This is a genomic window from Ferrovibrio sp. (assembly GCF_046297895.1).
Lineage (GTDB): Bacteria > Pseudomonadota > Alphaproteobacteria > Ferrovibrionales > Ferrovibrionaceae > Ferrovibrio.
The window spans coordinates 224,038-278,314 of record NZ_JBKBHC010000001.1 but is presented as its reverse complement, the minus strand read 5'-3'; the positions used below and the strand labels follow the sequence as shown (position 1 = coordinate 278,314).

60 protein-coding genes (1 of these 60 cut by a window edge) are annotated in these 54,277 nt (G+C 63.1%); 32 read left to right on the top strand and 28 right to left on the bottom strand.

Translation table 11 applies throughout. From position 1 onward, the window contains the following. Positions 1-10 precede the first annotated feature (10 nt). From ACK4FK_RS01345 to ACK4FK_RS01295, 11 genes are all read left to right on the top strand, one after another. On the top strand, positions 11-625 hold the full coding sequence (locus ACK4FK_RS01345; protein ID WP_409740048.1) for a ribonuclease D: 615 nt from the start codon (positions 11-13) through the stop codon (positions 623-625). A 285-nt stretch (positions 626-910) separates the two neighbouring features. Then, positions 911-1,870, top strand: a complete 960-nt coding sequence (locus tag ACK4FK_RS01340) for an SIS domain-containing protein (protein WP_409740646.1) — start codon at positions 911-913, stop codon at positions 1,868-1,870. A gap of 16 nt (positions 1,871-1,886) precedes the next feature. Next, the gene (gene lptC / locus ACK4FK_RS01335) at positions 1,887-2,573 is read left to right on the top strand and encodes an LPS export ABC transporter periplasmic protein LptC (RefSeq protein ID WP_409740045.1); all 687 of its coding nucleotides are present in this window, start codon (positions 1,887-1,889) and stop codon (positions 2,571-2,573) included. A gap of 5 nt (positions 2,574-2,578) precedes the next feature. Continuing rightward, entirely contained in the window at positions 2,579-3,175 is a 597-nt protein-coding gene (locus ACK4FK_RS01330) for an LptA/OstA family protein (protein ID WP_409740043.1), read from the top strand. Then, entirely contained in the window at positions 3,175-3,957 is a 783-nt protein-coding gene (gene lptB / locus ACK4FK_RS01325) for an LPS export ABC transporter ATP-binding protein (RefSeq protein WP_409740041.1), read from the top strand. Before ACK4FK_RS01330 ends, lptB begins: the two co-directional genes overlap by 1 nt. Before the next feature lie 13 nt (positions 3,958-3,970). Beyond that, entirely contained in the window at positions 3,971-5,518 is a 1,548-nt protein-coding gene (rpoN, locus tag ACK4FK_RS01320) for an RNA polymerase factor sigma-54 (protein WP_409740038.1), read from the top strand. A gap of 3 nt (positions 5,519-5,521) precedes the next feature. Continuing rightward, positions 5,522-6,175, top strand: a complete 654-nt coding sequence (gene can, locus ACK4FK_RS01315; RefSeq protein ID WP_409740036.1) for a carbonate dehydratase — start codon at positions 5,522-5,524, stop codon at positions 6,173-6,175. Between the two features lie 8 nt (positions 6,176-6,183). Next, entirely contained in the window at positions 6,184-6,864 is a 681-nt protein-coding gene (locus ACK4FK_RS01310) for a Fe2+-dependent dioxygenase (protein ID WP_409740034.1), read from the top strand. 182 nt (positions 6,865-7,046) lie between these two features. Further along, a complete protein-coding gene (gene hpf, locus ACK4FK_RS01305; RefSeq protein WP_409740031.1) occupies positions 7,047-7,373 on the top strand; it encodes a ribosome hibernation-promoting factor, HPF/YfiA family in 327 nt (108 codons plus the stop codon). Between the two features lie 57 nt (positions 7,374-7,430). Then, a complete protein-coding gene (gene ptsN / locus ACK4FK_RS01300) occupies positions 7,431-7,895 on the top strand; it encodes a PTS IIA-like nitrogen regulatory protein PtsN (RefSeq protein ID WP_409740028.1) in 465 nt (154 codons plus the stop codon). A gap of 79 nt (positions 7,896-7,974) precedes the next feature. Further along, on the top strand, positions 7,975-8,439 hold the full coding sequence (locus ACK4FK_RS01295; protein ID WP_409740026.1) for a DUF2846 domain-containing protein: 465 nt from the start codon (positions 7,975-7,977) through the stop codon (positions 8,437-8,439). Positions 8,440-8,451: 12 nt separating this feature from the next. Here ACK4FK_RS01295 and ACK4FK_RS01290 read toward each other — a convergent pair whose 3' ends face one another. Both ACK4FK_RS01290 and ACK4FK_RS01285 read right to left on the bottom strand, forming a co-directional pair. Further along, positions 8,452-8,703: a DUF1150 family protein gene (locus ACK4FK_RS01290; protein WP_409740024.1), complete on the bottom strand. Its 252-nt coding sequence runs from the start codon at positions 8,701-8,703 to the stop codon at positions 8,452-8,454. A 44-nt stretch (positions 8,704-8,747) separates the two neighbouring features. Beyond that, complete coding sequence (locus tag ACK4FK_RS01285; RefSeq protein ID WP_409740022.1) at positions 8,748-9,203, bottom strand: Hsp20 family protein; 456 nt, start codon at positions 9,201-9,203, stop codon at positions 8,748-8,750. A 125-nt stretch (positions 9,204-9,328) separates the two neighbouring features. Here ACK4FK_RS01285 and ACK4FK_RS01280 point away from each other — a divergent pair, with 125 nt between their 5' ends. After that, the gene (locus ACK4FK_RS01280; protein ID WP_409740019.1) at positions 9,329-10,849 is read left to right on the top strand and encodes a 3-hydroxyacyl-CoA dehydrogenase; all 1,521 of its coding nucleotides are present in this window, start codon (positions 9,329-9,331) and stop codon (positions 10,847-10,849) included. Positions 10,850-10,854: 5 nt separating this feature from the next. Here ACK4FK_RS01280 and ACK4FK_RS01275 read toward each other — a convergent pair whose 3' ends face one another. From ACK4FK_RS01275 to ACK4FK_RS01255, 5 genes are all read right to left on the bottom strand, one after another. Then, entirely contained in the window at positions 10,855-12,696 is a 1,842-nt protein-coding gene (locus ACK4FK_RS01275) for an adenylate/guanylate cyclase domain-containing protein (RefSeq protein WP_409740017.1), read from the bottom strand. Positions 12,697-12,784: 88 nt separating this feature from the next. Next, positions 12,785-13,270 (bottom strand): hypothetical protein, encoded by a 486-nt coding sequence (locus tag ACK4FK_RS01270; RefSeq protein WP_409740014.1) that lies wholly within the window; start codon positions 13,268-13,270, stop codon positions 12,785-12,787. Positions 13,271-13,369: 99 nt separating this feature from the next. Further along, positions 13,370-14,794 (bottom strand): sensor histidine kinase, encoded by a 1,425-nt coding sequence (locus ACK4FK_RS01265; RefSeq protein WP_409740012.1) that lies wholly within the window; start codon positions 14,792-14,794, stop codon positions 13,370-13,372. A 21-nt stretch (positions 14,795-14,815) separates the two neighbouring features. Beyond that, on the bottom strand, positions 14,816-16,243 hold the full coding sequence (locus tag ACK4FK_RS01260; RefSeq protein WP_409740011.1) for a dihydrolipoyl dehydrogenase family protein: 1,428 nt from the start codon (positions 16,241-16,243) through the stop codon (positions 14,816-14,818). A 4-nt stretch (positions 16,244-16,247) separates the two neighbouring features. Further along, complete coding sequence (locus ACK4FK_RS01255; RefSeq protein WP_409740009.1) at positions 16,248-16,955, bottom strand: TVP38/TMEM64 family protein; 708 nt, start codon at positions 16,953-16,955, stop codon at positions 16,248-16,250. 391 nt (positions 16,956-17,346) lie between these two features. On the opposite strand from ACK4FK_RS01255, the gene ACK4FK_RS01250 reads away from it, so the two are divergent. Beyond that, positions 17,347-19,578 (top strand): DUF3772 domain-containing protein, encoded by a 2,232-nt coding sequence (locus ACK4FK_RS01250; RefSeq protein ID WP_409740007.1) that lies wholly within the window; start codon positions 17,347-17,349, stop codon positions 19,576-19,578. A 31-nt stretch (positions 19,579-19,609) separates the two neighbouring features. Here the strand turns inward: ACK4FK_RS01250 and ACK4FK_RS01245 are convergent, their stop codons facing one another. Together ACK4FK_RS01245 and wrbA are read right to left on the bottom strand one after the other, a co-directional pair. Next, entirely contained in the window at positions 19,610-20,329 is a 720-nt protein-coding gene (locus tag ACK4FK_RS01245; RefSeq protein ID WP_409740004.1) for a pirin family protein, read from the bottom strand. Positions 20,330-20,382: 53 nt separating this feature from the next. Next, on the bottom strand, positions 20,383-20,982 hold the full coding sequence (wrbA, locus tag ACK4FK_RS01240) for an NAD(P)H:quinone oxidoreductase (RefSeq protein WP_409740001.1): 600 nt from the start codon (positions 20,980-20,982) through the stop codon (positions 20,383-20,385). A gap of 116 nt (positions 20,983-21,098) precedes the next feature. Between wrbA and ACK4FK_RS01235 the strand changes: the two genes are divergently transcribed. The 3 genes from ACK4FK_RS01235 (at position 21,099) to ACK4FK_RS01225 (ending at position 23,261) form a co-directional block, all read left to right on the top strand. Beyond that, a complete protein-coding gene (locus ACK4FK_RS01235; RefSeq protein WP_409739999.1) occupies positions 21,099-22,043 on the top strand; it encodes a LysR family transcriptional regulator in 945 nt (314 codons plus the stop codon). Between the two features lie 313 nt (positions 22,044-22,356). Then, complete coding sequence (locus ACK4FK_RS01230; RefSeq protein ID WP_409739996.1) at positions 22,357-22,875, top strand: GNAT family N-acetyltransferase; 519 nt, start codon at positions 22,357-22,359, stop codon at positions 22,873-22,875. Positions 22,876-22,877: 2 nt separating this feature from the next. After that, complete coding sequence (locus ACK4FK_RS01225) at positions 22,878-23,261, top strand: hypothetical protein (RefSeq protein WP_409739993.1); 384 nt, start codon at positions 22,878-22,880, stop codon at positions 23,259-23,261. Here the strand turns inward: ACK4FK_RS01225 and ACK4FK_RS01220 are convergent. From ACK4FK_RS01220 to ACK4FK_RS01205, 4 genes are read right to left on the bottom strand one after another with little or no spacing between them, the layout of a single operon-like run. Then, on the bottom strand, positions 23,258-25,357 hold the full coding sequence (locus tag ACK4FK_RS01220; protein WP_409739990.1) for a hypothetical protein: 2,100 nt from the start codon (positions 25,355-25,357) through the stop codon (positions 23,258-23,260). The genes ACK4FK_RS01225 and ACK4FK_RS01220 overlap by 4 nt on opposite strands. Then, positions 25,357-28,119 carry a DUF4159 domain-containing protein gene (locus ACK4FK_RS01215; protein WP_409739987.1) on the bottom strand — a complete coding sequence of 921 codons (2,763 nt, stop codon included), beginning with the start codon at positions 28,117-28,119 and terminating at the stop codon, positions 25,357-25,359. Before ACK4FK_RS01215 ends, ACK4FK_RS01220 begins: the two co-directional genes overlap by 1 nt. A gap of 1 nt (position 28,120) precedes the next feature. Beyond that, positions 28,121-29,047 (bottom strand): DUF58 domain-containing protein, encoded by a 927-nt coding sequence (locus tag ACK4FK_RS01210; RefSeq protein WP_409739984.1) that lies wholly within the window; start codon positions 29,045-29,047, stop codon positions 28,121-28,123. Beyond that, entirely contained in the window at positions 29,044-30,042 is a 999-nt protein-coding gene (locus ACK4FK_RS01205; RefSeq protein ID WP_409739982.1) for an AAA family ATPase, read from the bottom strand. The genes ACK4FK_RS01210 and ACK4FK_RS01205 overlap by 4 nt, the downstream gene beginning before the upstream one ends. 47 nt (positions 30,043-30,089) lie before the next feature. Here ACK4FK_RS01205 and ACK4FK_RS01200 point away from each other — a divergent pair, with 47 nt between their 5' ends. The 4 genes from ACK4FK_RS01200 to ACK4FK_RS01185 are packed head-to-tail and all read left to right on the top strand — an operon-like array spanning position 30,090 to position 32,873. Next, on the top strand, positions 30,090-30,674 hold the full coding sequence (locus ACK4FK_RS01200; protein ID WP_409739979.1) for a DUF1285 domain-containing protein: 585 nt from the start codon (positions 30,090-30,092) through the stop codon (positions 30,672-30,674). Further along, positions 30,671-31,351, top strand: a complete 681-nt coding sequence (locus tag ACK4FK_RS01195; protein ID WP_409739976.1) for a CoA pyrophosphatase — start codon at positions 30,671-30,673, stop codon at positions 31,349-31,351. The genes ACK4FK_RS01200 and ACK4FK_RS01195 overlap by 4 nt, the downstream gene beginning before the upstream one ends. Beyond that, complete coding sequence (locus ACK4FK_RS01190; RefSeq protein ID WP_409739973.1) at positions 31,348-31,602, top strand: DUF6111 family protein; 255 nt, start codon at positions 31,348-31,350, stop codon at positions 31,600-31,602. Before ACK4FK_RS01195 ends, ACK4FK_RS01190 begins: the two co-directional genes overlap by 4 nt. Continuing rightward, complete coding sequence (locus tag ACK4FK_RS01185; protein WP_409739971.1) at positions 31,599-32,873, top strand: CCA tRNA nucleotidyltransferase; 1,275 nt, start codon at positions 31,599-31,601, stop codon at positions 32,871-32,873. The genes ACK4FK_RS01190 and ACK4FK_RS01185 overlap by 4 nt, the downstream gene beginning before the upstream one ends. 197 nt (positions 32,874-33,070) lie before the next feature. Here ACK4FK_RS01185 and ACK4FK_RS01180 read toward each other — a convergent pair whose 3' ends face one another. From ACK4FK_RS01180 to ACK4FK_RS01170, 3 genes are all read right to left on the bottom strand, one after another. Next, positions 33,071-33,202, bottom strand: coding sequence for a hypothetical protein (locus tag ACK4FK_RS01180; protein ID WP_409739968.1), 132 nt, complete (start codon positions 33,200-33,202; stop codon positions 33,071-33,073). Positions 33,203-33,467: 265 nt separating this feature from the next. Then, a complete protein-coding gene (gene hemF, locus ACK4FK_RS01175; RefSeq protein ID WP_409739965.1) occupies positions 33,468-34,331 on the bottom strand; it encodes an oxygen-dependent coproporphyrinogen oxidase in 864 nt (287 codons plus the stop codon). Positions 34,332-34,350: 19 nt separating this feature from the next. Beyond that, positions 34,351-34,809, bottom strand: coding sequence for a tRNA (cytidine(34)-2'-O)-methyltransferase (locus ACK4FK_RS01170; protein WP_409739962.1), 459 nt, complete (start codon positions 34,807-34,809; stop codon positions 34,351-34,353). Positions 34,810-34,986: 177 nt separating this feature from the next. Between ACK4FK_RS01170 and petA the strand changes: the two genes are divergently transcribed. The 6 genes from petA to ACK4FK_RS01140 all read left to right on the top strand — a co-directional run bounded on the left by petA (position 34,987) and on the right by ACK4FK_RS01140 (position 40,194). Then, positions 34,987-35,517 carry a ubiquinol-cytochrome c reductase iron-sulfur subunit gene (gene petA, locus ACK4FK_RS01165; RefSeq protein WP_409739959.1) on the top strand — a complete coding sequence of 177 codons (531 nt, stop codon included), beginning with the start codon at positions 34,987-34,989 and terminating at the stop codon, positions 35,515-35,517. An 11-nt stretch (positions 35,518-35,528) separates the two neighbouring features. Beyond that, positions 35,529-36,752: a cytochrome b gene (locus ACK4FK_RS01160; RefSeq protein ID WP_409739957.1), complete on the top strand. Its 1,224-nt coding sequence runs from the start codon at positions 35,529-35,531 to the stop codon at positions 36,750-36,752. Positions 36,753-36,768: 16 nt separating this feature from the next. After that, complete coding sequence (locus tag ACK4FK_RS01155; protein WP_409739954.1) at positions 36,769-37,533, top strand: cytochrome c1; 765 nt, start codon at positions 36,769-36,771, stop codon at positions 37,531-37,533. 353 nt (positions 37,534-37,886) lie between these two features. Further along, positions 37,887-38,789 carry an S-methyl-5'-thioadenosine phosphorylase gene (locus tag ACK4FK_RS01150; protein ID WP_409740643.1) on the top strand — a complete coding sequence of 301 codons (903 nt, stop codon included), beginning with the start codon at positions 37,887-37,889 and terminating at the stop codon, positions 38,787-38,789. Positions 38,790-38,807: 18 nt separating this feature from the next. Next, complete coding sequence (locus tag ACK4FK_RS01145; protein WP_409739952.1) at positions 38,808-39,338, top strand: adenine phosphoribosyltransferase; 531 nt, start codon at positions 38,808-38,810, stop codon at positions 39,336-39,338. Between the two features lies 1 nt (position 39,339). After that, a complete protein-coding gene (locus ACK4FK_RS01140; protein ID WP_409739949.1) occupies positions 39,340-40,194 on the top strand; it encodes a VOC family protein in 855 nt (284 codons plus the stop codon). Positions 40,195-40,199: 5 nt separating this feature from the next. Here ACK4FK_RS01140 and ACK4FK_RS01135 read toward each other — a convergent pair whose 3' ends face one another. The 12 genes from ACK4FK_RS01135 to lysS form a co-directional block, all read right to left on the bottom strand. Beyond that, on the bottom strand, positions 40,200-40,856 hold the full coding sequence (locus tag ACK4FK_RS01135) for a dienelactone hydrolase family protein (protein ID WP_409739948.1): 657 nt from the start codon (positions 40,854-40,856) through the stop codon (positions 40,200-40,202). Between the two features lie 19 nt (positions 40,857-40,875). After that, positions 40,876-41,322, bottom strand: a complete 447-nt coding sequence (locus tag ACK4FK_RS01130) for a MaoC family dehydratase (protein ID WP_409739945.1) — start codon at positions 41,320-41,322, stop codon at positions 40,876-40,878. 11 nt (positions 41,323-41,333) lie between these two features. Continuing rightward, the gene (locus ACK4FK_RS01125; protein WP_409739943.1) at positions 41,334-41,783 is read right to left on the bottom strand and encodes a MaoC family dehydratase; all 450 of its coding nucleotides are present in this window, start codon (positions 41,781-41,783) and stop codon (positions 41,334-41,336) included. Positions 41,784-41,790: 7 nt separating this feature from the next. Continuing rightward, positions 41,791-42,891 (bottom strand): redox-regulated ATPase YchF, encoded by a 1,101-nt coding sequence (gene ychF / locus ACK4FK_RS01120; protein ID WP_409739941.1) that lies wholly within the window; start codon positions 42,889-42,891, stop codon positions 41,791-41,793. 1 nt (position 42,892) lies between these two features. Beyond that, a complete protein-coding gene (pth, locus tag ACK4FK_RS01115) occupies positions 42,893-43,486 on the bottom strand; it encodes an aminoacyl-tRNA hydrolase (RefSeq protein WP_409739938.1) in 594 nt (197 codons plus the stop codon). Between the two features lie 82 nt (positions 43,487-43,568). Beyond that, on the bottom strand, positions 43,569-44,258 hold the full coding sequence (locus tag ACK4FK_RS01110; protein ID WP_409739935.1) for a 50S ribosomal protein L25/general stress protein Ctc: 690 nt from the start codon (positions 44,256-44,258) through the stop codon (positions 43,569-43,571). Between the two features lie 98 nt (positions 44,259-44,356). Beyond that, complete coding sequence (locus tag ACK4FK_RS01105) at positions 44,357-45,289, bottom strand: ribose-phosphate pyrophosphokinase (protein WP_409739932.1); 933 nt, start codon at positions 45,287-45,289, stop codon at positions 44,357-44,359. Positions 45,290-45,385: 96 nt separating this feature from the next. Next, on the bottom strand, positions 45,386-46,270 hold the full coding sequence (locus ACK4FK_RS01100) for a hypothetical protein (RefSeq protein ID WP_409739929.1): 885 nt from the start codon (positions 46,268-46,270) through the stop codon (positions 45,386-45,388). A gap of 74 nt (positions 46,271-46,344) precedes the next feature. Beyond that, positions 46,345-47,151, bottom strand: coding sequence for a peptidoglycan editing factor PgeF (gene pgeF, locus ACK4FK_RS01095; protein ID WP_409739926.1), 807 nt, complete (start codon positions 47,149-47,151; stop codon positions 46,345-46,347). Continuing rightward, a complete protein-coding gene (locus ACK4FK_RS01090) occupies positions 47,148-48,236 on the bottom strand; it encodes a class I SAM-dependent methyltransferase (RefSeq protein WP_409739923.1) in 1,089 nt (362 codons plus the stop codon). The genes pgeF and ACK4FK_RS01090 overlap by 4 nt, the downstream gene beginning before the upstream one ends. Further along, complete coding sequence (gene lgt / locus ACK4FK_RS01085; RefSeq protein ID WP_409740640.1) at positions 48,233-49,036, bottom strand: prolipoprotein diacylglyceryl transferase; 804 nt, start codon at positions 49,034-49,036, stop codon at positions 48,233-48,235. Before lgt ends, ACK4FK_RS01090 begins: the two co-directional genes overlap by 4 nt. An 8-nt stretch (positions 49,037-49,044) precedes the next feature. After that, positions 49,045-50,553 carry a lysine--tRNA ligase gene (gene lysS, locus ACK4FK_RS01080; RefSeq protein ID WP_409739921.1) on the bottom strand — a complete coding sequence of 503 codons (1,509 nt, stop codon included), beginning with the start codon at positions 50,551-50,553 and terminating at the stop codon, positions 49,045-49,047. Between the two features lie 180 nt (positions 50,554-50,733). Here lysS and ACK4FK_RS01075 point away from each other — a divergent pair, with 180 nt between their 5' ends. The 6 genes from ACK4FK_RS01075 to ACK4FK_RS01050 form a co-directional block, all read left to right on the top strand. Then, positions 50,734-50,982 (top strand): accessory factor UbiK family protein, encoded by a 249-nt coding sequence (locus tag ACK4FK_RS01075; protein WP_409739918.1) that lies wholly within the window; start codon positions 50,734-50,736, stop codon positions 50,980-50,982. A 269-nt stretch (positions 50,983-51,251) separates the two neighbouring features. Beyond that, the gene (locus tag ACK4FK_RS01070; protein WP_409739917.1) at positions 51,252-51,755 is read left to right on the top strand and encodes a YbjN domain-containing protein; all 504 of its coding nucleotides are present in this window, start codon (positions 51,252-51,254) and stop codon (positions 51,753-51,755) included. Between the two features lie 93 nt (positions 51,756-51,848). Continuing rightward, positions 51,849-52,652 carry a pyrroline-5-carboxylate reductase gene (gene proC, locus ACK4FK_RS01065; protein ID WP_409739914.1) on the top strand — a complete coding sequence of 268 codons (804 nt, stop codon included), beginning with the start codon at positions 51,849-51,851 and terminating at the stop codon, positions 52,650-52,652. Between the two features lie 62 nt (positions 52,653-52,714). Beyond that, positions 52,715-53,383, top strand: coding sequence for a TetR family transcriptional regulator (locus ACK4FK_RS01060; RefSeq protein WP_409739912.1), 669 nt, complete (start codon positions 52,715-52,717; stop codon positions 53,381-53,383). Positions 53,384-53,506: 123 nt separating this feature from the next. Then, positions 53,507-53,923 carry a phasin family protein gene (locus tag ACK4FK_RS01055; protein WP_409739909.1) on the top strand — a complete coding sequence of 139 codons (417 nt, stop codon included), beginning with the start codon at positions 53,507-53,509 and terminating at the stop codon, positions 53,921-53,923. A gap of 100 nt (positions 53,924-54,023) precedes the next feature. Next, positions 54,024-54,277, top strand: the 5' portion of a protein-coding gene (locus ACK4FK_RS01050) for a tRNA-binding protein (RefSeq protein ID WP_409739906.1). The gene runs 85 nt beyond the window's last position; the window shows 254 of its 339 coding nt (coding positions 1-254); the start codon lies at positions 54,024-54,026; its stop codon lies off the right edge, out of view.

Sequence of the window (54,277 nt, the reverse complement as noted above, 5' to 3'; positions counted from 1 at the left end):
TGCACCGCATATGGCGATCACCGTATATCAGAACGACCTGCCTGCCGGCCTCGACCTTGGCCCTTCGGTTGCCGTTGACACCGAAACCATGGGATTGCGCACCCTGCGCGACCGGCTGTGCGTGGTGCAACTCTCCTCTGGTGACGGCAATGCCCATCTGGTCCAGTTCCGCGCCGGCAGCGGCTATGACGCGCCGAATCTGAAGCGGTTGCTGGAAAATCCCAAAATCCTGAAGCTGTTTCATTTCGCCCGCTTCGACCTGGCTGCACTGAAGCAGTATCTGGGCGCCGAAACGACGCCGGTTTACTGCACGCGCACGGCCTCCAAGCTGGTGCGCACCTTTACTGATCGTCACGGCCTCAAGGACCTGTGCCGCGACCTCATCGGCGTGGAAATTTCCAAGCAGGAGCAATCCTCCGATTGGGGGGCGCAGGATCTGACCGAGGCGCAGCAGCGCTATGCGGCCTCGGACGTGCTGCATTTGCATCAGCTTAAGGCAGTACTTGACGGCATGCTTGCTCGTGAGGGTCGTGTCGCCCTGGCTCAGGCCTGTTTTGACTTCCTGCCGGCCAGGGCCGCGCTGGATCTGGCCGGCTGGCCAGAGGACGATATTTTTGCCCATTAATTTGTTGGTGGCCTGATCAAATCAGGCTGCGCCCGCCCGCCCGGGTTTGCAATTTCTCGGCCGGTTCTCCATACTTGGCACGATTTTTGTTTGTACCTCGCAAGCCATGGGTAGCCCATGACCACCGCGCCGTCTGCCGTGCGCACCAAGCGTGCCGGAAAGAAAAGTGCGAAAGCCGTCGCCAAAGACAGCCGCCCGGCCGCAGGCCGGTCAAAAGTGGTTCAGGTCACCAGCCCCAAAACACCCGCCGGTCCCGATATCGCCGCCGGCCGCCGTGTGCTGCTGATGGAGGCCAATGGCCTGGCTGCCCTGGCTGCCGGCCTCAATGAAAACTTCGACCGTGCCATAGATTTGCTGCTTGGCGTGAGTGGCAGCAACCCCGGCCTATCCAGCGGGGTACGCGGCCGCGTGATCGTGTCAGGCATGGGCAAAAGCGGCCATGTTGGCCGCAAGATTGCTGCGACCCTGGCTTCGACCGGCACGCCGGCATTTTTCGTCCATCCCGCTGAAGCCAGCCATGGCGATCTGGGCATGGTGATGCAGGGCGACGTGCTGCTCTGCCTGTCGAATTCCGGTGACGTTCCGGAAATGGCCGATCTGATAGCGCATGCCAAGCGCTTCGGGATTCCTTTAATCGGTATCACCTCGAAATCGCGGTCGGCGCTGGGACAAGCCTCGGATGTGGCCCTGATCCTGCCGCCGGTGGAAGAAGCCTGCCCGATGGGGCTGGCGCCGACCACTTCCACCACGATGATGCTGGCCCTCGGGGATGCCCTCGCCGTGGCGCTGATGGAGCGCAAGGGCTTCAATCACGATCATTACCGGGTATTCCATCCTGGCGGGCGCCTGGGCAAGCAGCTGATCAAGGTCAGCGACCTAATGCATGGCGGGCCGGAGATGCCGTTGGTTGCGGCAGGCACCCCGATGCGCGAGGCTCTGGTCACCATGGCGGGCCGCAGCTTTGGCTGTATCGGGATCGTCGCTGCCAGGGGACGTGACAAGGGGCGCCTGGTCGGCATCATTACCGATGGTGACCTGCGCCGTCACATTGAGGGTGATCTTCTGTCACAGACCGTGGATACGGTGATGACCAAGTCGCCGATCACCATCGGGCCGCACCAGTTGGCGGTCGAGGCCCTGCGGCAGATGAACAGCCGTCGCATCACGGCGTTTTTTGTGGTTGAGAAGGGACGCCCGATCGGCATCCTGCACATGCACGACTGCGTGCGGGCCGGAATCACATGATGAGGCCGGATTACGCATGACAGCCGGCAGCGATCCAATCAACGCTTCTCCCTTGCCGCGCGAGCGAGCGGCAAGCTTCACGCCGCGCAACGCCAGGGCGGCCCTGGCCGGTTTGACGCGCCGGCGCCGCTTCGTTCGGTTCATGAAATTCATCCTGCCGCTGATCGCACTGGGCACGGTGGCCGCTGTGATTGCATGGCCGCAGCTATCCAGAAAGCACAATGTGCTGCCGCTTACTTTTAATGATGTGGATAGCGCCAATGCAGCGCTGGTTATGAGCAATCCACGCTACCGTGGAAACGACTCCAGCGGGCAGCCTTATGTTGTTACGGCGGACAGGGCAGTACAGGACCCGCAGGACGACAAGCAGGTGACGCTCGATCGCGTGCAGGCAGACATCACCATGGTCAATGGCGAGTGGTGGTCGCTGACGGCCGATACCGGGCTCTATCAGGGTAGCCTGCAGTTGCTTGATCTCTATGGCAATATCGCGGTATTCGGCGACAAGGGCTACGAGATGCATGGTCATTCGGCTGAAATCAATCTGGAAACCAAGGTGATTTCCAGCGACGAAAAGGTCTGGGGCCACGCCGCGCTCGGCAAGATCAATGCCAATGGCATGCGGATTTACGATAGCGGTCAAAGGATCGTGTTTATTAATGGCGTGAAGACTACGATCTTCCCGCGCGAACAACGGGGATGATCGGAATGCGTCGATCAGCGCTTTTCCTGCCCATGCTTGCCGTCGGCGCCATGCTTGGCGTGGCACCGGCTTTCGGCCAGGTCGGTCTGAATAGCCGCAAAAACAGCGACCAGCCTATAGACATAACATCCGATACCTTAGAAGTGCAGCAAGACAAACAGCTCGCCATTTTCCGCGGCAATGTCGATGCCATACAGGGCGATACGCGACTACGCTCCGCCGAGCTTTATGTCTATTACCGCGAACGCAGCAACAATCAGCAGGCAGGGACGGCCAAGCCGCCGCCGTCGGGCGGGCCGGATGCCAGCTCGATTACCAAGATTGAAGCCAAAGGCGACGTTTTTGTCTCCACCCCGCAGGAACGTGGCCAGGGAGATTTCGGCATCTATGACGTGGATAAAAAGACCATCACGCTGACCGGGAATGTCGTGCTCAGCAACGACCAGGGCACGGTGCGGTGTGCCCGCGCCGTAATGTATCAGGATACGGGTCGCAGTACCTGCGATCCGATTGCCGGCGGCCGTGTGCGTGGCGTGTTCGTCCCCAAGGGCGATGAGGCCCCGGCCAATGGTGCGGCCACCAAGCCCGGAGCGAAACCCTGATGACCGCTGTGGGCGAGAAAGTCGGAGGCGACGGCCTTAGGCTGGTAGCGGAGAACGCGTTTCCCGGCCTGGCGGCGCATCGCCTGGGCAAGAGCTTCAAGAAAAGACCGGTCCTGCGTGACGTGTCGCTGTATGTTCAGCGCGGCGAGGCGGTTGGCCTGCTAGGGCCGAACGGCGCGGGCAAGACCACCACCTTCTACATCATGACCGGCCTCATTCGCCCCGATCATGGAAACATCACCCTTGATGGCCATGACATCACCGGCCTGCCGATGTATCGCCGGGCCCGTCTGGGCATGGGCTATCTACCGCAGGAGGCTTCGATCTTCCGCGGCCTGACGGTGGAACAGAATATCCGCTCCGTGCTGGAGCTGGTCGAGCCGGAGACGGACCGGCGCGAAGCGATGCTTGATGACCTGCTGGCCGAATTCTCGATCACCCATCTGCGTCGTACGCCGGCTTTGGCGTTGTCGGGTGGCGAGCGGCGTCGCTGCGAGATCGCGCGGGCGCTGGCCACGCAGCCATCCTTCATGCTGCTGGATGAACCGCTGGCCGGCATCGATCCGATCGCCGTGGGCGAAATCCGGCAGCTGGTTTCTCACCTGAAAGACCGCGGTATCGGCGTTCTGATCACGGATCATAACGTGCGCGAAACCCTCGACATCATCGACCGCGCTTACATCCTGCATGATGGTAAGGTGTTGATGGAAGGCAGCCCGAACGAGATCGTCGCCGACGAGAATGTGCGGCGCGTCTATCTGGGCGAGCGGTTCAGTTGGTGACGGAGTCCTAGCAATGGCGCTCGGTCCCCGTCTCGAGCTCAGGCAGGGGCAGGCCCTTGTCATGACGCCGCAACTGCAGCAGGCGATCAAACTGTTGCAGCTCTCGAATATCGAGCTGATGGCTTATGTCGAGCAGGAGTTGGAACGCAATCCGCTGCTCGAGCGCGCGGATGCGGAGACCTCGGGCGTCGATGACGCCAAGGATCCGTTTGAGGTGGCCGAGCTTAGCCCGGGTGTCGAACGGATAGATCTCGGTTCTGACAGCATTGCCGAGAAGGCGCGTGAGTCGCTGGATGTAGATAGTGAGGCGGACAGCACTTTCAACAACGACAGTGGCTATGATGCCGCCAGCGCCGATAGCGGTCTGAGCAGTAATTATATCAGCGGCCGCGGCGGCGACCCGCGGTTCGAGGATGAGGGCGGCGGGCTTGAAAACAGCTTGACCGAAAGTCGCAGCCTGCGCGAGCACGTTCAGGACCACTGGCTCCTGATGCCGGCCAATGCCGGCGACCGACTGATCGGCCAGGCCCTGATCGATGTGCTTGACGAAGCCGGCTACGTCACCGAACCGCTGGATGACATCGCCGCCCGACTTGGCGTTGAAGCCGATGATGTAGAGGCGGTGCTGCTCGATCTGCAGACCATCGAGCCGGCCGGATTGTTCGCCCGCTCGCTTAAGGAATGCCTGGCCTTGCAACTGCGCGAGCGCGACCGGCTCGATCCGGCGATGCAGGCGTTGCTTGAGAATCTGGAACTTCTGGCCAAACGCGACATCGCCGGGTTGATGCGAATCTGCGGTGTCGATCAGGAAGACATCGCCGACATGGTGCAGGAAATCCGGGCGCTGAATCCCAAGCCGGGCTTGCTGTTTGGCAGCGAGCCCACGCAGACGCTGGTTCCGGATGTCTATGTGCGGCGGGCCAACGATGGTGGCTGGACGGTGGAACTGAACAGCGACACCCTGCCGCGCGTGCTGGTCAACAGCCGCTACTACGCCAAGCTCAGCCGGGCGGAAAAAGGCGCGGGCGGCCAAGATAAGCTCACCAAGAGCTATATGTCAGATTGCCTGAACTCGGCGAACTGGCTGGTCAAGTCCCTGGACCAGCGCGCACAAACGATTCTGAAGGTGGCCAGCGAGATCGTGCGCCAGCAGGAGGCCTTTCTCCGCCACGGCGTTTCGCATCTCAAGCCTCTGAATTTGCGCGCCGTGGCCGAGGCGATAGAGATGCATGAAAGCACGGTCAGCCGTGTAACCTCGAACAAGACCATGGCAACGCCGCGCGGCATCTTCGAAATGAAGTATTTCTTTACGGCCAGCATCGCAGCCACTGACGGAGGCGAGGCCTTCTCGGCCGAATCGATCCGTCATCGCATCAAGGTCCTGATCGATGCAGAGCCGGCGGATGATATACTGTCGGACGACAAGATCGTCGAGTTGCTGGCGGGCAAGGGCGTCGACATCGCCCGCCGCACCGTCGCCAAGTATCGTGAAGCCATGAATATCCCGTCTTCCGTCGAACGCCGGCGGCTCAAGAAGGCGGGATTGCTGAAAACCGCCTGAGCAATGACAGATATTGTATCGCTATTTGAGAATAATCGTGCCTGGGCCATGTCGAAATTGCGGGTCGATCCCGGTTTTTTCGACCGGCTGACGCACCAGCAGAATCCGGCCTATCTGTGGATCGGTTGTGCCGACAGTCGAGTGCCGGCCAATGAAATTGTCGGCCTCGATCCTGGCGAGCTTTTCGTTCACCGCAATGTGGCCAATCTGGTTCATCCAGCCGACATGAATTGCCTGGCAGTACTGCAATACGCCATCGAGTTCCTGCAGGTTAAGCATGTGATCGTTACCGGCCATTATGGCTGCGGCGGCGTGCGCGCGGCCATGCAGCCGCAGCAATTAGGCCTGATTGATCACTGGCTGCGGCCGATCCGCGATGTCTATGACAAGAACCAGACCGATCTTGCGGCCATCGTCGACGAATACAAGAGATTGAATGTGCTTTGCGAGATGAATGTTCGCGAGCAGGTTCTGAATCTGGCCAAGACGACCATAGTCCAGAATGCCTGGCATCGTGGCCAGGAACTCAGTCTGCACGGCTGGGTATATGGGATATCCAATGGCCTGATCCGCGACCTGGATGTGACATTGTCGGGGCCTGATCAGTTGGACAAGATCTACCGTATTGGCCCGGCTACCTCCTCCCACAGCAGGTGACCCAGGCCATGTTCATCATCATTCCCGATATACTGACCGCCGATGAGATCGCCAGCCTGAAGGTGACCCTGCGCGAGGAGGATTTCCTGGATGGCAGGGCAACGGCCAGCGGTCGCGCGCGTGAAGTGAAGCGCAACCTGCAAACCGACCGTAAGTCGGAGCGCATGGCAGAGGCGCAGCGTGTCATCCTGGGCGCGCTGGCCAGGAATTCCACCTTCCAGGCCGCTGCTGCGCCCAAGCGTATAGTTCCACCACGTTTCAACCTTTACAGATCGGGAATGTATTACGGCAATCACGTCGACAACGCGCTGATGGGCGAAGACCCCGATCGCGTTCGGGTCGATATGTCTTTTACTTTGTTTATGAACGAGCCGTCTGAATATGACGGCGGCGAACTGGCGATCACCACCACGGCCGGCACGCACTCTTACAAGCTGCCAGCGGGACATATCATCCTGTACCCGACCTACTTCTTTCACGAGGTCAAGCCGGTCACGCGTGGCGAACGCCTGGCCTGCGTGAGCTGGCTGCAGACCATGCTGCGCGATCCGCTGCGGCGCGAGATCATCTTCGATCTCGCCATGGTCAGCAGCATGGTGGAATCACGCAATCCGGCCGCGATCAAGCCGGCCCTGGATATCCTCGACAAGGCGCGCAAGAATCTTTTGCGGCAGTGGCTGGAAAACTAGAAAGATTAGCTGGTGTGCAATTTTCCATTTAGTTCAATGGCTTGTATGAGTTATCCCAAGGTTGACAGTGCGCGGGCGCTTCTCTATGGTCCGCCCCCGCAGGACGATACCTTGGTTGTCGTTCTGGCATGAAACCGACTACAATCATGTCCTGACCGATTGAACTCGGATTTCGAGACATCATGAAAATCCTGACTTCCGGACAGCAGCTCGACCTTGGCGATTCGCTTCGCACCTATGTCGAGGAGCATCTCAGCGCAGCGGTATCCAAATACATGGACAACGCAATTGAGGCTCAGGTGGTCTTCCGCAAAGAAGGCGGAATGTATCACTGCCTTTGCACGGTTCATGTTGGTGCCGGGATCGACATGCAGGCCGAGGCCGAAGGAGCGGAGATCTACGTCAGCTTTGACCAGGCTCTGGACAAGCTGGCAAAGCAGGTTAGACGCGACAAGCGCAAGCGGCGCAATCATCATGCGCGGCTGCCCCATGCCGGAGATGTCGCCTGATCGTCCGCAAGGATGACAGATGCGACTAGGCATTCAGCCGCGGAGGCATTATTCCCAATGGAAATTTTTCAGCTTTTGAGCCCTGACGGCGTCATCGCCAACCTCAAGGCCAACAGCAAGAAGCAGGCGCTGCAGGAGCTTTCTGCGCGTGCCGCCAAGATTACAGGCCAGCACGAGCGGGTGATCTTCGATACCCTGCTGGAGCGGGAGCGGCTGGGTACCACCGGCGTGGGCAACGGCATAGCCATTCCCCATGGCCGCTTGGCAGGCCTGGATAAGCTTTATGGCCTGTTCGCGCGCATCGAGCGACCGATCGATTTCGACTCGATTGACGAGATGCCGGTTGACCTCGTGTTTCTGCTGCTGGCGCCAGAATCGGCGGGAGCCGACCACCTCAAGGCCCTGGCGCGTGTGTCACGTCTGCTGCGCGACAAGGCGGTCTGCGAAAAACTGCGCGGCGCCGAAAGTGCGGACGCGATCTACGCCCTGTTGACGGACAGCCCGGCCAGTCACGCAGCCTGAGAGATACCTTCTCTTGTAAGATACGGGTAAGCGCCGTTGCCCATCCTGCGTTGCAGCCATTCTGCCAGGAAACTCGGACATGACTGCTCGCTCTGTTGCCCTCATTCTGGCCATATCGTTGGTCTTTGCCGGCTGTGCGCCGGTATCGCAGCCCCCGGTTGCCGATCCACCCTTGGCAGCCGGATTTAGCCGGATTTATTTCTACCGCACGACATTCAGCATCGGCAGCGAAAGCGGTCTGTTCGGCAATGTCGCCAGACCATCGCTGAGCCTGGATGGCAAAACCGTGGCCGAGACCCCGGCCGGAAGCGTGATTTTCTGCGATGTGCTGCCCGGACGTCATGAAGTGGCGGTTCGCGCCAACCAGAGATACACCCTGGATCTCGCGGCCAAGCCGGATCGGACGCATTACGTGAAGCTTGATTGGGGAATGGGCGGCCTGACCGGGCAGGGCCACGTTACCGAAGTTGCGGCTTCTGTCGGCAGTCAAGACATCGAGGGACGCCCCCGCCTCGCGGCCACCTGCCCGCAGGCAGGTGGCTGACGCGGCTTTAACTTAGTGCAGGCTGACCGGTATCAGATCATTCTGCACGGCAGCGGCGAAGGCGAGATCGCGGTCTGGCGCCCATCCCAGTTGGGTGCCGTTGGCCGAAAAAATGCCCCAGGCATCGCCGCCTTCCGGCAGATGCACCGGACGCACATAGGCAAGATCAGGCGCGCCTAGATTGGCAAAACCTTCGGCGGTCATCGCCGGATAAAGCGGGTTGTTGTTATAGTAAGCGTTGTCATGGTTGCTGGGGGTGCTCATCACTGTACTCCTTTCGTGGCCCGTATCAGACGCGACCACCTGACCTATGCTGATTTGTTTCCGACACCGATCGCATCGCCGCCGTCGCTGCTGCGTGTGCGGATGGCAACCGAGCGGATCTGCGGTTCGGGCTTGGGCCGGCGCAGGTCGATGTGCAGCAATCCGTTCACCAGTTCGGCGCCGACCACCTCGATGCCGTCAGCCAGCACAAAGCTGCGCTGGAACTGGCGGGCAGCAATCCCCCGGTGCAGATAGACACGGTCTTTTTCTTCCGTCTGCTTGCCGCGGATGACGAGTTGATTGTCTTCGATAGTGATTGACAGATCGCCGGAACCAAAGCCGGCCACGGCAAGGGTGATGCGCAGGCCGTCTTCGCCGGTCTGTTCGATATTGTAGGGCGGATACCCCTCCGAGCCGGCCTTAGCTGCGCGCTCGATCATCCGTTCGACATGGTCGAAACCAAGCAGCAGGGGACTGGAAAAGACGGATACGCGGGTCATGGCGTTTGGACTCCTTGGGTCAAGCGAGTGCCGCAAAGGCCCTGGTAGGCACCTTTGCCCACTTGATGTGGGTATCGGCGGCTTGCAGATCAAGACCCGGACCGGCAGGATACCGCCCGGAGAAAATGGAGGGGCGCGTGGCCGAAACAGGGCAGGAAATCACGACCTTAGCGGTCGTTGGAGCCGGTGCGATGGGGCGTGGGATTGCCCAGGTCGGCATGATGGGCGGCATGGCCGTGCTGCTATATGACACCGCCGCTGGCGCGGCCGCCAAAGCGAAGGATGCCATCCTGGCCCAGCTCGATCAGATGGCTGCCAAGGGGCGGCTGGATCCGGCTGCCGCGGAGGCGGCGAAACAGCGCCTGACCGTAGTCGACGACCTGGGGGCGTTTTCACCTGCCGATCTGGTGATCGAGGCCATCGTCGAGAATCTGGCCGTAAAGCAGGAGGTTTTTCGCAAGATTGAGGCCGTCGTAAGGCCGGACTGCCTGCTGACCTCCAACACCTCGTCGCTGCGCATCGCCAGCATCGCCAGTGCCTGCCAGCACCGCAGCCGCATCGCCGGCATGCATTTCTTCAACCCGGTTCCGTTGATGAAGCTTGTCGAGGTCATTCGTGCGCCAGCCACCAGCGATGAAACCGTGGCCATGCTGGTCCGCGCCGGCGAGCGGATGGGGCGTGTACCTGTGGTGGTGCAGGATAGTCCGGGCTTCCTGGTCAACCTGGGTGGCCGTGCCTATACACAGGAAGCCTTGCGTATCGTGTCCGAAGGCGTGGCGACCCCGGCACAAGTGGACGCCGTGATGCGGGACAACTGGGGTTTCCGCATGGGGCCATTCGAATTGATGGACCTGACAGGGATCGATGTCAATTTTCCGGTCAGCCAGATCATTCACGAGGGCTATTTCTACGACCGTCGCTTGGCAACAACGCCGCTGCATCAGTCGCTGCGCGAAAGCGGCCAGCTTGGCCGCAAGACCAGGCAGGGTTTCTTCGCTTACGGCGAGGACGGCAAGGCGCAGGTACCATCGGCGGATGCCACCAGCGCCGCAGCGCCTGCGAACCGTGTGATGCTGGCCCAGGAAGACGAGGCACTGGGCGAGCTGCTGCGCGGCCTGGGCCTGGAGGTCAGTGGCTTCGATGACGGTGAAAGCGCCATGCTCTGCGCCCCGCTGGGCGAGGATTGCTCCACGTATGCCGCGAGACTGCGGCTGGATCACCGCCGATTGTTTGCTCTCGACATTGCGGGCAAGCTCGACAGGCGCGTCACGTTGATGCGGCCACCTGGCGCACGCCGCGACCTGCTGGATGGGCTGACAGCTCGGTTTCACGCTTCAGGGCGCGCCGTTACGGCGATACATGACAGCCCAGGCTTCATCGGCCAGCGCATTGCCGCCATGGTGGCCAATCTTGGCTGCGAAATGGCGCAGATCGGCGTGGCGAGCCCAGATGATATCGACAAGGCGATGACGCTGGGCCTCAACTATCCGTTCGGGCCGCTGGCACTTGCCGATGCCATGGGGGTTGAAGCCGTGCATACGGTACTGACCCAGCTGCAGGCAATTACCGGTGACGACCGCTATCGCCCGAGTCTGTGGCTGCGTCGACGCGCACTGCTTGGACTGTCGGCGCTGACCGAGGACTGAAGCCGTCAGCCCAGCAGACGCACAAAAGGCATCGGCCGGTCGAACCCTTTCAGTTCGGCTGCTTCCTGGCGCAGATTGCGCCCGAGCAGCAATGGCGCGACGGCCGGGTCGTCCGCCAAAGTCTGGGACAGGATCACTTCGCCGCCGCGGCAGCGTCCCTGAAGGCGTGCCGCCAGATTAACCGTGCTGCCGAAATAATCCAGTCGGTCGTTCAGGTTGACGGCGATGCAGCGTCCGCCGTGCAGCCCCATCTTCAGTACAATGGCGACGTCGACGGCATCTCCCTCAGCCGCGGTTTCGGCGCGATAGCCGGCATTGAACCCCCCGATCCGGTCGCGGATTTCCAAGGCGGCCTGTACCGCATGCTCCGGCGTCGAAAAGGCGGCCATCACGGCATCTCCGATGGTTTTTACGAGGGCGCCGTCATGTTCTCGGATGGTGGCGGCAAGAAATCCGAAGTGGCGGCGCACCAGGCGATATGCTGCGCCGTCGCCCAGACGTTCGTACAGGGCCGTCGATCCCTCCAGGTCGGTGAACATCAGCGTGACATTATCGATCCCGACATCCTCGCCGGGGCGCAGGACCTGGGCCGGCAGAAGATCGCGGAAGGCCTGCATGGTGGTGACTTCATGCGCCGTGAGAGCATCGCGCCGCCAGTCCCGCGTTTCTATAACGAAAGTCAATGTCCGGTTGGTGCGATTGTGGAAGACGATCCCGCCAATGGCGCGGCCCGGCTCGGTGCTGACGGCGAAGGCGGGGGCCGCACTGGCTTCTGCGATCACGGCCGGGAAGGCGCCGCCATCATGCTGGATGATGCATTCTCCGCCGGGTTCCAGTGTACGCAGGCGGTATTCGCCAGCGGCCATCTGTGCTGTGACCATGCGCTGTTCGCCGGGTTGCAGAATCTGTTGTACCAGAATATGGCGCGAGACATGGGGGCCGCCCATGCAGAACTCGCCTTCCGCAATGCTGCGGATGCTTGGCGCCGGGCTGAAGCTGATTTCGACATTGCTGGTAAAGTCGCCGTCGTAACTGATGTTACAGGACGGGCAATGGGCTTTGCGCGGCAGCTGATCGAGGCTTGCGGCCCCTGCCTTGGCGCCGCCACAGCGCGGGCATAGCAGATTCCATGACAAACCAAGCATGCCGACACGGGTCGCCTCCAGGCAGAGTTCCACCGCATGCCGCAGGGGAACCTGCCATTCCCGCGCCAGCTTGCGAGGACGTATGCGTACCAGATCGACCTCCTGGGCTGTTTCGATATGCTCCGCCAGCTTTCCTTCCAGTCCGTGGGCATATGGCGTTGCAGACACCTGCCGTGCAAGCGTGGCAAGGCGCAGGCGTTGCTCCGGATTGGCCGGCGGTGGGGTGTAGGCGAAGGGCTGGCCGGCTTCGCCCCTGACGAAGGCCGCGGCATGCTGCACCATCTCTTCCAACCCCTTGCCGATCTTGTCCAGCATGCCGGTGGCGAACAGCACATGCCCAACCACGCCATGCGGAGCGGCGCTCAGGCGATAGGTTATCCTGCTGCCGCCATCGGGGGTGGCTTCCAGTTTCATCGTCGGTGCGAGGAATTCCAATGGCCCGCGACGGAAGACGCGACGCTGCCGGAATTCGCGTTCGGCTATCCATTCAAAGGGCGGATCGTCCCATTCCACCGTCACGCCCTTGTATACGGCGCGGGCCTGGCGCTTCACCGAACCGTCAGGCTGGGCGATTTCGTTCACGGCATAGCGGGGCGTGCCGGCAGCCTCATTGAAGCGGGCCGTGTCGGAGAGATAGGGCCAGAGCGCGGCAGGCGATGCCGCAACCTCCCAGACCCAGACGCGGTCATGATGACGTGGCATGCGCAGGATTCCTGCCAAAAAAGGTAGCGCATTGCCGGTCACGGCAAGGGGGGTGCGGTATTAATTCACCGATGGAGTGATGACGGATTTAGTTTGCCGCAGGAGCTGGCGAGCGGCCAGGTGGCGGCTCCACAACGGTGGGTTCCGGCTGTTCCGACTCCTGCATGTCTGCCTGCATGCCTACGGGTGCGACGGCAAGCTGCGGCGGGTTGCGCCGGCCGGGCGGTGTCATCGGCATCCTTGGATCCGCCAGCGGGCGCGGCGGCGCGGGCAGGGCGCGACCCTCGAGAGAATAGGGATCGGGTTCGCCATAGCAGTCCACCCCGCCAAGGGTCTTGAAACACCATACCTCCTGGCGATCAGTCGGCTTGTAATTGCTGACGCAGTAACTGCCGTCGCTGATCATATTCAGCGGATTGCAGGTCACATCCAGGCGGCGTTCGATCCTGGTCTTGACCAGTTCGACGCCAACGCCAAGGGCAAGTCCCTGTGTCGCCGGGGTCAGGTTGCTTCGCTCATCCGCGCAGGCGGCAAGCAGGGGAAGCAGCAAAACGATGCAGATTGCGGAACGCATGGCAATTCTCCTGCGTGACACCCAAGGGACACCGCTCAGCCATTCTAGCTGGGTCCATTATTGCCCGGATGGCAGTCAATATACAGTTAAGTGATATGGTTAACTGGCAGCCGGCAAGCGAATTCTGAAGGTCGTGCCCAGTGGCCCGGTGCGTGCCAGTTCAAGCTCGCCGCCATGCGCGCGTACCAATTCGCGGGCAATGGCCAGTCCCAGGCCCGTGCCGCCGTTCCGGCTGCCGCGGAAGGGTTCGAAGAGATGGTCGCTCACTTCATTATTCAGGCCAGAGCCGGTATCGGCGATCTCGATCACCGCTTCCCTGCCGCTGATTGCGGCCGCCACACGCAGGTCTCCACCTTCCGGCATGGCCTGGATAGCGTTGCGCATCAGATTATTCAGCACGCGGTACAGGTGTTCCGCATCGGCCGGCAGGGTAAGATCGGACGGAACCGCATTATGCCACCGGATTGTGCTGCCCTCGGCCAGGCCAAGGGCGGCGGCGACATCTTCCACAAAGCTGCGCAGGGCTATGTTTTCAGGTTCTGGTGCACGTTCTTCAGCCTTGCCGTAGCGCAGGGTCTGCGCGCACAGTGCGATGGCGCGATCCACCGCACCGACCAGTCGCGGTGCCACCTGGCGCACGGTGGGATCTTCGGAAGCTGCCAGGCGATCCGAGACCAATTGGGCGGAAGCCAACATGTTGCGCAGGTCATGGCTGATCTTGCTGACAGCGATGCCAAGCTGGGCCAGGCGCGCGCGTTGGGTCAGGGCATGGCGCAACTCCTGCTGCATCACCTGCAATTCGCGTTCGGCCAGACCCAGTTCGTCCCGACGGGCCGTGGGGCGGATGATCTGCCGCACATCCTCGGGCGCAGCGCGGAAACCGACGATACTGTTGATCAGTCGTTGCATCGGCCGCACCAGCAACCATTGCAGGCTCAGATAAACGAGGCCGGCGGTAACCAGTGAAATAAGCAGCGACAGCGAAAAAATCCGCCATGAAAAATCGCGCAAAGCTTCGGTCAGCGGAGCGGTAGGCAGTACCAGTTCGATCCGAGTCTTTGGGTCGCGCGGCGAGGGGCCTACCACGCGGATATAGCGGTCGGCATTGCCTGACAGTGTGGAAACGGCATCGACGATGGCTTCCCACCACATCCAGTTCGACAGGTCTACGGGCTTGCCGAGCATTGGCAATTCCTGACGGTCGCTCAGGATCAGGGCATTCGACTCCAGACGACGCATCGCCACCAGCTTGCCGCCCACATTCCGCAGCAGTTCGTCTTCCAGTTCGGCGCTGACCATGCCGTTCGGGGCGGCCAGCAGGGCCAGGGCGGCTTGGTCGGCCAGTTCGATGCGCGCCTCCAGATAGCTGATGCGGAATCGCGCCATAGAGGGCAGATAGATCAGAATCTCGGCGACCATGACGAACAGGATCGTCAGCAGCAGCAGCCGGCTCGACAGGCTGACGGCGCCAACGGCCTGTTGCGGCGCTGCGGCCGATCCATCATGCAGGGGCGGAGTATCCATGCCGATATTATAAGCCGGGGCTCAATCGAAGCGGGCGAGAAACTGCACGATTCCCCGGGTGATAGGGGAGAGCAGTCTGGGTCGATAGAAGTCGCCCGCCGCCTGTTTGCTTGCCTCGCCGCGATTCGGGTAGGGCACGGCAAGGGCCTGGATGGCGCCGACGCCCAGGCCTTTCTGCATGGCCAGAATCCATGGCTGGATCAGGCCGCCGGCTTCCGGGCCCGCTATGGCGGCACCCAGTATCCGTCCGCGTGGGGATATGATCGCCTTCAGCAGGCCGTCCCCGCGGCCTTCTGTCCTGGCGCGGTCGTTTTCGGCGAAAGACCTGCGCAGGATCGTGATCCGGCCATGCCGGGCACGGGCCTCGGTCTCGTTCAGGCCCACGGCGGCCAGTTCGGGATCGCCATGGATTACCCGTGGCATCAGGCTGTGATCCGCTGTTGCGGGCAGGCGAAACAGGACATTCTTCAGCACCACGCCGGCATGATAGCCGGCAGTATGGGTGAACGGGCTGAGGCCCGTGGCATCGCCAACGGCAAAGACGCGTTTGTTGCTGCTGCGCAGTCGACGGTCGACGATCACGCCGCGGGCATCTGAGGCGATGTCGGCTCGGGGCAGGTCGAGCGAGTCGAGATTGGGTTGGCGGCCGGTGACGACCAGCAGATGGGAACCGGCGATCCGCTCGATCCGGCCATCGGCGTAACGCAGGGTCAGCACGATCCCGGAGACAGTGTTCTCGACCAGCGTCACCTCGGTCTGCTCGTGCAGTAAGACGCCCTCTTCGCGCAGGGCATTGACCAGCAGGCCGCTCAGTTCGGCATCTTCGCGGGCCAGGCACGTGAGGCGCTCGATCAGGGTGACCTTCACGCCGAGGCGGCGAAAGGCCTGCGCCAGTTCGATGCCGATCGCGCCGCCACCGAGAATCATGAGGTGTATGGGGGGCTGGTCCAGATCGAAGATCGTTTCGTTTGTCAGATACCGAACCGCTTCCAGCCCCGGGATTGGTGGGATGGCGGGGCGCGAGCCCGTTGCGATCACGATGCGACGTGCGCGGATCGTCGTTGCGCCGGCCTGCAGCAGGTCGGGGCCCACAAAGCGGGCTTCGGCACGCAATACGGTGGCGCCCAGTGCGGCAAAGCGCTCCGCAGAGTCATGCGGCGCGACCGCGGCAATGGTGTTCTTCACATGGCGCATCACCGCTGCGAAGTCGATTTCAGGTTCGTTGTAGCGGATGCCCATCCCGGATGCGTGGCGCCAGGAAACGGCATGCCGTGCCGCTGCGATCAGCGCCTTGGAAGGGATGCATCCGTAATTCAGGCAGTCGCCGCCCATGCGGCCACGCTCGATCAAGACGGTCCGCGCACCCATCAGCGCGGCTCCGGCCGCGACCGACAAGCCACCTGAACCCGCACCAATCACGGCGATATCGCAGTCAATGCGCTCTGCCATGCCCTCACTCCCGCCGATTGCGCCGCCGCTTCAGCCAGATGGGCAGCAAAGACAGCAGGGCCAGAAGAGTCAAGGCGATCAGGATTTCCGGTATGAAGATATCTGCGGCCTCTATGCTGCCGGATTGTGCGAGCGTGGCATTCAGGCCGTGGCCCAGATAGCTGAAAGCGAAGGTGGCCGGAAGAATCCCGACGGCCGTGGCAAGGGCATAGGAGCCAAGTGGAAGGCCGAAAACCGCCGGCGCGATATTGACCAGCCAGAACGGAAAGGCCGGCACCAGGCGAAGAAACAGCAGGTAATGGAATCCGTTGCGCCTTAATTCGTGCTCCAATGCCGCTAGCCGAGATCCGGCCTTGCGGTGCAGGACGCCGGCAAGGCTGTTGCCCATTGCCACGCGGACGGCAAGGAAGACCGCCACGGCGCCCAGGGTAGCCCCCGTTGCCGTACAGAACGTTCCGAGCCAGGGACCAAAAAGAAAGCCCCCCGCGAGCGTGACGAGGCTGGCGACAGGCAGGGAAAAGGCAACCACCAGTGCATAGAAAAGGATGTAGCCGACTACGGCCTCGATCGGGTGTGCATTCGTCCACAGGCGCAGCCCGGACTGTCTGGCCCGCAAGGTGGTGAGGTCGAAATGCCGGTCGAGATCCAGGGCCAGGAACAGGGCCAGGCCGAGGATCAGCAGTAGTAGCGGAAAAAGCCGTTGGACCTGCATGCGGGTTGGTTTGCGATCTAACCGATCCCGGCTCGACCGGCCGGATCACCAGAGCCTTGTTTTTGCCCCAATCTGGCAGCAAAGGGAGTAAAATGCATCCAAGTCGGGTCAACAGACGGATTCGACTCACCGAAACGTGACCCCGCCTCCCGGGCGCCTTATCGATCCGCATATGCTCATGCTCCATTCAGCCCAAACCATATTCCGCAAAGCGGGGACTTTCGGCCTCCTGGTTGGCCTTGTCTTTGCTGCCCTGTCCGCATTGCCGCCCATAAGCATTCTGCCGGCACAAGCGCAGACCGCCGCATCCGCGGGAGCAATCGGCTCGCGCAAGCCGACGGACTGGGACGCGGCCCTGGCCGGCATTACGCGCCAGTTGCGTGATCCCCGCATGGATGACGAGGGTTTCGTCGAGCTGCGCGCGGCGCTGGACCGGCTGCGCGTGGCGGCAACCGAAGAACGCGATCAGTTCAAGCAGGCGGCCGCGGCGGCGCAGATCCAACTCGATGCCCTCGGTCCGGCACCCGCCGCCGGCCAGCCGCGCGAATCGGCAGCGATAGCTGATTCGCGCCGGCAGCTTTCGGCCCGGCTGCAGACCGTACAGGATGGCGTCAAGCAAGCCGAACTGGCGCTCGCCAGGATCATCGCCATGCAGGATGAGGTTGCCGCTGAGGCGCGCCAGCAGTTTACCCGACAGTTGATATATCGGGGCGCCTCGCCGGTTAGCCAGTCGTTCTGGCGCGAAGGCCTGGCCGATCTCGTTGCCGCTGCCGCAGTGGTGCGGACTGCGCCGCAGGAATGGTGGGATGCCAGCGACAACCGGCGGGCAGGCAGCACCACCCTGATGCAAATGGCTCTTGTTGCCTTGCTGTCCGTAGTCTTGGTCATCCCGATGCAGCGCTGGCTGCATCGCCATCACGGCGTTCGTCCCGACATGCAGGAGCCGTCTGCGGCGCGGCGTACCGTGGCGGCCTTCACAGAACTGTTGAATCGCACCGCGATCCCCCTGACGGTGCTATGGACCGCCTATGGCGTGGTTGCAGGCAATGGCTGGGCCAGCGGTCTGGTCGGACTTTTGTTGCACGCGCTGATGCAGGCGCTCAGCCTGGCCCTGCTGGCCCATGGCCTGGTCTATGCCATCCTCGAGCCGCGTTATCCAGCCTGGGCCGTGATCAAGCTGCCGCAGCCGCAACGCGACAACCTGCTCAACCGCGCAACGGTATTCGCGGTGGGCATCGTGCTTCTGAGCATACTGGTTGCGCCCTCCCGTTCGCCTGATTTCGGTGCGGCCGGGCGCGACCTCGTGATCGCCGCGGTGGCCCTGTTCCTGGGCCTGGTCAATCTTGGATTTGCCGATCCCCGGCTCTGGCGCTCTGTCGGGCAGGATTTACAGCCGATCCGCCTGTTGGCCGGCGCCGTATTCGCCTTGAACCTGGTCGCGCTGGCGGCGATCCTGCTGGGCTATTACAGCTTCGCAGCATTCCTGTCCTTTGCCTTGCTTTGCTCAGCCCTGGCCCTGGCCGCCTACAGTGTTGTGCGCACGGCGATCCGCGATGGCCTGAGCAGTCTGGCCGACAGTCCCGATAGCCGACTGCAATCCTGGCGCAAGGCACTCGGCCTGAGCGGCCCGATGAGTACCACGACCCAGATTTTCCTTGGCCTGCTGATCGATGTCTTTCTGTTCCTGCTTCTGCTGATCGCCCTGGCGCTGGCCTGGGGCATGAGCGGCGCCACGCTGATCGCTTACACTCTGGAACTGTTTTATGGCGTGACCATCGGCCCGGTCACCATATCGCTGGGCAACATCCTGGGCGCCGTGATGGTGCTGGTGATCGGCATCGGGGTCACGCGGTTGTTGAGTGGCGGACTCAATGTCCGGCTGGAGCAGCAGAGCGGTATAGACCCCGGCGTGCGCAATTCCATGGTCACGGGCCTGACCTATGCCGGCTATCTGCTGGCCGGCGTAGCCGCCATAGGTGCGGTGGGCCTCGATCTGTCGAACTTGGCGATTATTGCCGGCGCGTTGTCGGTCGGTATCGGCTTCGGCCTGCAGAATATCGTGAACAATTTCGTTTCCGGCCTGATTCTCCTGATTGAACGGCCGGTAAAGGTCGGAGACTGGGTAGTGGTAGGCGACCGTGAGGGGTATGTCCGTCGCATCAATGTGCGGTCGACCGAAATCGAAACCTTCCCGCGCGCCTCGGTGATCATCCCGAATTCCGACCTGATCTCCAGTCCGGTGATGAACTGGACGCATCGCAACCGTCTCGGGCGGGTGGATATCAATATCGGCCTGGCCTATGGCACTGATGCGGAAAAGGCCCGCGATGTCTTGCTGGATTGCCTGAGCAAGCATCCGGAAATCCTGAGTATCCCGGCGCCCATGGTCATCTTCCGCGATTTCGGTGACAGCGCCCTGGTATTTGCCTTGCGTGGCTTCATTGCCGATGTGGAGCGCCGCATGGCGATCGAGAGTGACCTTCGTTTTGCCATCTACAAGGCCTGTAAGGCGAATGGCATCGAAATTCCCTATGCCCAGAGCGATGTGCATCTGGCCGATATCGATCGCCTGGAAAAAATGGTGCTGGCCCTGGCCGGCAACAAAAAACCGGCCGCGGACTAGCCGCGGCCGGTCAAAGCGATGTCGGCTTGTATCAATTCGGCCGCGGCAGATCGAACAGCAGGATTTCGGCGCCCTCGATCGATGCGATCTCCAGCTTGCCCTCACCCACCAGAGCCACGCCATCGCGCGTCTGCACCTCGTTGCCATTCAGCGTGACCTTGCCGTCGGCCACCACCAGATAGGCCATGCGGCTTTCCGGCATCTCGAAGTTCATGCTGGCGCCTTTGTCGATCAGGGCGCCATACAGCGTTGCATCCTGATGGATCAGCAGCGTGCCGGGATTTGCATCCAGTACAGGCTGTTCACCCGAGGCAAGCGGCACCAGGCGGTTGGCGCGGTCGCCCTTGGGGAACTGGGCTTGGTCCCAGCGCGGCTTCAACCGTGCCTGGCGCGGTTCGATCCAGATCTGGAACAGATGGGTCAGTTCATCCTCGGCATTCCATTCCGAATGCATGATGCCTGTGCCCGCCGACATCACCTGCACATCGCCGGCCGGGGTGCGACCCTTGTTGCCGAGTGAGTCCTCGTGACTGATGGCGCCCTTGCGAACATAGGTGATGATTTCCATGTCGCGGTGGCCATGCATCGGGAAGCCCGACTGAGGCAGGATTTCGTCGTCGTTCCACACGCGCAGCGGCCCGAAGCCGAAGCCCATCGGCGCGGCGACACCAGAGAAGTTGAAGTGGAACCGGCTGTTCAGCCAGTCGATCTGCATACGACCAAGGCGGTCGAACGGAATGACATGGATCACGATAGCCTCCATCGGATGCGGCGGCCCGCAGGCCGCCGGTCCGGAGATAGATGTTACGCCTTAAGCTTGGCGGCAATACCCGCCACATGCTTGCCCTGGAAGCGGGCTGTCTTCAACTCGACGTCGGTCGGCTGGCGGCTGCCATCCGCACCGGCGACAGTGCCGGCGCCAAGCGGCGAGCCACCCTTCACCGCGCTCACATCCATGGTTTCAGGGATGGCATAGGGCAGGCCGACAATCACCATGCCGTGATGCAGCAGGGTGGTGTGGAAACTGCTGGCCGTGGTTTCGTTGCCGCCGCCGGTGCCGGTCGAGACGAACACGCTGCCGACCTTGCCGACCAGCGCGCCCTTGACCCACAGACCACCGGTCTGGTCGAGGAAGGTGCGCATCTGGCCGCTCATGTTGCCAAAGCGGGTGCCGGTGCCAAAGATGATGGCGTCGTAATCGGCCAGTTCAGCCGGATTGGCGATCGGGGCGGCCTGGTCCCACTTGCCGCCGGCCTTCTTGAAGGCCTCTTCCGGCATGGTTTCCGGCACGCGCTTGACCGTCACCTGGGTTCCGGCCACTTCGCGGGCGCCGGCTGCAACGGCTTCGGCCATTTTCTCCACATGGCCGTACATTGAATGATAGAGCACGAGAACCTTGGTCATTTTCGCCTCCTTGGCGTCTGGGGTGGTTTGGTCTCGCTACCAAATTTAGGTATCGATGAAATAGAAACAATCTTATATTTGGAACATTATTGTTTCTATATAAGGACAATCTGGAAATGGATCATCTAGCGGACCTGGCTGTATTCGCGCGGGTGGTGGAGGCCGGGGGGTTCAGCGCCGCCGCCCAGTCTCTCCGGCTGTCGAAATCGGCCGTGTCAAAGCAGATAGCCCGGCTCGAGCAGCATCTGGGAGCCCAGTTGCTCCAGCGCACCACGCGCCGGCTGTCGCTCACCGAGACCGGGCGCATCGTCCTGGAACATGCGCAGCGGGTGCTGACCGAGGCCGAGGCGGCGGAGGCAGCCGTGCAGAACCTTCAGGCGATGCCGCGCGGCCTGCTGCGGGTGAACCTGCCGATGAGCTTTGGCCTGGCCTATGTCTCGCCGCTGCTGCCCGATCTTCTGGCGCTCTATCCCGAATTGCGCGTCGACCTGACCTTTAACGACCGGCTCGTCGATCTGATGGAGGAGGAGGTCGATGTGGCCATACGCATTGGCAACCTGGCCGATTCCAGCCTGACCGCGCGGCGTCTGGCGCCGGTTCGCCCGATCACCTGCGCGTCCGAAGCCTATCTGCGCAAGGCCGGTGTGCCCCTGAAGCCCGACGACCTGCGTCAGCACGAATGCCTGCTCTACAAATACCTGCCCGAGCCCGATATCTGGCGGTACGAGGGGACGGGCGGACCCTGGGCAGTGCGGGTCGGGGGGCGCCTTCTGGCCAATAACGGCGACGTGCTGCGCGCCGCGGCTGTGGCGGGGCATGGCATCGTGCGGTCGCCCAGCTTCATTGCGGGCCCTGATATCGCGGCCGGTCGGCTGGTGCCGCTGCTGGAGGCTTATGAGCCGCAGCCGCTTGGTATCCATGCCGTATATCCGGCCCAGCGTTTCCTGACCCCAAAGGTGCGCGCCTTTATCGACTTCCTGGCAGACCGCTTTGGGCCGGAACCGCCTTGGGAGTGTGTCCTGGCGGACACAGAGAGAGGAAGTGGCCCTCGTTCCGCATGAACCCGGTTTACGGCCCCTGTTGGCTATGCTATCGAACTGGCGCGACAAGAGGACGCAGTCTCATGACCCGCCAGTGGCGACATCGACGAGTTCGTACCGGCGCACCGGCCCAGCGACGACAGATGCAATCGCATCTGCAATCGCGAAAGCGGTGCGCGGCGGCCGTTTGCGCCTTCTGAAGCAGGGTCATCGTCTCTTAACAGTCCGACCGTTATCAGCTTCTCCGATGAGCGCAAACCGCCGGCCGAACGGACGGAAGGCTCAGGCCGCCCGTCCGCCTGTGGTCTCCGAACTTGTTGCCGGAAGCAAGCTGATGTTCCCCATTCTGCCAGAGCGGCCCTCTGACGCCGTCCAGATCGATACCCTGCTCGACCTCGCCTTCGGTTCCGAGCGGACCAAGAAAACCGTCTATCGGCTGCGCGAGAATATCGCGCATCTCAAGCCGCTTGCCTTCGTCGTGCGCGACGAGGACGGCATCGTGCTCGGCTCGATCCGTTACTGGCCGGTCGCCATTGGCGACCAGGCGGCGCCGGCGATCATGCTGGGGCCCGTCGCCGTGCATCCCGATTATCAGGGCCAGGGCATCGGCCGGGCCCTGATTAGGCACAGCCTGTATGCCGCGACAAGGCTCGGCCACCGGATCTGCATCCTGGTCGGCGACAAGCCCTATTACGAACCTTTCGGCTTCGTGAATGCGGCCGACCGGGGACTCGAGATGCCGGGCTGGGTCGAACGCGAGCGGTTCCAGGTGATGGAACTGGCCGCCGGAGCGCTGAAAGGCGTTTCGGGCATGGTGGGCAAGCCGCCGCGCGGCAGGCGCAAGGCGGCCTGACGATGGCGCGCGCCGTTATCGCCTGCGATGACCGCGTCGTACTGCTGCTGGACAGCATCACCGAAATCAGGCCGGAGGATGCCGGGCAGATCGTGGTGGCGGGAAGCCATGGCGGCGGCAGCGCCGTGCGCTATGCATTGGGCATTCCATTACGCGGCTGCTTCTTCAATGACGCCGGAATCGGCAAAGAGCAGGCGGGTATCAGCGGCTTGACGCTGCTGAGCTGCCCCACGCTGGCCTATGGGCATGCCAGCGCACGTATCGGCGATGCAGCCGATGCCTGGCAGAATGGCGTTGTTTCTGCGCTCAGTCCCACTGCCGAGGGTGCCGGATTGCATACGGGAATGACGGTGCAGGCCGCCGTACGGGTATTGCTGCGCCGCTAGCGGCTCTCGCGCCGCCACATGAACATCAGCGAGGCCAGCAAGGCGGCCAGAAGGGCCAATGGCAGGACCAGCGGCGTGACGCTCAACCCGGTCACCACGTAATCGTTCTGGCGATACAAGCCGATCCAGTTGCGACCGCCGGCCTCGCGCGCAGCGGTGCGATTCGGTTTGTCGATCATGCGGATATCCGGCAGCCCGTCGCGCAGCCAGCGCACGCTGCCGCTGCTGGCATCCGCCAGCGGCTTGAGCAAGGCCGGCGTGGCACGCGGATCGGCGAATTCGCGCGGATTGATCGCCCCCACGGTGGCCACGGTTTCCCGGTCGCCATCACGGATGCGGTAGATGCCGGGCTGCTCGACGGTCAGCGCATTGCTGGCCAGGCCGTTGCCGCGCTCCTCCAGCGTCAGTTTGGTTTCGCTGCCGTCGGGCCGTATCACGGTCACGGCTTCGCTGCTTTCCCGCAGGCTGCGGCGTTCGATCTCGATGCGATTGCCGCGCGCCTCGGCGCGCAGGGCTTCTTCCTCGAGATCCGGCTCCTTCATCAGCCAGTGCGCCAGCCGGCGCAACAGCTCGCCCTGGGGGCCGCCGCCCTCGAAGCCGCGCGACCACAGCCAGACGTGATCGGAATAGAACTGCGCCACGCGACCCTTCTCGATGCGATCCAGCACCAGCAGCGGTTCGCGGTTCGGCGTTTCCAGCACGCTGTTTCCGCGCATGACATCCACATTGATGACACGAAACCAGCGGCTCCAGCTTGGATTGCCGCTTTCACCCACCGAACCGGGCAGGCTCGCCGTCACGGGGTGGCGGCGACCCAGGTCGCTCAGGCGAGCCTGGAACGGCTCGGTCCGCACGGTACCGGTCGGGCGACCGGGGAAGATGTCGGCCAACGGCGTGCGATACAGGCTCAGCGGCGTGGCATAGGCCGGTCCCGACACTTCAAGGAAGGCCCCGCCACGCGCCACGTAATTGGCGATGTTCTCGAAATACGATGTCGGCAGGATCCCGCGCCTGCGGTAACGGTCGAAGATGATCAGGTCGAACTCGCTCAGTTTGAGTTCGAACAATTCGCGGATCGGGAAGGCGATCAGCGACAGCTCGCGGATCGGGGTGCCGTCCTGCTTGTCGGGCGGCCTGAGAATCGTGAAATGGACCAGGTCGACATTGGGATCGGCCTTCAGCAGGTTGCGCCAGACCCGTTCGCCCGCATGGGCCTCGCCCGTCACCAGCAGCACGCGCAGGCGATCACGCACTCCATTCACCGAAAGCGCCACACGGTTGTTCAGCGGTGTAAGTTCCCCCGTTACCGGCAGGACCTCGAATTCCAGCAGGCTGCGGCCGGCGCGGGGCAGCTTGAACGGAATCGATATGTCGCGGCCAACCGGCACCGAAAGGGTCCGTTCGCCAACCTCCTGCTGCCGGAAACGCAACTCGGCCATCTCGCCGGGCGCTGCGCCGGTATCGTCAACGCGCAGGGTGACATTGAGATCCTGATTGACCATGCCGAAGGTGGGGGCGTTCCTTACCACCAGTCGCCGGTCGCGTTCATCGGGCTGGCCGGTCAGCAGCACATGCACCGGCGCGCCGGTCACGTCCTGGGCCGCAGCGATCTCGGGCAAGTCGTGCACCTGGCCATCGGTAACCAGGATGCTGCCGGCCAGCCGATGGCGCGGCAGATCGCTGAGCGCCAGCGTAAGCGCGGAGAATAACCGCGTGCCTTCGTCGCGGTCGGCATTCTCTGCCGACGGCGTGCCACCGCGCACATAGCGAACTTCCAGGTTTTCCAGGGCGCCGAGTCTCTCGCGCAGGGCGGCTTCGGCCTGCTCGGCCTGTTGGCGGCGATCGCCGATCCCCTGGCTCAGGCTTTCATCCACCACCACCACGGCGATGTCGGGCAGGGCCGCGCGTTCCTCGCGCCGCGCGACCGGATTGGCCAGCGCGCCAAGGACCAGCAATGCCACCAGGCTGCGCAACAGAGTGCCGCGCGCCCCGCGCCACAAACCCAGACCGGTAAGGAACAGCGCCATGGCAGCGCAGGCCAGCAGCAGCGGCCAAGGCACAAGCGGCACGAAATCGAAGGTGAAAGCGCTCGTCATCAGTTGCCCAGCCGCTCTAGCAGCGCTGGCACATGCACCTGGTCGGCCTTGTAGTTGCCGGTCAGGGTGTACATCAGCAGGTTGATGCCGAAGCGATAGGCGAATTCACGCTGTCGGGGATTGTTCGGCACGGTCACGGCCAGTGGCCGGCCGTTGGCATCCATCGCCCAAGCGGCGGCATAATCGTGGCTGCCAATCACGATAGAGGTAACGCCATCCTTGTCGCCGCCCGGATTGCGTTCCACCCACAGCGTACCGCCGCTATAGCGGCCGGGGAAGTCCTGAATGAGGTAGAACGCCTTGGTCAGCACGTGATCATCAGGCACCGGCATCAGCGGCGGGATATCGAGCCTGGCCAGAAGCTGGCGCAGCTTGTCGGTATTCGGGCTGGCCGCCGTTCCGCTCAGGCCCATCGCCTGGTCGCGCGTATCGAACAGGATCATGCCGCCGGTCTTCATGAACTGGTCCAGTCGGCGCAACGCGGCATCGGAAAGCTGCGGCTGGGCGGGACTGATCGGCCAGTACAGGAAAGGCAGCAGCGAGATGTCGTCGGCCTCGAGGTTCACGCCCAGCGGTTCGGCCGCCTCGATAGAGGTGCGGCGGTACATCACCTCGGTCAGGCCATACAGGCCGGCGCGACTCATCTGATCGATATCGGCCTGGCCGGTTACCACATAGGCCAGCCGCAGATCGAGCGAGGCCTTGAGGGCGAATTCATCGCCCGCCGGCAGGGTATTCCGGCGCGGCTGCGCTTCGGCACCGGCGGCAAAGACGAGGGACAGCAGCAGCGCTGCAGCGGTGGCTGGACGGCGCAGCCGGGGCAACAGGCCGCGAAGGGCCAAGCCGATCAGCCAGTCGGCCAGGAACAGCAGCAGGGCAGCCGAGAGCAGCCAGGGCAGCAGGCGGGTTTCGCGGCTGGTCTGATCGAGATTGAGCCGCGCGACATCGGCAGGCCAGCGGTCGATCGCCCGCAGAATGGTATCGGCAGTCACGGCATTCAGGGCCTGGCGGCTGTCCAACCGGCCATACCACCCTGGCGGATGGCGCGGGTTGGGCTGGGTGGTTGCCAGGGCGCGTGCGGCCAGTGGCTGCACTGCCGGACCGGGCTCCGCGGAGCGGCCGAAACCGTCGAGCATGGTCAGCGGCGGCAACGGCAGGTCGGCTGCCTCGCCGCTGCCAGCCACGCCCTGCGAAAGGTCGATCACCTTGCGGAGCATCTCGACATAGAATCCGCTCAGCGCCAGGTCGGACCACAGGGTATTGGCCGAGGTATGCACCAGGATGACCCAGCCCTTGCCGCGCTGGGCCGCGGTAACCAACGGTGTGCCGTCTTCCAGCCGCAGCCAGGTCTTGTCGCCCAATTGCGGTTCGGGTTCGGCCAGAACCTGGCGGCTGACGCTGACCTCGCTGGCGCCGCCGAGGCCGTGGAAGGGGCTAGTTTCCGGCGTGGGGCCCAGCCGCTGCGGCTGCGACCAGGATAGGGCTCCGCCAAGCTGCCGCGCACCCTGGCGCAGCCGCACCGGCAGAAGGTCATCGGTGGCTTCCGCCATACGAGGACCGGCAAAGCGCAGCAACACGCCGCCTTTCTCCACCCACTCTCTGAGTTGCCGGCCTTCGCCGCCGACCAGTTGTGCCACGTCGGCCATGATGATCACGGCAAGTTCGCGTTGCAGTAACTCTGACACCGGGGCGTTGCGCAACTCGGCGTAGGGGGTTAGGGCGCGCTCCAGATAGAACAGGTCTCCCAGCAGCGGCTGACGCGTTTCCACCGCACCGCCGGAGACCAGGCCGATCGGCCGGCGTCGCCAGCGGTCGTCCAGCAGTTGCACCGTTCCGGCGGCCGGCTGCTCCTCGATTTCCAGCCGGGACAGCTGATTGCGCAATTCGCTGGGCAGGTCGAGCTTCAGCGTCGCGGTTTCGGCTCCGGCGGCGAAGGACAGGGTCTCGCGCGCCAGGACGCGTCCCTGATCCGTTGCCGCCCTCAGCGTGACGCTGCGGGTGCCATTCGCACCGGCCGGTCGCCGTATCGTGACGGTATCGCCTTGGGTATTTACCGCAGGCGGCAGCAGGGCAAGGGAGAGGTCGTCGCGTCCGGGTTCGATCACGCTGACCCGGCCCAGGCGAAGCAGCCACTCTGCCAGCGTATAGGCGGCTTCGCCCGATTCGTCGTCGCGCAGGCCGTCGCTCAGCCAGATGGTTTCGGCATTTTCGGGCAGGCGGGCCTGGTTGAGAGCCTGCACGGCTGCGGCCCGGTCGCTTGGCCAGGGTTTTGGTTGCAGCGCGGCCACGACCGGCCGCAAGTCGCCCGCCGGCATGAGTTGTCCCGGCTGGATCGTTTCCCTGCCGACTGGCGGAGCGGTGGTGAGCAGCATGGCGGCCCGCCCGTCGCGCTGGGCGCTTTCAAGAATCGCATCGGCACGGCCCAGCCGCTCACGCCAGCGCGGGGTGGCGGTCCAGGCATCATCGATCACAAGCACCAGCGGCCGGTCATCATTTTGACTGGTTTGCGGATTCAGCACCGGTTCAGCCAAGGCCAGGATCACCAGTGCTGCAATGAGCAGGCGCAGCAGCAACAGCCAGAGCGGCGTATGCGCCGGCGTCTCTTCCTTGGGCTTGATCAGCAGCAGCAGTCTCAGGGGGGGGAATGTCACCTGCCTAGGCGTCGGCGGCGTGATGCGCAGCAGCCACCACAGTACCGGCAGGCTGAGCAGGGCGAGCAGCGCCAGCGGAGCGCCGAAGGCGAGACTGCCCAGCGTCAGCATCTCAGCGCCCTCCGGCCGGCCCGAGGGCGCGTTCGCCCTGCAGGGCCTGATACAGGGCCAGCAGGGCGGTCTGCGGCACTTTGTCGGTGCGATGCTTCAGATGCCGCCAGCCAAGCCGGCGGCAGACTTCGGCAAGGTCATGCTGGTGCGCGGCAAAACTGCTGCGCCATTCCTCGGCCAACGATTCGGCGCGTGGCGCGAGCATCGGACTTTCGCCTTCCAGCCCGAGAAAGCGGGTGCGGCCGCTGTAAGGGAAGTCTTCCTCGGCGGGGTCCACCAGCCGCAGCAGCGTTCCGCGCACGCCCATATCTGCAATGGCGCGCAGGCGTGCTGCAATTTCAGGTACCGGATAAAGGAAATCGCCGATCAGCACCACATGGGCATAGCGCGGCAGGGTCTGCACGGGCGGCAGGCTTGCCTCCGCGGTTTCGAAGCGTGACCGAATCAGACGTTCGGCGATGCGCTCCAGCACCAGCCGGCCGGCAGAGGGGCGCTGGGGATGGCCCAGCAGGGCTACGCGTTCGCCACCGCGCAGCAGCAGGCTGGCCAATGCCAGAAGCAGCAGATCGCCTCGTTCGTCCTTCTGCTCCTGGCCCTGGGGTGATTTCCAGCGCATGGATGGCGAGGGATCGCGCCAAAGCCATACGCTTTCAGCGGCCTCCCATTCGTTTTCCCGGATAAAGGCGTGGCTGCGCTTGGCGGTCTGGCGCCAGTCGATACGGGTGATCGCATCGCCGGGGCTGTAACGCCGGAACTGCCAGAAGGCATCGCCGGGGCCGACACGGCGGCGCCCATGCACGCCCTGTTCTACAGTGGCGGCGACCCGTTCCGCGGCAACCAGCAGGGGCGGCAGAAATGCCGCGAAATGTTCGGCGCGCTGGCGCCGGGCATTCGCTTGTGCCGCCCCGGCCGCTGCCGTCTGGTTCATCGCAACGGTTCGGTCAGCTTGCCGATGACGTCGGAGACAGTGACGCCTTCAGCCCGGGCGGCGAAGGTGAGCGCCATGCGATGGCGCAGGATCGGCCCAGCCAGCGCAAGAACATCCTCGATGGAGGGAGCCAGTCGGCCCTGCAGCAGGGCACGGGCGCGCACAGCCAGCATCAGCGCCTGGCTGGCGCGCGGACCGGGACCCCAGGCCACCAGATCATCCAGACCGGGTACATCGCTATCCTGCGGCCGGCCGGCGCGCACAAGATTGAGGATCGCCTCCACCACGTTCTCACCCACCGGTATGCGCCGCACCAGTCGCTGCGCCGCCATCAGATCCCCGGCGCTCAGCACGGTGGGGATGGCATCCTCGGAGGCGCCGGTGGTGGCGAACAGCATGCGCCGCTCCGCCTCGCGGTCGGGATAGCGCACGTCGATTTGCAGCAGGAAGCGGTCGAGCTGGGCTTCAGGCAGCGGATAGGTGCCTTCCTGCTCCAACGGGTTCTGCGTTGCCAGCACATGGAAGGGGGCGGGCAGTTCGTGGCGCTGACCGGCTACCGAGACCTGCCGTTCCTGCATCGCCTGCAGAAGGGCCGACTGCGTGCGCGGACTGGCGCGGTTGATCTCGTCGGCCATCAGCAACTGGCAGAAGACCGGGCCAGGCAGGAAACGGAAGGCGCGGCGGCCGGTCTCGCTTTCCTCCAGCACTTCCGAGCCGATGATATCGGCCGGCATCAGGTCGGGGGTGAACTGAACGCGCCGAGCATCCAGGCCCAGAACCCGGGCCAGGGTTTCCACCAGTTTGGTTTTGGCCAGGCCCGGCACGCCGACCAGCAGCGCATGCCCGCCCGCCAGCAGGGTGATGAGCGTTTCCTCAACCACCTCGTCCTGACCGAAGATCACCCGGCCGATCGCGTCGCGAGCGGTGGCGAGGCGGCCGCCGATCCGCTCGATCTCGGGAAGGATATGTTCGGCGGTATCGCTCAAATTGTGCATGGAAATGAGTATATAGTAGAAGCGAAATGAAAGCCCATATGTCTCATATGACAGTTCCCACGGCCAAAGCGCCCGGTCTCCAAGATGTGATCGCCCGGTTCGGCGGCGAGGCCGATCTGCGCAAAAAACCGCCAGTCCATCTGTGGAATCCGCCATTTTGCGGCGAAATCGACATGCGGATAGCCCGCAATGGCGACTGGTATTACATGGGCACGCCCATCGGGCGTCCGGCCATGGTCCGGCTGTTTTCCAGCATCCTGCGCCGCGAGCCGGATGACAGCTATGTGCTGGTCACGCCGGTCGAGAAATGCCGGATCAGGGTTGACGATGCCCCCTTTACCGCGGTCGAGCTGTCGGTTGCGGGCGAGGGGGATGACCGGCTGGTCGCCTTCCGCACGAATGTGGGGGATGTGGTGCCGCTGGATGCCGAACACCCGCTGCGCGTGGCGGTGAACCCGGCGACTGATGAACCTTCGCCCTATATCCTCGTGCGCGACCGGTTGGAGGCCCTGATCGGCAGGGCGGTATATTACGAACTTGTGAGTATGGCAGAGGAGACGGAACTGGAGGGGCGGCTGGTGTTCGCCGTGCGCAGCGCCGGGCAGTGGTTCCCGCTGGGAGACGCGGCATGAATGTAGACCCGCGTCTTGTCACCCAGGCCACGCCGCTGCTGGAACAACTTCGGCAGCGTTTGCAGCCGGTGCCGGCATTTGCCGATCTGCCGCGCGAATATCAGGCTGCTGCCAAGGGGGATTTCCAGCTCAATCCCGGCTTCGCGCCGCTGCGTACCGGTCCGCTGATGCCGGCGGCCGTTCTGGTGCCGGTGGTCGCTTACGACGACAACGAAAAAGTGATCCTGACGAAACGCACGGCGCATTTGAGCAATCATGCCGGCCAAATCAGTTTCCCCGGCGGCCGGGTCGATCATGACGATCCTGACGTGATCGCCACCGCCCTGCGCGAGACGGAGGAGGAGATTGGGCTCGACCGCAGCCATATCACTGTGCTCGGCGCCCTGGATCCCTATGTCACGGGCACCGGATTCGTTGTCGTGCCGGTGGTCGGGCAGGTACGGCCCGGCTTCAGCCTGCAACTGGCCCAGCACGAGGTGGCCGAAGTATTTGAGGTGCCGCTCGGCTTCCTGATGGATCGCCGCAACCACCAGCGCCACAAGGGCGTGTTCAATGGCGTGGAGCGGCAATGGTGGGCCATGCCGTATGGCGAATATTATATCTGGGGTGCCACCGCCGGCATGCTGAGAAACCTGCATGAAATGCTTCACGGTGTCATGGCCGGAGACCTTGCATGAGCCGGTTTATCGTCCATCTGCTGCCACTGCTTCTGCCTTTTCTGCTGTATGGTCTCTACATCTGGCATGTAAAGCGTACCGGCAAGGATGGCCCCGAGGCGACGCCATGGTTCTGGCTGGCTGCCATCGGCCTGATTCTGGTGATTGTCAGTTTCGTCGTCTGGGGTGCTTTTTTCGAGGAAGGGCTGGGTGATTATGTCCCCGCCCGACTAGAGGATGGCCGTGTCGTGCCCGGCCGCGTCGGCAAATGACGACGACCGCCCCGGATCATATTCCGCCACCGGAATGGATGGCGGCGCCTGCGACCCGTACCGTGCTGGCGGCTTTGGGGGCCGGTGGAGCGACGGTGCGATTCGTCGGGGGGTGCGTCCGCGATGCCATCCTCGGCCTCAGGCCCGATGATATCGACCTGGCCACGCCCGAGACGCCCGATGTCGTGATTCGCCGGCTGCAAAAGGCGAACCTGAAGGCGGTTCCGACCGGTATCGCCCATGGCACTGTCACGGCAGTGGTACCGCCGGCCACCTTCCAGGTCACCACCCTCAGGAGGGACGTGGCCACGGATGGCCGCCATGCCGAGGTGATGTTCGGCACCGACTGGGCCGAGGATGCCCAGCGGCGTGATTTCACCATCAATGCGCTTTATGCCGATGCCAATGGAAGGCTGCACGATTTCACCGGCGGCCGCGCCGATCTGGCGGCTGGCATCGTGCGGTTCATCGGCGATGCCGAACGCCGCGTTGCCGAGGATTATCTGCGGGTGCTGCGGTTTTTCCGCTTCCATGCCCGCTTTGCCGGGGGCGCCCCCGATGCCGCAGCGCTGGCCGCCTGTTCCGCGGCAAAGGATCGGCTGGATCGCCTGTCGGGCGAGCGGGTGCGCGACGAGCTGCTGAAAATCCTGGCCCTGCCGAATGCGGCCGTGGCCCTGGCGCTGATGCAGCAAAGCGCCGTGCTGCCGGCCCTGCTGCCAGAGGCGCGCTTCGACCCTGTCCGTTTCACGGCGCTGACGGCGCTGCAGGGCGACGTATCGGAACAGGGCGGGCCGCAGGCAGAGGTCTGGCCTCGGCTGGCCCTGCTGCTTCCTGCTGGCGATGGGCCGATCACGGAACGGGTGGCGGAGCGGCTGCGCCTGTCCAATGCCCAGCGCTTGCGGCTGGAGGGACTGCTGGCGCCGCCCCCCTTCGACATGGCGGCTCTGGAAGACGATGGAATTTTCGCTGCCGCGCTGTACCGCCATGGCGCAGAACGCTGCCGCGACCACGCTCTGCTGCTCGGATCCGCCAATCCGCAGAAACGTGATCTCGTCATCCGTCGCGCGGTGGCCACCGCTGCGTGGCAAAGGCCGGTCTTTCCCCTGCGCGGGGCCGACATTCTCGCGGTCGGGTTCTCGCCAGGGCCGACGGTAAGCGCATTGCTCAAGGAACTGGAAAGCTGGTGGGCGGCAGGAGGTTTCCGGGCCGATCGCGAAGCCTGTCTGGCGCATCTGCGCTCGCGGGTGCGAACCACCGCCCAAGGATCATAATCCGGATGGGTTTTCCGGATTAAGTCTATGTTTTATATAGTGTTTGAACTGTGGAAGGGGTGCTGTCAGCTTATGTTGGGACAGCAGTCCGATGCGGGAATAATTAAACCCTAAAAAGAACTCGAGCTCCACGTCGGCGCCGTAAACCCGGACGTCGATGTGGAGCTCGAGGCCAAACTATAAAACTCTAGGACTGATTACTTCTTGGCAGCCTTCTTCTTGGCAGCCTTCTTCTTGGCCTTCGGCGCCTTCTTGGCCTTCGGGGCCTTCTTCGCCTTCACAGCCTTCTTGGCCACCTTCTTCTTAGCGGCCTTCTTCTTCGCAGCCATGTTCTCCTCCATGGATTAGAATGCGGTTCTCACCGCAACGAAGTTTCGGGAAATGTTTCCCGAACAAGTGTATCTGTAGCACAACGTCGCGGCATTAACCACTAAATCTTGCGTAGTACTAAAAAATCCTTAATAGCGGGGGCGAATCCATCGCCGCGAAGAGGACGTCGCACGAACGAAAAAGCATCGCGCAAGTAATTCTCGGATGAAGACTTGAGAAATTAGAGACATATAAAAAAGCCGCGTGGAATGCGGCTTTTTTTGATTAGGGCCATTTCACCATCGGCGGCATCGACATCAGGATTGCTTCCGTGTTGCCGCCGGTTTTCAGACCGAAAGTGGTGCCCCTGTCGTAGAGCAAATTGAACTCGACATAACGGCCCCGACGGATCAGTTGATGCTCTCTTTCGGCCTCCGACCACGAATCATTGAGGTGCCGGAGGACGATTTTTGGGTAGGTTTCAAGGAACGATTCGCCGACCGTTTTGGTGAAGGCGAAATCGCGTTCCCAATCACCGCTGTCGAGCTGGTCGTAGAAAATGCCGCCCACCCCGCGCGGCTCTTCGCGATGGGGCAGATAGAAATAATCGTCGCACCATGCCTTGAAGCGGGGGTAGTAGTCCGGATCGAAGCGGTCGCAGGCTGCCTTCAGGGCGGCGTGAAAGATGCGGGTATCCTCCTCGTCGGGCACCATCGGCGTCAGGTCGGCGCCGCCGCCGAACCAGGCCTTCTTGGTCACCAGGAAGCGAGTGTTCATGTGTACCGCGGGGACTTTCGGCGACTGCATATGGGCCACCAAGGATATCCCCGAGGCCCAGAAATGCCCGTCATCGGCCGCACCTGGAATTTGCTTGCGGAATTCGGGCGAGAATTCCCCATGCACGGTCGAGACGTTGACGCCCACTTTCTCAAAGACGCGGCCGTGCATCACGCTCATCACGCCGCCGCCGCCGCCCGGGCGATCCCAGCTCTTACGTTCGAACCGGCCGGCCGGCCGGTCGTTCAGGGGGCCCTGCAGCTGATCTTCCAGAGATTCAAACGCGGCGCAGATGCGGTCGCGGAGGGATTCGAACCACCCGCGCGCCAGGGCTTGGCGCTTGACGGTTTCGGCGGGTTCAGCGGTCGTCATGGCATCGGATCTCCCGGGGTCAGGCGCGGCGCGGGAAGGCATCGAGCTGGCGCAGAGCCTCCCCCAATACCATGGCTGCGGCGGTTGCGACATTAATGGAGCGTAGCCCGGGTTTCAGCGGGATCAGCAGACGGGCATCCGCGGCCGCGTGCACGTAGTCGGGCGCGCCTTTGCTCTCCCGCCCGAGCAGAAGGATGTCGTCGGGGGCGAACTGGAAGTCGGTATAGGGAATCGCCGCCTTGGTGGTCATCAGGACCAGCCGCCCGGCCGGGCGTTCGGCCTTGAAATGCTCCCAGCTGGCGTGGCGGATTATGTCGGCCTGTTCCAGGTAATCCATGGCGCTGCGCCGTACGGCCTGAACAGAGAAGGGGAAGCCGCAGGGCTCGATCACATGCACCGGCACCTCGAGGCAGGCGCCAAGGCGCAGAATCGTGCCCAGGTTCGGCGGGATGTCGGGTTCAAACAGGGCTAGCCGCATGGGGTGCTTCGCTGGATCGGAGTTGAGCCGGTTTTTTCGCGGTTTGCCGGCGCGATTCCAACCCCAACACCCCTGCGGCAACCTGTCGCATGCTTCCGGCTAAGCGCTGGACTTCGCCCACATATAGTGAGAAATATCCCCTCTCGTTTCCAAGTCCTTATTATCTTCGAGGGAGCTATGGCAGGGACAGCGACCCAAAAGGCCGGCACTGAGCCGACCCGCCGCGACTTTATTGTCGTCGCCGCGGGGGCATTCGGCGCCGTAGGGGCGGCCGCGGCCGTCTGGCCGTTCATTCATCAGATGAATCCGTCGGCCGACGTGCTGGCGCTGTCGAGCACCGAGGTCGATCTGAGCCAGATCGTCGCCGGCCAGAGCGTCACCATCCTGTGGCGCGGCAAGCCGGTCTTCGTGCGCCATCGCACCGCCGCCGAGATCGAGCAGGCCCGCAAGGACGACACCGCCGCGCTGCCGGATCCGCAAAAAGACGCCGACCGTGTCAAGAAGCCCGAATGGCTGGTCATGATGGGCGTTTGCACGCACCTGGGTTGCGTGCCGCTCGGCCAGAAAGGCGAGTATGGCGGCTGGTTCTGCCCGTGCCACGGCTCGCACTACGATACCTCTGGGCGTATCCGGAAGGGCCCTGCACCGCTGAACCTGCCGGTTCCGGAGTACGCCTTCCTGAATGATACCCGCATCCGCATCGGCTAAGGACCCCACCGATGGCTGACAATAATTCCGGCTTCTACGCCAACCCGCTCGTCAAGTGGATCGAATACCGTCTGCCGGTCTTCTCCACCATCGACCATATGGTCGGGACCCAGTATCCGACACCGAAGAACCTCAGCTACTGGTGGAACTTCGGTTCGCTGGCCGGCCTTTGCCTGGTCATCCAGATTCTCACCGGTATCGTGCTGGTGATGCATTATACGCCGCATACCTCGATGGCATTCGACTCCGTCGAGCACATCATGCGCGACGTGAACTATGGCTGGCTGCTGCGCTACATGCATGCAAACGGCGCTTCGATGTTCTTCATCGTGGTCTACATCCATATCTTCCGTGGCATGTACTACGGCTCCTACAAGGCCCCGCGCGAAATCCTGTGGTGGCTTGGCCTGATCATCTTCCTGCTGATGATGGCGACCGCGTTCATGGGTTACGTGCTTCCCTGGGGCCAGATGAGCTTCTGGGGCGCCACGGTGATCACGAACCTGTTCTCGGCCCTGCCGCTGGTCGGCGAGCCGATCGTCACCTGGCTGTGGGGTGGCTTCTCGGTCGATAATCCGACCCTGAACCGCTTCTTCTCGCTGCACTATCTGCTGCCGTTCGTGATCGTCGGTATCGTGATCCTGCACGTTCTGGCCCTGCATCAGCATGGCTCGAACAATCCGCTGGGCATCGACACCAAGGGTCCGCAGGACCGCATCCCGTTCCATCCCTATTACACCGTCAAGGATGCGTTCGGGATCGGCGTGTTCCTGATCTTCTTCAGCTTCTTCCTGTTCTATGCACCGAACTTCCTCGGCCATCCGGACAATTACATCCCGGCCAACCCGCTGGTGACGCCGGAGCACATCGTGCCGGAATGGTACTTCCTGCCGTTCTACGCGATCCTGCGTTCGGTGCCCGACAAGCTGGGCGGCGTGTTGCTGATGTTCGGCGCGATCCTGATCCTGTTCGTGCTGCCTTGGCTTGATACCAGCAAGGTGCGCTCGGCCAAGTTCCGGCCGATCTTCAAGCAGCTCTTCTGGGTCTTTGTGATCGCCTGCGTCGGCCTCACCTACGCTGGCGGTCAGCCGGCCGAAGGCCTGCCGCTGATTATCGGCCAAGTCTGCACTGTGTATTACTTCGCCCATTTCATCATTTTGCTGCCGCTGGTCGGCTGGTTCGAAAAGCCGCTCAAGCTGCCGGCTTCGATCAGCGAGCCGGTGCTGAAGGCTTAAGGCGGGGGATCGGACAATGAAAATGATAAACCTGCGTGCGATCCTTGCCGCGCTTGCCTTCGGCGTTTCGGCTCCGGCTTTCGCGGCTGGTCCCGCCATCGAAATTCCGTCGCATGACTGGAGCTTCGAGGGTCCGTTCGGCACTTTCGACCGCGCCGAACTGCAGCGTGGCTATCAGGTCTACAAGGAAGTCTGCGCCGCCTGCCATGCCATGAAGTATGTGGCGTTCCGCAACCTGCGCGACATCGGCTTCAATGAAGCTGAGGTGAAGGCCCTGGCTGCCACCTTCCAGGTAACGGACGGCCCTAACGACTCGGGTGAGATGTTCCAGCGTCCCGGCCTGCCGCAGGACCGCTTCCCGTCGCCCTTCCCGAACGAGAAGGCGGCGCGCTCGGCCAATGGCGGTGCCTATCCTCTCGACCTGTCGCTGATCGCCAAGGCCCGTGCCGGCGGCCCGGAATACCTGCGGGCCTTGTTGATCGGATACCAGGATCCGCCGGCGGGCTTCGAACTCGGCGAGGGGCTGCACTACAATGCATACTTCCCTGGCCACCAGATTGCGATGCCCAAGCCGCTGAACGAAGACCAGGTGACCTATGCCGATGGCACCAAGGCAAGCGTCGAGCAGATGGCGCATGACGTCTCGGCCTTCCTGATGTGGGCTGCCGAGCCCAAGATGGAAGACCGCAAGCGGATGGGCCTGAAGGTCATGATCTTCCTGGTCGTGCTGACTGGCCTGTTCTTCGCGGCCAAGAAGCGCATCTGGGCCAAGCTGCACTAACCGGTCCTTATCCGGGCGAAAGGCCGCCGGAAACGGCGGCCTTTTTTGTTGCGCGGGATGGGGTGGTTTGCTTAAGTCGCGCGCGGCAATCCGGCCTTTTCGGCCCATTCAACACAGCAGGAGCAGCGGCCATGGCGCTCAAGGCAAAGAAGGCAGGCAAGTCGAAAAAGACGGCCTCGCGCCGCAAGGCAGCCGTTGCGGCCAAAACCCGGGTGCCGGCTAAAGTCAGGCCCAAACCCGCGAAAAAATCGACCAGGCGCCGGGCGACTGAGACGGAAGGCGCCAGCGCTGCAGCCGTCGGCATTGCCAGGGCGGCGGCCCGTTCGGTTCGCGGCGGCGTGAAGGCAGCCGGTATTCCCAAGCCCCATGTCGTCAGGCCTGGCGAGCCAGTACGCATCGGCGTGCTGGGAGGCAGCGGTATCTATGGCATGGCAGGCCTGAAGAACACCAAATGGCGCAAGGTGGCCACGCCATGGGGAGATCCGTCGGACGAATTGCTGTTCGGCACGCTGGATGGCGCGGAACTGGTGTTTCTGCCCCGCCATGGCCGTGGCCATGTCCATTCGCCATCCGAAGTCAATTACCGCGCCAATATCGATGCGCTCAAGCGCGTCGGGTGCCATGACGTGATTTCGGTCTCGGCTTGCGGGTCGTTCAAGGAGGCATTGGCGCCGGGTACCTTCGTGATCGTCGACCAGTTCATCGATCGTACCTTCATGCGGCAGAAGAGCTTCTTCGGCACCGGACTGGTGGCTCATGTCTCGGCGGCACACCCGGTCTGCCACCGGCTGGGCGATGCGTTGGAGGCGGCTGCCAGGGATGCCGGCATTACCGTGCAGCGCGGAGGCACCTATCTGTGCATGGAGGGGCCGCAGTTCTCGACCCAGGCAGAGAGTTTTCTCTACAAGAGCTGGGGCTGCGACGTGATCGGCATGACCAATGCGCCGGAGGCCAAGCTGGCCCGCGAGGCCGAGCTCTGCTACGCCTCGGTCGCCATGGTCACCGATTACGATTGCTGGCATCCAGACCATGATCACGTCGATGTCGCGTCGGTAATCCGCGTGCTGCTGGACAATGCCGAGAAGGGGCAGAGTCTGGTGGCCCATGCCGTGCCGCATCTGAAGCAGCGGCCTGAACACTGCCATCAGGGCTGCGACCGTGCGCTGGATACCGCGCTGATCACCGCTCCGGAAAAGCGCGACCCAGCACTAATCAAGAAACTTGATGCGGTCGCCGGCCGCATCCTCAAGGCTTGAAGAAGGACCCCGATCGCCATGCAGGGCATCAAGGACAAGATCCGTACCATTCCCGACTACCCGAAGCCGGGCATCATGTTCCGCGACATCACCACGCTGCTGCAGGATGCACGTGGCTTCCGCAAGACCGTCGACGAAATGGTGCAGCCATTCGCCGGCACCCGCATCGACAAGGTGGTGGGGATTGAAGCGCGTGGGTTCATTCTGGGCGGGGCGATTGCGCACCAGCTTTCTATCGGCTTCGTGCCGGTGCGCAAGCGCGGCAAGCTGCCCTCCAAGACCCTGGCGCAGGAATACCAGCTTGAATACGGCACAGATGCGATGGAAATTCACATCGACGCCATACAGCCGGGCGAGCAGGTGCTGGTGGTCGATGATCTGATTGCCACCGGCGGTACAGCCGAAGCCGCAATCAAGCTGATTCGTGCCCATAAAGGCGTGGTGATCGGCTGCTCGTTCATCATAGACCTGCCCGAACTCGGTGGCCGCAGGCGGCTGGAGGCCCTGGATGTGAAGGTGTTGTCGTTGTGCGAGTTCGAGGGCCACTGATTTGGCACACCGCATTACCGGCCTGGATCATACCGTTCATGCCGTTGCCGATCTTGAGGCGGCAAAGGCCAATTGGCAGCGGCTGGGCTTTACGCTCACGCCGCGAGGCCGTCATATCGGCTGGGCCACGGGCAATTATTGCATCATGTTTTCGAACAACTACCACGAACTGCTCGGCATTGCCGAGCCGGGTGGATATACCGCAGGATTGGAAGATGCGTTGAAAGCCCGGGGCGAGGGGCTGCAGAAGGTGGCTTTCGCAACCGATGATGCGATGGCGGCCGCAATCGAGATGGCGGCTTCGGGCCTTAATCCGTCTGAACCGCAGAGCCTCAAGCGAGAACTGGAACTGCCGGCGGGTACCGTCTTGCCCGCCTTTACGCTGCTGATGCTGCCTGCCGAGGCATCGCCACAGCTATCAGCTTTCCTGTGCCAGCACCTGACGCCGGAGCTTTTGCGCAAGCCGGAATGGCTGCTTCATCCCAATGGCGCCCAGAATATCAACGGGATCGTGGTGGTGACAGATGATCCGCCGGCGCTCGAACCGCAATATGAAACCTTGATCGGCGCCGGCAGTGCCGTGCGCACCGATCGCATGCTGGCGGTGCGCGCTGGAGACGAGTCGATCCTGTTTGTCACGCCCGATGATCTCGACACGCTGTTTCCCGATATCGAACATCCGGCCCGGCCGGCACCTTATATTGCCGGGCTGCGACTGCGCGTGCATAACACCGATGCGGCGGCAGGCTATTTCAGCGCCGTGGGCATAGACCATGCGCGCAGCATGGACGGCACCGTGCTTGTGCCGGCCGCGGCTGCCAATGGCTGCTTCCTGGAATTTTCCAGCCGACCCTGACGGCCTCAGAGAACCACTTCGAAAAAGGCCAGCGTGCGCCGCCGGGCCACAGTGGCCGCGCGGGCGTTGTATGTGGCGCGCTGATCGCAGTTGAAGCCGTGATCGGCATCGTAGATGTGGGTCGTGATGGTCGGGTGTTTGGCCTTCATGCTCTCGGCCAGACTGAGTGGAATCATGGCGTCTTTGGCGCCGAAATGCAGCAGGGCGGGGCAGAGCGGGGCGCGATCGATCAATTCGGCCCATGGGCCGCCGTAATAGCCCACTGAAGCGGCCAGCCCGGGTACCAGCGCCGCCGCCAGCCAGGTCACGCCGCCGCCATAGCAATAGCCCACAGTGCCAACGCGCCCTGCGCTGCCGGCAGCGGTTACTGCAGCTGCCACGTCCTTCATGCAGTCGGACCAATTCATCTTGCCGCGCCACTCGCGGCCTTTTGCCACGTCCTCGGGCGTATAGCCCAAATCAATATCTGGCTGCAGCCTGTCGAACAGGGCGGGCGCGATGCAGTAATATCCGTCGGCGGCAAAACTATCGGTGACCGCCTTGATGTGGCCATTCACCCCGAAGATTTCCTGGATTATCACAAGGCCGCCCTTCGGCGGGCCTTTCGGCTCGGCGACATAGGCGCCAAAGCGGTGACCGTCGGCCGCGGTCAGACTGGTCATTGCACCCATTACGATCTCCCTAGGCTGGATTGCGGAAACGCATGATGCCGATGCTGGTGTAGCGCATCACCAGTTCATCCTTCTGATTGAAGGCCTCTATCAGGAAACGGCCGGAGCCGATGCCGGGCCGGCTGCGCGATGGCGACTTGTCGATGCAGGTCATGCGGGCCCGGAGAGTGTCGCCGGGACGCACGGGCTTCAGCCAAGCCAGATCGTCGAATCCAGGTGAACCAAGGCTCGCCTCAAGGTCGACAGCGGCATCGACCAGCAGCCGCATGACCGTCGCTGCCGTATGCCAGCCAGAAGCCACCAATCCGCCGAAAGACGAGTGCTCGGCGGCAGCCGGATCGATATGGAAAGGCTGCGGATCAAACTGTTTCGCAAAGGCGATGATGGCGTCCTGGGTAAAGGTATGGCTGCCCAGCTCCCGCACGGCGCCGATTTCGATATCCTCGAAATATTGCATCAAGGAATCCCTCAGGCCTGCGCCGGGCGGCGGCCATACATGCCCTTGGCCTGCATCGTCAGCACGACCTCGCCCTTCTGGTTGCGCATCTCATAGCGGGAGGTGATTACACCGCGATCCGGCTTGGACTGCGATGGGCGAACCTCCAGAATCTCGCCGCGAAGCTGCAGAGTGTCGCCGGGGAAAACCGGTTTCACCCAGCGCAATTGGTCGACGCCGGGCGAGCCCATGCTGGCATATTTGCCGATCATGTGGTCGACCAGCATGCGCATCATCAGTCCGGCTGTGTGCCAGCCGGATGCACAAAGGCCGCCGAACAGGGACTGCTTGGCGGCCTCCCTGTCGAGATGGAAGGGCTGCGGATCGTAATCGCGTGCGAATGCGATGATCTCTTCTTCGCTGACCGTGCGGGGCGGAAAGTCCAGCACTTGCCCGACAGCGAAATCCTCCAAGTATTTCATGGTTATCTTATGTGTTGAAACGGAAGTGCATGACGTCGCCATCCTGCACGATGTAATCCTTTCCTTCCAGACGCAATTTGCCGGCATCGCGGGCGCCGGCCTCGCCCTTGCCGGCCACGTAATCCGTATAAGCGATGGTTTCGGCGCGGATGAAGCCCTTCTCGAAATCGGTATGGATCACGCCGGCAGCCTCCGGGGCCTTGGCCCCCTTGCGCACGGTCCAGGCCCGGGCTTCCTTGGGGCCTACGGTGAAGAAGGTCAGCAGGTCGAGCAGGCCGTAACCGGCCCGGATAACCCGGGCCAGGCCGGTTTCCTTAAGGCCCAGATCGGCCAGGAAAGCCTGCTTTTCTTCATCGGAATCAAGCTGGGCAACCTCTGCCTCGATGGCGGCAGAAATCACCACCATGGCGGCGCCCTCGGCATCCGCCTTGGCTTTTACCCGGGCTGAGAAGGCATTGCCGTCGGCGGCGGAGGCTTCCTCGACGTTGCAAACATACAGCACCGGCTTGGCCGTGATCAGCATCAACTCCTTGTATAGCTTCTTCTCATCCTCGGTTGGCACCACGGTGCGCGCCGGCTTGCCGTCGCGGAGTGCGCCCAGCACCTTTTCCATCACGGCAAGCCGCTGCTTCTCTTCTTCATTACCCTGCTTGGCCCGCTTGGCGGTCTGCTCGACCCGGCGTTCCAGGCTCTCAAGGTCTGAGAGCATCAGCTCGGTTTCCACCGTTTCGGCATCGGCGATGGGGTCGACCTTGCCTTCCACATGGGTGATATCGCCGTCCTCGAAGCAACGCAGCACATGGCAGATCGCATCGACCTCGCGAATATGGGCCAGAAACTGGTTGCCCAGCCCTTCGCCCTTGGAGGCGCCGCGCACCAGGCCGGCGATGTCGACGAAGGTGAGCTGGGTGGGGATGATCTTGGCCGAGCCGGCGATTCTGGCCAGCACGTCGAGTCGCTCATCCGGCACGCCGACCAGGCCAGTATTGGGCTCGATGGTGCAGAACGGGTAATTTGCCGCCTGGGCGGCTGCGGTCTGCGTCAGGGCATTGAACAGGGTCGACTTGCCCACATTGGGAAGTCCGACGATGCCGCATTTGAAACCCATATCAACTTTCCTTCGTTTTCTCTGCCTTGGGCGGCTGCAGGCGCAGTGCCACCTTGGTCATGAATCCGGTATCGTCGCCACGGGCCAGATACCCGGCCTCGGCGGCGATGGCGGCGAGCAGCGGATCGAGCCATGCATGCTCCTCGGCCGCGAAATTCTGCAGCACATAGCCCAGCACGCGGTCCTTGCCGGGATGGCCGATGCCGATGCGTAGGCGGCGGTAATCCGGGCCAATGGCCGCATCCACCGAGCGCAGACCGTTATGGCCGGCATGGCCGCCCCCGGCCTTCATGCGGATCTTGCCGGCAGCCAGATCGAGTTCGTCATGCGCCACCACCACTTGGGCCGGCGGCAGTTTGTAGAAATGCGCGGCCTCGCCCACCGATTTGCCCGACAGGTTCATATAGGTATGCGGCTTGAGGATGAGGGTCTTGGTGCCGTTCAGCACACCCTCGGCCAGCTCGCCGTGGAAGCGTTTCTTGAATGGCTGAAAATTATGCTGCTCGGCGATGGCGTCGACCGCCATGAAGCCGACATTGTGGCGCTGGCGCTTGTGTTCGCTGCCCGGGTTGCCCAGTCCGACGAGAAGCAGCATGGCGGTTCAGCGTCCGGGTATTGCTCGTGAGCGGGCGGGAGGAGACCGGACGGCGCATCGGGATGCGCCGTCCGGGTAAGCGTTACTTCTTGGCGGCCGGCTTGGCCGCGGCAGCCGGAGCGGCAGCCTTGGCATCCTTGGCCGGCGCGGCAGCAGCAGCCGGGGCGGCGGCGGCGGCCTCGGCCTTCGGCGCGGCTTCGTCTTCCTTGGTCGGCGCGGCGATGGTCGCAACCGTGAAGTCGCGATCCTGGATCACCGGCTTGATGCCTTCGGGCAGCTTGAAAGCCGAGATATGGATCGAGTGGCCGATTTCCATGCCGCTGAGGCTGATCGAGATTGCCTCGGGGATATTATCCGGCTGGCAGAAGAACTCGACCTCGTGGCGCACGATGTTGAGCACGCCGCCCTTCTTGATGCCCGGGCTCTGGTCCTGATCCAGGAAGTGCACGGGAATGAAGATGCGAACCTTCGAGCCCTTGCCGATGCGCTGGAAGTCGACATGGATCGGCCGGTCGCTGACCGGGTCGAGCTGAACGTCGCGTGCCAGGACGCGTTCGGTCTTGCCGGAGATGTCGATGGTGAACAGGCGCGAGAAGAAGCTGCCTTTGTGCAGTTCCTTCAGCAGGTCACGGGAATCGACCGAGATGAGTTCCGGGGTCTGCTTTTCGCCATAGATGACCCCCGGCACACGACCCTTCAGTCGCGTTGCACGGGCGGTCCCCTTGCCGGCCCTCGACCTCGCCTCGGCGGCGATGGTGGTTACGTCACGCATGATTGCGCTCCTTGCTTAAATACGGCCCCGACACCATGCCGGATCCGTTCCCGGCGCCGGCCTCCAGGGGTGCCGCGCGCCGAAACTCATAAACTCTTTCAGTCGAACAGGCTGGAGACCGAGGTCTCCTCGCTGATGCGCCGCATCGCCTCACCGATCAGCGGCGCGATCGACACCTGGCGGATGTTGCGCGCCAGGCGGACCGCTTCGGTCGCTAGGATCGAGTCGGTAATGACCAGGCCTTCCAACTGGCTGGCGGTGACACGGGCCACCGCACCGCCCGACAGCACGCCATGGGTCACATAGGCATAAACCGCCTTGGCGCCATGCTTCTTCAGCGCCTCGGCGGCATTGCACAGCGTGCCGGCGGAATCGACGATGTCGTCGACCAGGATGCAGCGGCGGCCTTCGACGTCACCGATGATATTCATCACTTCCGACACGCCGGCCTTTTCGCGGCGCTTGTCGACGATGGCAAGGTCGGCATCCAGGCGCTTGGCGATGTTACGGGCGCGGACCACGCCGCCGACGTCGGGCGACACCACCATCAGGTCATCGCCCTGCAGATGCTGCTTGATGTCGGCGGTCAGCACCGGACCGGCCATCAGGTTGTCGGTCGGAATATCGAAGAAGCCCTGGATCTGACCGGCATGCAGGTCGAGCGTCAGCACGCGATTGGCGCCTGCGGCAGTGATCAGGTTGGCAACCAGCTTGGCCGAGATCGGCGTGCGCGGGCCCGGCTTGCGGTCCTGCCTGGCATAACCGAAATAGGGCAGCACGGCCGTGATGCGGCGGGCCGAGGAACGTTTCAGCGCATCAATGCAGACCAGCAGTTCCATCAGATGGTCGTTTGCGGGGTACGAGGTCGACTGAATCACGAAAACATCCTCACCGCGGACATTCTCGTGAATCTCGACAAAGACCTCCATGTCGGAAAACCGACGCACGCTGGCCTTGGCGAGCGGAACCGACAGATAAGCCGCAATGGCTTCCGCCAGCGGACGATTGGAGTTACCCGCCAAAACTTTCATGACAGAGCTCTGTGGATGCGCCGGAGCAGGGGAGAAAAACCGCGCGGACTATAGCTGCCGGCCTTGACGCTGTAAACCCGGAATTATCCTTTAATTTCAGGATTTTGTGGGCGGAAGGGCCGGTCGGGTGCGGCGCCGGGTGTCGATGATCTGGCTCAGGCCCTGCCAGCCACCCTGGGCAATGATATGGGCAGTATTCCCCCAGGCCTGGCTGAGTTGGCCCTTGGGGATGCGGTTGGCCTGTTTCACGTCGCCCAACCGGCTGCCATCGGCGCCCAGCAGGGCCCATTCAATGGCTACCCGCTCCGAGGCCGGACCGTCGGCCCAGACCTGCACGTTGCAGGTGATGACAAGGTCTGCCCCAGACACGTCCGGCAGGAGGGTCTGGCCACCCAGGATGAGGATTTCCCGCATGGCTTGGCGCAGGCTGCGGTTGCCGTCTCCCGGGGCACCTTCGCATTCCCGAACGGCCAGCCTGGCCGGCGTCGACCCAGCTCCTTGGGCGGCCGCAATGGTGGTTTCGTTCAGACGATCGGCGATCGCAGCCGCCATGATGGCGGCGGCCTGCTTCAGGCTGCCGGCATCGCCGGCGGCCAGCCGGTCAAACGCCACCCCGAGGGGCTTGCCCCCTGGCTGCTGCCGGCCGTCATCCAGCGAACTCTCGGTCCAGTGCCACAGTGTATCGCCGCCGCGCGGTTCAAGGCCAATCGCAAGGGTGGACGACAGCCGGCTGCGCGCCGTGGCGCTGGCGGCCACTTCCTTTTCGGTCAGGGCATCGGCCAGGGCATCGGCCAGCGCCGCGCCCTGGCCGCCGGGCAGGGCGGCTACCGGCAGCACGAAAATGCTGGTCTCGCCGATCGGACGGACCAGCGGGCTGGTTGCCTTGGTGCGGGCATCGGCCTGGAAGGGTTGGGGCAGCGGCTGGCAGGCCATCAGGCCGGCGATCGCCGGTATCAGAAGCAGGGCTTTAAGTGAGGACACAACCCACCATCATGGCCAGAAGGAACATTGCGAGGAATATGAACAGATGCGGCATGGCCGTGCTGTCCGATCTCTCATGCCGGAAGGGCAATGGCCGAAACCTGGCGGCCGTAATCGGTTTCCCCGGCCAGCGTCATGCGACGATAGCTGTAGAACCGATCCGGGTCGCTGCAGGTGTCGAGATTGAGATTCTCGGTTTCCACGCCGGATCGCTGCAAACGTTCAGCCAGATAGCGCGGAAGGTCGAATTGCCAATGGCCGGGCCGTTTGCCGTCAGCGAAGAAGAGGGCGTTTTGTGCATCCGCCTTCAGGAATTCCTCCCGGAAGGGCGCGCTCACCTCATAAGAGGCCTGCCCGATGCAGGGACCAATGGCCGCGCGGATATGGTTGCGCCGCGCGCCGAGTTGTTCCATCGCCGTAATGGTGGCATCGGTCACGCCGGCCAGTGCGCCGCGCCAGCCGGCATGGCAGGCGCCGATCACGCCTGCCTGCGAGTCGGCAAACAGAACTGGCGCGCAATCCGCTGACAATATGCCCAATGCGATGCCTGCGCGTGTCGTCGCCATGCCGTCTGCTTTCGGACGTTGCGCAATGTCGTAACGGTCATCGACGATCACGACATCCCGGCCATGCACCTGGTACAGCGAGGCGAGGCCGAGTGGTGCCTGCAGGCGGGCGACGACGCGACGGCGGTTCTCCTGCACGGCGAGGGCGTCGTCGCCCGAACCAGGGCCGCAGTTGAGCGAGGCATACAAACCGCTGGAGACGCCGCCGCGCCGGGTGAAGAATCCATGCGGCAGGTTGCCCAGTCCGGGAGCCGTAATCGGCGCGATATCGCCGGAACCGGGGCGGTATTCGGGAGCGGACGCTGGGCGGTTCATGCAAAACCTGCTGGGATCGGCGACTCGGGCGGCAGCAGCGCGATGGCCTTGAACAAGGTGCCCATGGCTTCCGGTCCGGTCAACCGCTGCAATGCGCGTTCGATATCGCCCTGCACGGCGGGGTTGGCCTGTTTCAGCGCCTGCGCGCGTTCACGGATGCCCAGCGCTTCGAGGAACGCGCCCTGGCCGACCGGACCGGAGACGGCGGCACCGGCCCGCGTCGCGGCCAAGGCGAAAGACGCGAAATCGACATGCGCAGTCAGGTCGGCCAGACCGGGATCGCTCAAGGGATCGGCATAGGCATGCCGGTGGATGGCCTGCAGGGTCTCGCCGATGCCGGGCACGGCATAGCCGTAATCGACGAACAGCGCAGCCCCACCCTGCAGGCGCAGGCGTGCCGCAACATCGACGGCAACGGCGCGCATGGCCGGGCTCGACTCGACGATGGCACCCGGCGGCGCATCCCGCAGGGCCGGTGGCAGTAGATCGTCAAAGGGCAGGGCGCGCGGGTCGAGCATGAAACAGAGATTGCCGGCATCGTCGAGGCCGACACAGCGTTCATGCCATGCGCCGTCATCGCCGCGTTGGAACTGGCGCACTGGCAGCGCGTCAAGGAATTCGTTGGCCAGTACGAAGATCGGCGCATCCTTCGGAATGGCCGCGATATCCTCGTGCCAGGCGGCATCCTCGCCTGCCAGCAACTCGGCCTGCATGCCACGCAGTCGGGCCGACGCCTCGATCAGCACCGGCTGCAACGCCTTGCGGAACGGCGGCAGGGCGCGAATGGCGCGCAGGGCATCGCGCATCAGCGTGCCGCGGCCAGGTCCGAGCTCGACCAGATAGCATTTCGACGGGCCGCCCTGTTTCAGCCAGCAATCGGCCGCCCACAGACCCAGCAATTCGCCGAACATCTGGCTGATTTCCGGCGCGGTGGTGAAATCGCCGCCCAGGCCGATGGCCTGCTGGGTACGGTAATAGCCATGTTCGGGATGCAGCAGGCAGTCGGCCATGTAAGCCGCCACCGTAATCGGGCCCTCGGCGGCGATGCGCCGCCGCAGGATGTCGCGCAGCGGCGCCTCGGTCATGCGTCCTTCTGCCGGCGCGACCACCAGATCACGCCAATGCCGGCCAGCACCATCGGCAGAGACAGCCACTGGCCCATCGTGGTGCCGCCGATCAGATAACCGATCTGCGCATCCGGTTCGCGGAAAAGCTCGCCGATGATGCGCGCCATGCCATAGCCGACCAGGAACAGGCCTGAGAGCAGGCCGGGGCGATCCATTGCCTTGGAATTCCATCGCACCAGGTTGAGCAGCAGAAACAGCAGCAGGCCTTCCATGGCGGCCTGATAGAGCTGGCTCGGATGGCGCGGCAGCGGGCCGCCGGTGGGAAACGCCATGGCCCATGCCACATCGGGCGCAACACGTCCCCAAAGCTCGCCATTGATGAAATTGGCGATGCGGCCGAAGAACAGGCCGATCGGTGCGACGCAGGCAATCGGATCGGTGAAGGTGAGCAGGCGGATGCCATTCCAGCGGCAGTAGGCGACCATGGCAATGATCACGCCCAGCATGCCGCCATGAAACGACATGCCGCCCTGCCAGACCGCAAATATTCCGCTCGGATGCTGCAGGTAATAGTCGAGATTGTAGAACAAGACGTATCCAAGACGTCCGCCAAGCACGACGCCCAATGTGGCCAAGAGCAGGAAGCCGTCGATCTGTTGCGGCGTCACCGCGCTGCCCGGCCGCTGCACGATACGCATCGCCATGCGCCAGCCGGCCACCAGGCCAACGATATAGGCGAGCGCATACCAGCGGATGGCGAAAGGACCGATCTCGACGATGACCGGGTCGATCACCGGAAAGGCGATGGCGGGCAGGATGGTGAGCATCACTCGTCCTGGGCTTCGCCCGCGCCACGCGGACGCAGCGTGGGGAAGGCGATCACCTCGCGGATGGTGGGCGAATTGGTCAGCAGCATCACCAGGCGGTCGATCCCGATGCCCAGGCCGCCCATCGGCATCATGCCGGCCGACTGAGCCTTGAGGAAATCCTCGTCGATGCGGTGAGCCTCGTCGTCGCCGCCATCGCGTTGGCTCTGCTGGTCCTCGAAACGGGCGCGCTGTTCCTGCGGATCGGCCAGCTCGGAGAAGGCATTGGCGATTTCCCAGGTATTGCAGAACGTCTCGAAACGCTCGGCAATATCGGGGTTCGCGTGATTGGCCTTGGCCAGCGGTGAGATCGCCTTGGGCAGGGCCACAACATGGGTCGGCTGGATCAGGTTGGGCTCTACGAAATGCTCGAAGCAGGCCTCCACCACCTTGCCCCAGCTCGCCTTGTCGTCGACTGGAACGCCGGCGGCCTTGGCCGCAGCGCGCGCCGAGGCATCGTCCAGGCCTTCCAGCTTCACCTTGCCGTGCTCCTCGATCAGGCCCAGCATCGTGGCGCGGCGGAAGGGGGGCGTGAAATCGATTTCGTGCTCGCCGAACTTCACCTTGGTGCCGCCGGTGGCGACAATCGCCGCATTGGCAATGGTGCGTTCGGCGATGTCCATCATGTCCTCATAATCGGCATAGGCCTGATAGAGTTCCATGGTGGTGAATTCGGGATTGTGGCGCGGCGAGATGCCCTCGTTGCGGAAGCAGCGGTTGATCTCGAACACCTTCTCGCTCAGGCCACCGATCACCAGCCGCTTCAGGTGCAGCTCGGGTGCGATGCGCATGTAGAGCGGGATGTCCAGTGCGTTATGGTGCGTCACGAACGGCCGCGCGATGGCGCCGCCGGGAATCGTGTGCAGCATCGGCGTTTCGACTTCCAGGAAGCCCTCGCCGCTGAGGAACTGACGCACCGACTGGATCACGCGGAAGCGCGCGCGCAGGGTGGCGCGGCTTTCCTCGTTGCCGATCAGGTCGTATTCGCGGTGGCGATAGCGCTGTTCGACATTCTTCAGGCCATGCCATTTCTCCGGCGGCGGTTCCAGCGCCTTGGCCAGCACGACGACTTCGGTGCTGTCCACCGTAATCTCGCCGCGCTTGGTACGCCGCACAGTGCCGCGCACTCCGATGATGTCGCCCAGATCCAGCGCCTTCATCACGGCGGCAAACTTGCCCTGCACGTCTTCCTTGGCGGTATAGACCTGCAATTTCACGGTATCGTCGACCAGATCGATGAACATGCCGCTGTTGCGGATTGCCATCACGCGGCCGGCCACCGCCACGCTGTCGTCGGTGCGCTCGTCGGGCTGCAGATGGGCATAGGCCTCGTGCACCGCCGCGTTCTTGTGCGATTTGGGGAATTTCGGCGCGGCGTAAGGGTCCAGCCCCAACTGGCGCAGTTGGGCCAGCTTGGTTTCACGATTGGCGCGTTCGCCGGAAACGTCGACGGGGGTTTGCTCGGTCACGGTAATTCTGCCGGTAAATCTATGTGTTGGGGGCGGAACCTAGCACCCGCCCCCCGGCTTTCCAACACCTCGGCCCCGGCTATCTGGCTGCGGAATACCTGTGGAAAAGGGCCCGGGGCGCTTGCGACTCATGTCCTGGCCCGCCATATCGGAAGGGTCATTCCGCCACGGAGTCGCGCCATGCAGACCGACAACCGCCTGCTCGACGATCTCAGCCGCATCGCCACCGGTGCGCTCGGCACGCTGCAGGGCGTGAAAGGCGAGGTGGAGCAGGCCTTTCGCCAAAGACTGGAAAAGGCCCTGGCGGACATGGATCTCGTGACCCGCGAGGAATTCGAGGCCGTGAAGGCCATGGCCGCGGCCGCCCGGGAAGAAAACATCCGCCTGGCCGAACGCCTCGCCGCGCTCGAATCCAAGTCGAATGGCTGATTCGGCGATCAGTCCTAACTCTCGCCCGCATCAGGCGAATTTCATGAATTTTTCGTAAATACGCCCTTGCACAGTGGGATTCCACCGCATACTCTAAATCTATGGTGCCTACTGTTTCGCGACACCTACATATATGGTCAGCCGAGGGGAGGGGGCTTGCTCGGCCAAGGCCGTTGCCGTCCCCGTTTGGGGTCAAATTCCCAGCCATATCAGCCGTTTCGGAACACCCGCCGAGAACCGGCACGCCCGCAGAGGGGGAGCTCTAGCGCATGCGGACACTGATCGAAGCCGAAACCACCAGCCGCCTCAATCCGCTTGATCTGGTTGAACAGATTGTGGGCGAGCATGAATGGCCCTTTGACCGTCAGGGCTCCGATGAACTGACCGTCGGCGTGTCCGGCCGCTACTGCGAACAGCAGATGTGGTTCTCCTGGCGCGACGAGCTCGGCGCGCTGAGCTTCACCTGCGCCTTTGACATGAAAGTTCCGGTAAACCGCCGTCGCGACCTTCATTCCCTGCTGGCTTATGTGAACGAAAAGGCGCTGATCGGGCATTTCGATTACTGGTCGGAGGAAGGCATGGTCGTCTTCCGTCAGGCCCTGCTGCTGCGCGGAGGGCATGGCGCCACCACCGAACAGATCGAAGACCTGATGGAAATCGGTCTGTCGGAATGCGAGCGCTTCTACCCTGCTTTCCAGTTCCTGGTCTGGGGCGGCCGCACGCCTGAGGATGCGGTTGCCGCCGCCATGTTCGAATGCGTGGGCGAGGCCTGATCCGCACGGCCTGATAATTACAGCCAGCCCTTAACCCGGCCCCGGCATCCGGCTACCTTGCCTGCCTGAAGTCAGTTCAGGCAGGAGAGCAGGATGAACCGGGGCATTCTTTTGGTCGGTTGCGGCAAGATGGGGAGCGCTTTGCTGGCCGGTTGGCTGAGCCGGGGCATAGCCGCCAGCGATATCGCGATCGTCGAGCCCAATCCGGTGCCCGATCTGCCTGCCGGCATCCGCCTGTTCGCTTCTGCAGGGGGCATTCCCGCCGATTTTAACCCCGCGCTGGTGATGCTGGCGGTGAAGCCGCAGGTGATGGATGCCGTGGCGCCGTCATATTCGGTTTATGCCGGCAAAAATGCGTGCATCCTCTCGATCGCCGCGGGCAAGACGATTGCCACGCTGGATCGGCTGCTGGGCGGCGGGGCGGCCATCGTCCGCGCCATGCCCAACACGCCGGCTGCTGTAGGGGCCGGCATCACGGTTTGCTGCGCCAATGCCGCCGTGACCGAGGATCAGCGCATTTTCTGCAGTGATCTGCTGGAGGCGGTGGGCGAAGTGGCCTGGATCGGCGATGAAGGGCTGATCGATGCTGTAACCGCCGTATCCGGTTCTGGCCCGGCCTATGTGTTCTGGTTGGCCGAATGCCTGGCAGCGGCCGGGGAAAAAGCCGGCCTGGATGCGGCATTGGCGGCGCGCTTGGCCCATGCCACCGTCAGCGGCTCTGGACTGCTGATGCGGCAGAGTCCCGAAAGCCCGGCGCAGTTGCGCAAGAATGTCACCAGCCCGAATGGTACCACGCAGGCGGCGCTGGATGTGCTTATGGCCGAGGATGGTCTGCAGCCGCTGATGGACCGCGCCGTAGCGGCGGCGGCGCGGCGCTCGAAGGAATTGGCGGGCTGAGGCACCTTGCCCCCTGGTGCGGATGACACCAGATTAAAGGCATCCCAACCAGGGAGACGGCCATGGCCAAGGCAGCGAAACAATCATCCCGCAAGCGTGCGGCCGACAGGGCTGGCGATGCTGGCACCAGCCGGCGAGACCCTGTCGACGTATTGCTCGATCTTGTTGCCGAGCAGGGTTGGCGCCGGGTCACCCTAGCCGAGGTTGCTGCGGCCAGCGGGTTGTCTCTGGCCGCGCTGTACCAGCAATATCCCTCAAAAACCGCCATGCTTACCGCGTATGCCCATCGTGTTGATGCGGCGATGCTTGGCGCTCTGGATCAGGCGACGCCCCAGATGGCCGAGAACCCCGATCTGGCGAAAGACCGCCTGTTCGAAGCCATAATGTCCAGACTGGACGCTTTGGGCGCACACAAGGCTGCAATCCGTGTTTTGATGCGTGAACTGCCCGCCGATCCGCCGGCCTTGGCCTGCTTACTGTATGGCGGTCTGGGGCCGGGACTGGACTGGACCCTGGCTGCTGCCGGCCTTGATCGGCCAGGCCTTGCCGGCCTGCTGCGGCGAAAGGCACTGGGGGCGGTTTATCTGGATGTGCTGCGGGTCTGGCTGAAGGACGAAAGCGCCGATCTTTCCGCCACCATGGCCCACCTGGACAAGCGGTTGGGTCAGGCGATGCGATTTTTAACCGGCGGCGGGTCTTTTTTGCATAAGCGAAATAAGCCTGCGGCGTAACTACTTAACTTAATGGTTTTATTATAATAAATAAAATTGTGCACTGCACAATTTTATTTGACCAGATCTATCTGGCTTGCTATTCTCCAAACGATTTCCAAACACACATCATGGGAGCCTGTCATGAGCAAGAGTGCCGAAAATCCTTTCGCTGCCTTTGATCCGACGAAGCTGTTCGCCGATCTCAAGCTGCCGGGCCTGGACCCCTCTGCTCTGGCCGCGACCCAGCAGAAAAACCTTGAGGCGATTACCGCTGCCAACAAGCGGGCGCTGGAAGGCTATCAGGCCGTGGCCAAGCGCCAAGCCGAGATATTCCAGGAAGCGGCTGCCGAAGTGGCCGCGATAATGAAAGGCGGCGTTTCGGCCGGCATGCCCGATCCGAATGCGGCCAAGCAGGCCATGGAAAAGGCGATGGCCAACCTGCGCGAGTTGGCGGAAATGATGTCGAAGACCAATAGCGAGGCCTTCGAGCTTATCAACCAGCGGATGAACGAAAATCTGGAAGAATTCCGCAAGACGTTCACCAAGCCGAAGAAGTAGCCTACGGCGCCCAGCCGCAGATTTGCCAGACATGCAACGGGCGGGTACAAATCCCGCCCGTTTCTGTTTTTGGCAGTATACGGCACGAGGGAGGCGTCAGGTGGGTGAAATAGCCATCGAGGATTTCCACCGGGTTGATGTCCGGGTTGGTACGATCATCCGTGCCGAACCTTTCCCGGAGGCACGCAAACCGGCGATCAAGCTGTGGGTGGATTTCGGCGCGCCTTTGGGGGTGCGTAAGTCTTCTGCTCAGATCACCGCGCATTACACCCCCGAGGCCCTTCCAGGCCGACAGGTGCTGGCGGTGGTGAATTTTCCGCCGCGCCAGATCGGCTCCTTCATGTCAGAAATCCT

Coding starts and splice junctions, on each gene's coding strand:
- ACK4FK_RS01345 (WP_409740048.1), top strand. CDS start 11: ATGGCGATCACCGTATATCAGAACGACCTGCCTGCCGGCCTCGACCTT.
- ACK4FK_RS01340 (WP_409740646.1), top strand. CDS start 911: ATGGAGGCCAATGGCCTGGCTGCCCTGGCTGCCGGCCTCAATGAAAAC.
- lptC (WP_409740045.1), top strand. CDS start 1,887: ATGACAGCCGGCAGCGATCCAATCAACGCTTCTCCCTTGCCGCGCGAG.
- ACK4FK_RS01330 (WP_409740043.1), top strand. CDS start 2,579: ATGCGTCGATCAGCGCTTTTCCTGCCCATGCTTGCCGTCGGCGCCATG.
- lptB (WP_409740041.1), top strand. CDS start 3,175: ATGACCGCTGTGGGCGAGAAAGTCGGAGGCGACGGCCTTAGGCTGGTA.
- rpoN (WP_409740038.1), top strand. CDS start 3,971: ATGGCGCTCGGTCCCCGTCTCGAGCTCAGGCAGGGGCAGGCCCTTGTC.
- can (WP_409740036.1), top strand. CDS start 5,522: ATGACAGATATTGTATCGCTATTTGAGAATAATCGTGCCTGGGCCATG.
- ACK4FK_RS01310 (WP_409740034.1), top strand. CDS start 6,184: ATGTTCATCATCATTCCCGATATACTGACCGCCGATGAGATCGCCAGC.
- hpf (WP_409740031.1), top strand. CDS start 7,047: ATGAAAATCCTGACTTCCGGACAGCAGCTCGACCTTGGCGATTCGCTT.
- ptsN (WP_409740028.1), top strand. CDS start 7,431: ATGGAAATTTTTCAGCTTTTGAGCCCTGACGGCGTCATCGCCAACCTC.
- ACK4FK_RS01295 (WP_409740026.1), top strand. CDS start 7,975: ATGACTGCTCGCTCTGTTGCCCTCATTCTGGCCATATCGTTGGTCTTT.
- ACK4FK_RS01290 (WP_409740024.1), bottom strand. CDS start 8,703: ATGAGCACCCCCAGCAACCATGACAACGCTTACTATAACAACAACCCG.
- ACK4FK_RS01285 (WP_409740022.1), bottom strand. CDS start 9,203: ATGACCCGCGTATCCGTCTTTTCCAGTCCCCTGCTGCTTGGTTTCGAC.
- ACK4FK_RS01280 (WP_409740019.1), top strand. CDS start 9,329: ATGGAGGGGCGCGTGGCCGAAACAGGGCAGGAAATCACGACCTTAGCG.
- ACK4FK_RS01275 (WP_409740017.1), bottom strand. CDS start 12,696: ATGCCACGTCATCATGACCGCGTCTGGGTCTGGGAGGTTGCGGCATCG.
- ACK4FK_RS01270 (WP_409740014.1), bottom strand. CDS start 13,270: ATGCGTTCCGCAATCTGCATCGTTTTGCTGCTTCCCCTGCTTGCCGCC.
- ACK4FK_RS01265 (WP_409740012.1), bottom strand. CDS start 14,794: ATGGATACTCCGCCCCTGCATGATGGATCGGCCGCAGCGCCGCAACAG.
- ACK4FK_RS01260 (WP_409740011.1), bottom strand. CDS start 16,243: ATGGCAGAGCGCATTGACTGCGATATCGCCGTGATTGGTGCGGGTTCA.
- ACK4FK_RS01255 (WP_409740009.1), bottom strand. CDS start 16,955: ATGCAGGTCCAACGGCTTTTTCCGCTACTACTGCTGATCCTCGGCCTG.
- ACK4FK_RS01250 (WP_409740007.1), top strand. CDS start 17,347: ATGGATGACGAGGGTTTCGTCGAGCTGCGCGCGGCGCTGGACCGGCTG.
- wrbA (WP_409740001.1), bottom strand. CDS start 20,982: ATGACCAAGGTTCTCGTGCTCTATCATTCAATGTACGGCCATGTGGAG.
- ACK4FK_RS01235 (WP_409739999.1), top strand. CDS start 21,099: ATGGATCATCTAGCGGACCTGGCTGTATTCGCGCGGGTGGTGGAGGCC.
- ACK4FK_RS01230 (WP_409739996.1), top strand. CDS start 22,357: ATGTTCCCCATTCTGCCAGAGCGGCCCTCTGACGCCGTCCAGATCGAT.
- ACK4FK_RS01225 (WP_409739993.1), top strand. CDS start 22,878: ATGGCGCGCGCCGTTATCGCCTGCGATGACCGCGTCGTACTGCTGCTG.
- ACK4FK_RS01220 (WP_409739990.1), bottom strand. CDS start 25,357: ATGACGAGCGCTTTCACCTTCGATTTCGTGCCGCTTGTGCCTTGGCCG.
- ACK4FK_RS01215 (WP_409739987.1), bottom strand. CDS start 28,119: ATGCTGACGCTGGGCAGTCTCGCCTTCGGCGCTCCGCTGGCGCTGCTC.
- ACK4FK_RS01210 (WP_409739984.1), bottom strand. CDS start 29,047: ATGAACCAGACGGCAGCGGCCGGGGCGGCACAAGCGAATGCCCGGCGC.
- ACK4FK_RS01205 (WP_409739982.1), bottom strand. CDS start 30,042: ATGCACAATTTGAGCGATACCGCCGAACATATCCTTCCCGAGATCGAG.
- ACK4FK_RS01200 (WP_409739979.1), top strand. CDS start 30,090: ATGACAGTTCCCACGGCCAAAGCGCCCGGTCTCCAAGATGTGATCGCC.
- ACK4FK_RS01195 (WP_409739976.1), top strand. CDS start 30,671: ATGAATGTAGACCCGCGTCTTGTCACCCAGGCCACGCCGCTGCTGGAA.
- ACK4FK_RS01190 (WP_409739973.1), top strand. CDS start 31,348: ATGAGCCGGTTTATCGTCCATCTGCTGCCACTGCTTCTGCCTTTTCTG.
- ACK4FK_RS01185 (WP_409739971.1), top strand. CDS start 31,599: ATGACGACGACCGCCCCGGATCATATTCCGCCACCGGAATGGATGGCG.
- ACK4FK_RS01180 (WP_409739968.1), bottom strand. CDS start 33,202: ATGGCTGCGAAGAAGAAGGCCGCTAAGAAGAAGGTGGCCAAGAAGGCT.
- hemF (WP_409739965.1), bottom strand. CDS start 34,331: ATGACGACCGCTGAACCCGCCGAAACCGTCAAGCGCCAAGCCCTGGCG.
- ACK4FK_RS01170 (WP_409739962.1), bottom strand. CDS start 34,809: ATGCGGCTAGCCCTGTTTGAACCCGACATCCCGCCGAACCTGGGCACG.
- petA (WP_409739959.1), top strand. CDS start 34,987: ATGGCAGGGACAGCGACCCAAAAGGCCGGCACTGAGCCGACCCGCCGC.
- ACK4FK_RS01160 (WP_409739957.1), top strand. CDS start 35,529: ATGGCTGACAATAATTCCGGCTTCTACGCCAACCCGCTCGTCAAGTGG.
- ACK4FK_RS01155 (WP_409739954.1), top strand. CDS start 36,769: ATGAAAATGATAAACCTGCGTGCGATCCTTGCCGCGCTTGCCTTCGGC.
- ACK4FK_RS01145 (WP_409739952.1), top strand. CDS start 38,808: ATGCAGGGCATCAAGGACAAGATCCGTACCATTCCCGACTACCCGAAG.
- ACK4FK_RS01135 (WP_409739948.1), bottom strand. CDS start 40,856: ATGACCAGTCTGACCGCGGCCGACGGTCACCGCTTTGGCGCCTATGTC.
- ACK4FK_RS01130 (WP_409739945.1), bottom strand. CDS start 41,322: ATGCAATATTTCGAGGATATCGAAATCGGCGCCGTGCGGGAGCTGGGC.
- ACK4FK_RS01125 (WP_409739943.1), bottom strand. CDS start 41,783: ATGAAATACTTGGAGGATTTCGCTGTCGGGCAAGTGCTGGACTTTCCG.
- ychF (WP_409739941.1), bottom strand. CDS start 42,891: ATGGGTTTCAAATGCGGCATCGTCGGACTTCCCAATGTGGGCAAGTCG.
- pth (WP_409739938.1), bottom strand. CDS start 43,486: ATGCTGCTTCTCGTCGGACTGGGCAACCCGGGCAGCGAACACAAGCGC.
- ACK4FK_RS01110 (WP_409739935.1), bottom strand. CDS start 44,258: ATGCGTGACGTAACCACCATCGCCGCCGAGGCGAGGTCGAGGGCCGGC.
- ACK4FK_RS01105 (WP_409739932.1), bottom strand. CDS start 45,289: ATGAAAGTTTTGGCGGGTAACTCCAATCGTCCGCTGGCGGAAGCCATT.
- pgeF (WP_409739926.1), bottom strand. CDS start 47,151: ATGAACCGCCCAGCGTCCGCTCCCGAATACCGCCCCGGTTCCGGCGAT.
- ACK4FK_RS01090 (WP_409739923.1), bottom strand. CDS start 48,236: ATGACCGAGGCGCCGCTGCGCGACATCCTGCGGCGGCGCATCGCCGCC.
- ACK4FK_RS01075 (WP_409739918.1), top strand. CDS start 50,734: ATGCAGACCGACAACCGCCTGCTCGACGATCTCAGCCGCATCGCCACC.
- ACK4FK_RS01070 (WP_409739917.1), top strand. CDS start 51,252: ATGCGGACACTGATCGAAGCCGAAACCACCAGCCGCCTCAATCCGCTT.
- proC (WP_409739914.1), top strand. CDS start 51,849: ATGAACCGGGGCATTCTTTTGGTCGGTTGCGGCAAGATGGGGAGCGCT.
- ACK4FK_RS01060 (WP_409739912.1), top strand. CDS start 52,715: ATGGCCAAGGCAGCGAAACAATCATCCCGCAAGCGTGCGGCCGACAGG.
- ACK4FK_RS01055 (WP_409739909.1), top strand. CDS start 53,507: ATGAGCAAGAGTGCCGAAAATCCTTTCGCTGCCTTTGATCCGACGAAG.